The organism is Gelidibacter sp. (genome assembly GCF_053579655.1).
This window is the reverse complement of sequence record NZ_JBMDWE010000027.1, coordinates 1-55,989: the sequence shown is the minus strand read 5'-3', so window position 1 is coordinate 55,989 and position 55,989 is coordinate 1. Positions and strand designations below refer to the sequence as shown.

Annotated in this window: 54 protein-coding genes; 12 read left to right on the top strand and 42 right to left on the bottom strand. The window is 38.4% G+C overall.

Annotated features, from left to right (window positions below):
• Positions 1 to 485: 485 nt before the first annotated feature.
• The 3 genes from ACOH2D_RS13650 to ACOH2D_RS13640 all read right to left on the bottom strand — a co-directional run bounded on the left by ACOH2D_RS13650 (position 486) and on the right by ACOH2D_RS13640 (position 2,477).
• Entirely contained in the window at positions 486 to 965 is a 480-nt protein-coding gene (locus ACOH2D_RS13650) for a hypothetical protein (RefSeq protein WP_449535411.1), read from the bottom strand.
• A gap of 2 nt (positions 966 to 967) precedes the next feature.
• Positions 968 to 1,684 carry a lipoyl(octanoyl) transferase LipB gene (gene lipB, locus ACOH2D_RS13645; protein ID WP_449535412.1) on the bottom strand — a complete coding sequence of 239 codons (717 nt, stop codon included), beginning with the start codon at positions 1,682 to 1,684 and terminating at the stop codon, positions 968 to 970.
• A 634-nt stretch (positions 1,685 to 2,318) separates the two neighbouring features.
• The gene (locus tag ACOH2D_RS13640) at positions 2,319 to 2,477 is read right to left on the bottom strand and encodes a YqaE/Pmp3 family membrane protein (RefSeq protein ID WP_449535413.1); all 159 of its coding nucleotides are present in this window, start codon (positions 2,475 to 2,477) and stop codon (positions 2,319 to 2,321) included.
• Positions 2,478 to 2,764: 287 nt separating this feature from the next.
• Between ACOH2D_RS13640 and lysS the strand changes: the two genes are divergently transcribed.
• The 3 genes from lysS to ACOH2D_RS13625 all read left to right on the top strand — a co-directional run bounded on the left by lysS (position 2,765) and on the right by ACOH2D_RS13625 (position 8,284).
• On the top strand, positions 2,765 to 4,453 hold the full coding sequence (gene lysS, locus ACOH2D_RS13635) for a lysine--tRNA ligase (RefSeq protein WP_348036298.1): 1,689 nt from the start codon (positions 2,765 to 2,767) through the stop codon (positions 4,451 to 4,453).
• A 220-nt stretch (positions 4,454 to 4,673) separates the two neighbouring features.
• Positions 4,674 to 5,360, top strand: coding sequence for an endonuclease/exonuclease/phosphatase family protein (locus tag ACOH2D_RS13630; RefSeq protein WP_348036299.1), 687 nt, complete (start codon positions 4,674 to 4,676; stop codon positions 5,358 to 5,360).
• A 449-nt stretch (positions 5,361 to 5,809) separates the two neighbouring features.
• Positions 5,810 to 8,284 (top strand): zinc-dependent metalloprotease, encoded by a 2,475-nt coding sequence (locus tag ACOH2D_RS13625; protein WP_449535442.1) that lies wholly within the window; start codon positions 5,810 to 5,812, stop codon positions 8,282 to 8,284.
• Positions 8,285 to 9,420: 1,136 nt separating this feature from the next.
• Here the strand turns inward: ACOH2D_RS13625 and ACOH2D_RS13620 are convergent.
• Together ACOH2D_RS13620 and ACOH2D_RS13615 are read right to left on the bottom strand one after the other, a co-directional pair.
• Positions 9,421 to 9,978 carry a GDYXXLXY domain-containing protein gene (locus tag ACOH2D_RS13620; RefSeq protein ID WP_449535414.1) on the bottom strand — a complete coding sequence of 186 codons (558 nt, stop codon included), beginning with the start codon at positions 9,976 to 9,978 and terminating at the stop codon, positions 9,421 to 9,423.
• A 10-nt stretch (positions 9,979 to 9,988) separates the two neighbouring features.
• Positions 9,989 to 11,272: a DUF2157 domain-containing protein gene (locus ACOH2D_RS13615; RefSeq protein ID WP_449535415.1), complete on the bottom strand. Its 1,284-nt coding sequence runs from the start codon at positions 11,270 to 11,272 to the stop codon at positions 9,989 to 9,991.
• A gap of 315 nt (positions 11,273 to 11,587) precedes the next feature.
• Between ACOH2D_RS13615 and ACOH2D_RS13610 the strand changes: the two genes are divergently transcribed.
• A complete protein-coding gene (locus ACOH2D_RS13610; protein ID WP_449535416.1) occupies positions 11,588 to 12,070 on the top strand; it encodes a DUF4890 domain-containing protein in 483 nt (160 codons plus the stop codon).
• A 321-nt stretch (positions 12,071 to 12,391) separates the two neighbouring features.
• Here the strand turns inward: ACOH2D_RS13610 and hemL are convergent, their stop codons facing one another.
• From hemL to ACOH2D_RS13590, 4 genes are read right to left on the bottom strand one after another with little or no spacing between them, the layout of a single operon-like run.
• On the bottom strand, positions 12,392 to 13,678 hold the full coding sequence (gene hemL, locus ACOH2D_RS13605; RefSeq protein ID WP_348035172.1) for a glutamate-1-semialdehyde 2,1-aminomutase: 1,287 nt from the start codon (positions 13,676 to 13,678) through the stop codon (positions 12,392 to 12,394).
• Positions 13,679 to 13,686: 8 nt separating this feature from the next.
• Positions 13,687 to 14,523: a glucosaminidase domain-containing protein gene (locus ACOH2D_RS13600; RefSeq protein WP_449535417.1), complete on the bottom strand. Its 837-nt coding sequence runs from the start codon at positions 14,521 to 14,523 to the stop codon at positions 13,687 to 13,689.
• Between the two features lie 5 nt (positions 14,524 to 14,528).
• Positions 14,529 to 15,440 (bottom strand): 1-aminocyclopropane-1-carboxylate deaminase/D-cysteine desulfhydrase, encoded by a 912-nt coding sequence (locus ACOH2D_RS13595; RefSeq protein ID WP_449535418.1) that lies wholly within the window; start codon positions 15,438 to 15,440, stop codon positions 14,529 to 14,531.
• Positions 15,437 to 15,769: a hypothetical protein gene (locus ACOH2D_RS13590; protein ID WP_449535419.1), complete on the bottom strand. Its 333-nt coding sequence runs from the start codon at positions 15,767 to 15,769 to the stop codon at positions 15,437 to 15,439. Before ACOH2D_RS13590 ends, ACOH2D_RS13595 begins: the two co-directional genes overlap by 4 nt.
• 49 nt (positions 15,770 to 15,818) lie before the next feature.
• On the opposite strand from ACOH2D_RS13590, the gene ACOH2D_RS13585 reads away from it, so the two are divergent.
• The 4 genes from ACOH2D_RS13585 (at position 15,819) to ACOH2D_RS13570 (ending at position 20,629) form a co-directional block, all read left to right on the top strand.
• Positions 15,819 to 15,980 carry a C1orf53 family protein gene (locus ACOH2D_RS13585; RefSeq protein ID WP_348035168.1) on the top strand — a complete coding sequence of 54 codons (162 nt, stop codon included), beginning with the start codon at positions 15,819 to 15,821 and terminating at the stop codon, positions 15,978 to 15,980.
• A 14-nt stretch (positions 15,981 to 15,994) separates the two neighbouring features.
• Complete coding sequence (hutU, locus tag ACOH2D_RS13580) at positions 15,995 to 17,989, top strand: urocanate hydratase (protein ID WP_449535443.1); 1,995 nt, start codon at positions 15,995 to 15,997, stop codon at positions 17,987 to 17,989.
• A 125-nt stretch (positions 17,990 to 18,114) separates the two neighbouring features.
• Complete coding sequence (locus ACOH2D_RS13575; protein WP_348035167.1) at positions 18,115 to 18,654, top strand: DUF4136 domain-containing protein; 540 nt, start codon at positions 18,115 to 18,117, stop codon at positions 18,652 to 18,654.
• Positions 18,655 to 18,781: 127 nt separating this feature from the next.
• Positions 18,782 to 20,629, top strand: a complete 1,848-nt coding sequence (locus tag ACOH2D_RS13570; protein ID WP_449535544.1) for a SulP family inorganic anion transporter — start codon at positions 18,782 to 18,784, stop codon at positions 20,627 to 20,629.
• Positions 20,630 to 20,798: 169 nt separating this feature from the next.
• Here ACOH2D_RS13570 and ACOH2D_RS13565 read toward each other — a convergent pair whose 3' ends face one another.
• The 22 genes from ACOH2D_RS13565 to ACOH2D_RS13460 all read right to left on the bottom strand — a co-directional run bounded on the left by ACOH2D_RS13565 (position 20,799) and on the right by ACOH2D_RS13460 (position 40,832).
• A complete protein-coding gene (locus ACOH2D_RS13565; RefSeq protein ID WP_449535421.1) occupies positions 20,799 to 22,925 on the bottom strand; it encodes an alpha-ketoacid dehydrogenase subunit alpha/beta in 2,127 nt (708 codons plus the stop codon).
• 278 nt (positions 22,926 to 23,203) lie between these two features.
• Complete coding sequence (locus ACOH2D_RS13560; protein ID WP_449535422.1) at positions 23,204 to 24,520, bottom strand: dihydrolipoamide acetyltransferase family protein; 1,317 nt, start codon at positions 24,518 to 24,520, stop codon at positions 23,204 to 23,206.
• Positions 24,521 to 24,792: 272 nt separating this feature from the next.
• Positions 24,793 to 25,407 (bottom strand): acyltransferase, encoded by a 615-nt coding sequence (locus ACOH2D_RS13555; RefSeq protein ID WP_449535423.1) that lies wholly within the window; start codon positions 25,405 to 25,407, stop codon positions 24,793 to 24,795.
• A 61-nt stretch (positions 25,408 to 25,468) separates the two neighbouring features.
• Positions 25,469 to 25,843 carry a four helix bundle protein gene (locus ACOH2D_RS13550; protein ID WP_449535424.1) on the bottom strand — a complete coding sequence of 125 codons (375 nt, stop codon included), beginning with the start codon at positions 25,841 to 25,843 and terminating at the stop codon, positions 25,469 to 25,471.
• 52 nt (positions 25,844 to 25,895) lie between these two features.
• Entirely contained in the window at positions 25,896 to 26,645 is a 750-nt protein-coding gene (locus ACOH2D_RS13545) for an enoyl-CoA hydratase/isomerase family protein (RefSeq protein WP_449535425.1), read from the bottom strand.
• A 102-nt stretch (positions 26,646 to 26,747) separates the two neighbouring features.
• On the bottom strand, positions 26,748 to 27,032 hold the full coding sequence (locus ACOH2D_RS13540) for a GIY-YIG nuclease family protein (RefSeq protein WP_348062723.1): 285 nt from the start codon (positions 27,030 to 27,032) through the stop codon (positions 26,748 to 26,750).
• Positions 27,033 to 27,117: 85 nt separating this feature from the next.
• Entirely contained in the window at positions 27,118 to 29,616 is a 2,499-nt protein-coding gene (paaZ, locus tag ACOH2D_RS13535) for a phenylacetic acid degradation bifunctional protein PaaZ (protein WP_449535426.1), read from the bottom strand.
• 62 nt (positions 29,617 to 29,678) lie between these two features.
• On the bottom strand, positions 29,679 to 30,011 hold the full coding sequence (locus ACOH2D_RS13530; RefSeq protein WP_449535427.1) for a type II toxin-antitoxin system PemK/MazF family toxin: 333 nt from the start codon (positions 30,009 to 30,011) through the stop codon (positions 29,679 to 29,681).
• Complete coding sequence (locus tag ACOH2D_RS13525; RefSeq protein WP_348036901.1) at positions 30,008 to 30,253, bottom strand: ribbon-helix-helix domain-containing protein; 246 nt, start codon at positions 30,251 to 30,253, stop codon at positions 30,008 to 30,010. The genes ACOH2D_RS13530 and ACOH2D_RS13525 overlap by 4 nt, the downstream gene beginning before the upstream one ends.
• Positions 30,254 to 30,402: 149 nt before the next feature.
• Entirely contained in the window at positions 30,403 to 31,608 is a 1,206-nt protein-coding gene (pcaF, locus tag ACOH2D_RS13520) for a 3-oxoadipyl-CoA thiolase (RefSeq protein WP_348036903.1), read from the bottom strand.
• Between the two features lie 104 nt (positions 31,609 to 31,712).
• Positions 31,713 to 32,573, bottom strand: coding sequence for a KPN_02809 family neutral zinc metallopeptidase (ypfJ, locus tag ACOH2D_RS13515; protein ID WP_348036905.1), 861 nt, complete (start codon positions 32,571 to 32,573; stop codon positions 31,713 to 31,715).
• 58 nt (positions 32,574 to 32,631) lie between these two features.
• The gene (locus ACOH2D_RS13510) at positions 32,632 to 33,039 is read right to left on the bottom strand and encodes a PaaI family thioesterase (protein WP_449535428.1); all 408 of its coding nucleotides are present in this window, start codon (positions 33,037 to 33,039) and stop codon (positions 32,632 to 32,634) included.
• Between the two features lie 85 nt (positions 33,040 to 33,124).
• A complete protein-coding gene (locus ACOH2D_RS13505; protein WP_449535429.1) occupies positions 33,125 to 34,354 on the bottom strand; it encodes a 3-hydroxyacyl-CoA dehydrogenase NAD-binding domain-containing protein in 1,230 nt (409 codons plus the stop codon).
• A gap of 7 nt (positions 34,355 to 34,361) precedes the next feature.
• A complete protein-coding gene (locus ACOH2D_RS13500; protein WP_449535430.1) occupies positions 34,362 to 34,721 on the bottom strand; it encodes a four helix bundle protein in 360 nt (119 codons plus the stop codon).
• A gap of 53 nt (positions 34,722 to 34,774) precedes the next feature.
• Complete coding sequence (locus ACOH2D_RS13495; protein WP_348035692.1) at positions 34,775 to 35,554, bottom strand: enoyl-CoA hydratase-related protein; 780 nt, start codon at positions 35,552 to 35,554, stop codon at positions 34,775 to 34,777.
• Positions 35,555 to 35,649: 95 nt separating this feature from the next.
• Positions 35,650 to 36,150, bottom strand: coding sequence for a 1,2-phenylacetyl-CoA epoxidase subunit PaaD (gene paaD, locus ACOH2D_RS13490; RefSeq protein WP_348035690.1), 501 nt, complete (start codon positions 36,148 to 36,150; stop codon positions 35,650 to 35,652).
• 86 nt (positions 36,151 to 36,236) lie between these two features.
• Positions 36,237 to 36,989 (bottom strand): 1,2-phenylacetyl-CoA epoxidase subunit PaaC, encoded by a 753-nt coding sequence (gene paaC, locus ACOH2D_RS13485; RefSeq protein WP_449535431.1) that lies wholly within the window; start codon positions 36,987 to 36,989, stop codon positions 36,237 to 36,239.
• 115 nt (positions 36,990 to 37,104) lie between these two features.
• A complete protein-coding gene (locus ACOH2D_RS13480) occupies positions 37,105 to 37,374 on the bottom strand; it encodes a four helix bundle protein (protein WP_449535432.1) in 270 nt (89 codons plus the stop codon).
• A 137-nt stretch (positions 37,375 to 37,511) separates the two neighbouring features.
• Positions 37,512 to 37,799: a 1,2-phenylacetyl-CoA epoxidase subunit PaaB gene (gene paaB / locus ACOH2D_RS13475; RefSeq protein WP_449535433.1), complete on the bottom strand. Its 288-nt coding sequence runs from the start codon at positions 37,797 to 37,799 to the stop codon at positions 37,512 to 37,514.
• 87 nt (positions 37,800 to 37,886) lie between these two features.
• Positions 37,887 to 38,843, bottom strand: coding sequence for a 1,2-phenylacetyl-CoA epoxidase subunit PaaA (paaA, locus tag ACOH2D_RS13470; RefSeq protein ID WP_449535434.1), 957 nt, complete (start codon positions 38,841 to 38,843; stop codon positions 37,887 to 37,889).
• 190 nt (positions 38,844 to 39,033) lie between these two features.
• Positions 39,034 to 40,107 carry a 1,2-phenylacetyl-CoA epoxidase subunit PaaE gene (gene paaE, locus ACOH2D_RS13465; protein ID WP_348037204.1) on the bottom strand — a complete coding sequence of 358 codons (1,074 nt, stop codon included), beginning with the start codon at positions 40,105 to 40,107 and terminating at the stop codon, positions 39,034 to 39,036.
• A gap of 152 nt (positions 40,108 to 40,259) precedes the next feature.
• Positions 40,260 to 40,832: a TetR/AcrR family transcriptional regulator gene (locus ACOH2D_RS13460; RefSeq protein ID WP_348037202.1), complete on the bottom strand. Its 573-nt coding sequence runs from the start codon at positions 40,830 to 40,832 to the stop codon at positions 40,260 to 40,262.
• 60 nt (positions 40,833 to 40,892) lie between these two features.
• Here ACOH2D_RS13460 and ACOH2D_RS13455 point away from each other — a divergent pair, with 60 nt between their 5' ends.
• Complete coding sequence (locus ACOH2D_RS13455; protein WP_348037200.1) at positions 40,893 to 41,204, top strand: rhodanese-like domain-containing protein; 312 nt, start codon at positions 40,893 to 40,895, stop codon at positions 41,202 to 41,204.
• Positions 41,205 to 41,283: 79 nt separating this feature from the next.
• Here the strand turns inward: ACOH2D_RS13455 and ACOH2D_RS13450 are convergent, their stop codons facing one another.
• The 3 genes from ACOH2D_RS13450 to gldB form a co-directional block, all read right to left on the bottom strand.
• Complete coding sequence (locus ACOH2D_RS13450) at positions 41,284 to 41,895, bottom strand: DUF4230 domain-containing protein (protein WP_449535435.1); 612 nt, start codon at positions 41,893 to 41,895, stop codon at positions 41,284 to 41,286.
• A gap of 72 nt (positions 41,896 to 41,967) precedes the next feature.
• A complete protein-coding gene (gene gldC, locus ACOH2D_RS13445) occupies positions 41,968 to 42,306 on the bottom strand; it encodes a gliding motility protein GldC (protein WP_449535436.1) in 339 nt (112 codons plus the stop codon).
• On the bottom strand, positions 42,306 to 43,265 hold the full coding sequence (gldB, locus tag ACOH2D_RS13440; protein ID WP_449535437.1) for a gliding motility lipoprotein GldB: 960 nt from the start codon (positions 43,263 to 43,265) through the stop codon (positions 42,306 to 42,308). The genes gldC and gldB overlap by 1 nt, the downstream gene beginning before the upstream one ends.
• Positions 43,266 to 43,360: 95 nt before the next feature.
• Here gldB and nadE point away from each other — a divergent pair, with 95 nt between their 5' ends.
• Both nadE and ACOH2D_RS13430 read left to right on the top strand, forming a co-directional pair.
• Positions 43,361 to 44,149, top strand: a complete 789-nt coding sequence (nadE, locus tag ACOH2D_RS13435; protein ID WP_348037192.1) for an NAD(+) synthase — start codon at positions 43,361 to 43,363, stop codon at positions 44,147 to 44,149.
• A 151-nt stretch (positions 44,150 to 44,300) separates the two neighbouring features.
• Positions 44,301 to 44,930, top strand: coding sequence for a response regulator (locus ACOH2D_RS13430; protein ID WP_348037190.1), 630 nt, complete (start codon positions 44,301 to 44,303; stop codon positions 44,928 to 44,930).
• Here ACOH2D_RS13430 and dnaG read toward each other — a convergent pair.
• Complete coding sequence (dnaG, locus tag ACOH2D_RS13425; protein WP_348037188.1) at positions 44,927 to 46,897, bottom strand: DNA primase; 1,971 nt, start codon at positions 46,895 to 46,897, stop codon at positions 44,927 to 44,929. The two genes, ACOH2D_RS13430 and dnaG, sit on opposite strands and share 4 nt — an antisense overlap.
• Before the next feature lie 185 nt (positions 46,898 to 47,082).
• Between dnaG and ACOH2D_RS13420 the strand changes: the two genes are divergently transcribed.
• Complete coding sequence (locus ACOH2D_RS13420; RefSeq protein WP_348037186.1) at positions 47,083 to 47,742, top strand: hydrolase; 660 nt, start codon at positions 47,083 to 47,085, stop codon at positions 47,740 to 47,742.
• Positions 47,743 to 47,974: 232 nt separating this feature from the next.
• Here ACOH2D_RS13420 and ACOH2D_RS13415 read toward each other — a convergent pair whose 3' ends face one another.
• The 7 genes from ACOH2D_RS13415 to ACOH2D_RS13385 form a co-directional block, all read right to left on the bottom strand.
• The gene (locus tag ACOH2D_RS13415) at positions 47,975 to 49,036 is read right to left on the bottom strand and encodes a hypothetical protein (RefSeq protein WP_449535438.1); all 1,062 of its coding nucleotides are present in this window, start codon (positions 49,034 to 49,036) and stop codon (positions 47,975 to 47,977) included.
• An 88-nt stretch (positions 49,037 to 49,124) separates the two neighbouring features.
• A complete protein-coding gene (locus tag ACOH2D_RS13410; protein WP_348062807.1) occupies positions 49,125 to 49,874 on the bottom strand; it encodes a hypothetical protein in 750 nt (249 codons plus the stop codon).
• Positions 49,858 to 50,433, bottom strand: coding sequence for an RNA polymerase sigma factor (locus ACOH2D_RS13405; RefSeq protein WP_348062808.1), 576 nt, complete (start codon positions 50,431 to 50,433; stop codon positions 49,858 to 49,860). Before ACOH2D_RS13405 ends, ACOH2D_RS13410 begins: the two co-directional genes overlap by 17 nt.
• A gap of 240 nt (positions 50,434 to 50,673) precedes the next feature.
• A complete protein-coding gene (locus ACOH2D_RS13400; protein ID WP_449535439.1) occupies positions 50,674 to 51,651 on the bottom strand; it encodes a polyprenyl synthetase family protein in 978 nt (325 codons plus the stop codon).
• Positions 51,652 to 51,966: 315 nt separating this feature from the next.
• Positions 51,967 to 53,007: a dual-specificity RNA methyltransferase RlmN gene (gene rlmN, locus ACOH2D_RS13395; RefSeq protein ID WP_449535440.1), complete on the bottom strand. Its 1,041-nt coding sequence runs from the start codon at positions 53,005 to 53,007 to the stop codon at positions 51,967 to 51,969.
• Between the two features lie 219 nt (positions 53,008 to 53,226).
• On the bottom strand, positions 53,227 to 54,276 hold the full coding sequence (gene queA, locus ACOH2D_RS13390; RefSeq protein ID WP_348036484.1) for a tRNA preQ1(34) S-adenosylmethionine ribosyltransferase-isomerase QueA: 1,050 nt from the start codon (positions 54,274 to 54,276) through the stop codon (positions 53,227 to 53,229).
• A 183-nt stretch (positions 54,277 to 54,459) separates the two neighbouring features.
• A complete protein-coding gene (locus ACOH2D_RS13385; RefSeq protein ID WP_449535441.1) occupies positions 54,460 to 55,692 on the bottom strand; it encodes a 3-phosphoshikimate 1-carboxyvinyltransferase in 1,233 nt (410 codons plus the stop codon).
• Between the last annotated feature and the right edge of the window lie 297 nt (positions 55,693 to 55,989).

Genomic DNA, 55,989 nt, shown 5'->3' with positions numbered 1-55,989 from the left:
GACAGATGACGGAGGACAGATGACGGAGGACAGATGACGGAGGACAGATGACGGAGGACAGATGACGGATGACGGAAGACAGATGACGGAGGACAGATGACGGAGGACAGATGACGGAGGACAGATGACAGATGACAATTTGGTCTGATGACCGATGAATGAAGCTCATAGATTGAAATAAAAGCCAAAAAAAAATCAGTGAAAATCAGCCAGATCAGCGTCATTAGCGTTCTATAATAAATCTGCCCGATGATTAATGACAACAGTCGGTGGAAAGTGGAAATAAAAAAATTCCTATCTATTTTTTACAATGAGTTAATTGATTAAAAACGGTCAACAATAATCAGGAAAGTTCAGATGTGTAAAAAAATAAATCTCTTGCAGATTTCGCGGATTGACGCAGAAACCCTTTGATATTTAACTCTGATTCTTACTGCCAACTGAGACTGAGACTGAAAACTGAAGACTGCCAACTCATCTAAACCTCACTCCCCAACATCTCCCTTAATATCATCAATCTCAGAATGTCGATTGGCAAACTTGTGGTTCTGAATTAATTTATTGAGATAAAAAGCTTCAAAAACGGTCCATGCACCAGCAACAAGCATGGGAATTATAAAGACCAACAAAACAAGGGTGCTTTTCTTAGTCGGAAAAGCGTACATAAGATAAACCGCATACAACGAGAGAATGATATAGATAATCCCAAAAGCTATATCAAGAATCCAAAACACCGGCTCTACTTTTGGTAAATCCACGTTTTCTTTGAGAAGTTTATAAAAGCCTTTCGTTTTGAAATGAAATATAAAGCTGCAAACACCCAAAATTGACATTCCAATAGGAATCCACATGGCGGTTTCAAATTTTGGCTCATCAAACAACAACACATAAAAAATCAATCCTCCTGGAAACAGCGCTAACGGCACTACTAAAACCAATAAAATGATTTTTTGAATGTTCGCCATATTTAAAACACCTGCTTTTCTTGTTGTGGTACCGCTTCAAAAAGCGTCATAAAATGCTTTAAAACTTTGGCTTTCAATTCGGACTCGTCCACTTCCTCCACGCCTAACTCCACATGTAAGGACGTGACTGCTTTCCCACGAATACCACATGGAATGATGTTGTCAAAATAGCCCAAGTCGGCATTGACGTTCAATGCAAATCCATGCATGGTAACCCATCTACTCGCTCTCACGCCCATCGCGCAAATTTTGCGTACAAAAGGCGTTCCCACACCCAACCAAACTCCAGTTTCTCCAGGGCTTCGCTGAGCATCCAGACCATATTCTGCCAGGGTTAAAATGATCATTTCTTCTAATAAGCGGAGGTATTTATGAATATCTGTAAAAAAGTTTTCCAAATCGAGAATGGGATACCCTACAACTTGTCCTGGTCCGTGATACGTAATGTCTCCACCTCTATTTATTTTATAATAGGTTGCTCCTTTTTTTGCGAGCTGCTCTTCGTTCAATAAAAGATTTGAGAAATCGCCACTTTTACCCAAGGTATAGACATGAGAATGCTCCACCAATAAAAAATAATTTGGTGTTTCTAAATTGGCATTCTCTCTTCTGTTCTTGATTTTCGTGTCCAGAACTGATTTGAATAATCCTTCTTGATAATCCCAGGTATCCTTATAATCTTTATGCCCTAAATCCTGTACGGTAACTATTTTATTCACAATCTTAGTCTTCTAGTGTAATCTTCAAATTCATCAAATCTGAATCATGGCTGACTCTATTTAAATCGGTTATGATTCTGATCTGTAAAATTACGGATTTTCGGATAGATGGTGGGACATTGTTTCATGGAGATTCATCTATTGAGACCGATGACCGATGACGGGCGAAAAAAAATTAGTTTCACAGAGATTCATTGAGAAACACTGAGATACACAGAGAAAGTTATTTGGGTTGAATGACAGATGACCGATGACCGATGACGGGCGACAAAAATTAGTTTCACAGAGATTCACGGACAAACACTGAGATGCACAGAGAAAGTTATTTGGGTTGAATGACAGATGACAGATGACCGATGACCGATGACGGGCGACAAAAATTAGTTTCACAGAGATTCACGGACAAACACTGAGATGCACAGAGAAAGTTATTTGGGTTGAATGACAGATGACCGATGACCGATGACCGATGACTGAATTATAAATTTTATATAGTTCCAAAGTCAGCGACTCATAAGACCATCAACTGAATACTGAGACTGAGACTGCTTGCCCGTCCAGAGCTTTTGCGAAGGCGGGAAAACTGAGACTGAGACTGAGACTGAGACTGAAAACTGAAAACCGAGACTGAAAACTATTTTTTAGGGTTATTCAAAATTACCAAAGCAGCTATAACTCCCGGCACCCATCCGCAGAGCCATAGTAAAAAAACAATGATAATAGATCCACAACCTTTATCAAGGACCGCAAGTGGTGGACAAAAAATAGAAAGAAGAACTCTCCAAATACTCATAATTGATGATTTTTAACGACCACTACTTTTGCGTGGCTGATTAATGTATTTATTAAGACGCAAAACTATTCAATTTGTTACGGGATAAAAACTATATCATCATCTTCAAAAATATAATTCAAGCAGCTAAAACTAGCTCAAAATCAAAATTCATCTTTCAAACTCACCAATTTCAACCCTTCGCAAAAAGTTTCATCCCATAAACCATCAAAAACCCAATCTATCGTTGAAATTACTACGTTAATTTTTTTAAATATCGTAATTTTGCATATCAAAAATTTAACAGCATGCAACTTTCAGAACAAGAACTCATCCGAAGAGAAAAATTAGTCAAATTACGTGAATTGGGAATCAATCCTTATCCAGCCGATTTATATCCTGTGGACCACACTTCGAAACAGGTTAAAGAGCAATTTGAAGAAGGGAAACAGGTCGTTATTGCTGGTCGATTGATGTCGATGCGGGTGCAAGGAAAGGCTAGTTTTGCTCAAATTCAGGATTCTGAAGGAAAGATTCAAGCGTATTTTAACAGAGATGAAATCTGTCCTGGCGATGATAAAACTTTATATAATGAGGTTTTCAAAAAACTATTGGACTTTGGCGATTTCATTGGTATCGAAGGCGAATTATTTACCACACAAGTGGGCGAAAAAACAGTGAAGGTCAAAAACTTCAAATTATTGAGCAAATCCTTAAAGCCTTTGCCATTACCTAAGGAAAAAGACGGGGTTATTTATGACGCCTTTACCGATCCTGAACAACGTTACAGACAACGTTATGCCGATTTGGTAGTGAACCCTCAGGTTAAAAATGTATTTATAAAACGTACCAAGCTATATAACGCCATGCGTCAGTTTTTCAACGACGCCGGTTACTTTGAGGTGGAAACTCCGGTGTTACAACCAATTCCTGGAGGCGCGGCGGCACGTCCGTTTATGACCCATCACAACAGTTTGGACATTCCTTTGTATATGCGAATTGCCAACGAACTTTATCTAAAGCGTCTTATTGTTGGCGGTTTTGATGGCGTTTATGAATTCTCAAAAAACTTCAGAAATGAAGGTATGGATCGCACGCACAATCCAGAGTTTACGGCTATGGAAATATACGTGTCCTATAAAGATTACAATTGGATGATGCACTTTTGTGAAGAGCTTTTAGAACATTGCGCCCTTGCGGTAAACGGTTCTACAGAAGCAACTTTCGGCGAACACAAAATCGATTTCAAAGCTCCGTATGCTCGGGTAACCATGACGGATTCCATTAAGCACTTTACCGGATTTGATATTACTGGAAAATCTGAAGATGAGATCCGCAAAGCTGCTAAAGACATGGGCATTGCAGTAGACGACACCATGGGCAAAGGCAAATTGATCGATGAAATTTTCGGTGAGAAATGTGAAGGCAACTATATCCAACCAACGTTTATTACAGATTACCCGAAGGAAATGAGTCCGTTGTGTAAAGAACACCGCGATAATCCAGAATTGACCGAACGTTTTGAGTTGATGGTTTGTGGTAAAGAAGTTGCCAATGCGTATTCTGAATTGAATGATCCTATTGACCAACGTGAACGTTTTGAACACCAAATGGAGTTGGCTCAAAAAGGTGATGATGAAGCTACCGGAATGATCGACTATGATTTCTTACGTGCTTTAGAGTACGGCATGCCTCCAACCTCTGGAATGGGCATCGGAATGGACCGACTTATCATGTATTTGACCAATAATCAGTCCATTCAGGAAGTGTTGTTTTTCCCTCAAATGAGACCGGAAAAGAAGGCAGTGGCTTTGACTGAAGAAGAAAAAGCAGTTTTCGCTATCCTAAAATCCAATGCTCCGATAGATCTGAATAACTTAAAAGAACAATCCGGACTGAGTAACAAAAAGTGGGATGCCACTATAAAAGGCTTGACAAAAAACAAATTGGCCAAAGTCGAAAAAACCGAAGAAGGTCTATTTGTGCATGTTGTATAGAGTCGCGAAATTTATTTTTTTAACATTAAGAGCATGTGCAGTAATTGCATATGCTTTTTTGTTAATAATACATTTCATCCTAAAGGATCATTTCCGAATTTTACAAATCTTTTTTTACGCCTTCCCGCTACCTTTAATCATCTTATTGGGAGGTTTTATCACTCTTCTGTTTTTCAAAAGAAAACGGTATTTTATATTTTTTATCTGTACCACTTTAGGTTTGACTGGTATTTGGCTCAATAATTCCTATATTTTCCCAAGCCCTGTGGAAATTCCTAAAGATGCAACGTCCATTATATTCTGGAATGCCGCCGATCGGCCAACAATCCATATGGATATCCTTACAGAAAACATCCAAAATATCCAGCCTGACATTATCGCACTTACCGAGACGGAAAACGCTTCCGCAGAAGATATACAGCAACTGTCACAAGATTTCCCAGCTTACGAATTTCGAATCCTTGAAGGCAATATGCTGATTGGCATAAAAGGACGTATAGAAAAAATAACGTATACTATTGAAGAACAAAGCTATGACATCAATTTTGTAGAGGCACAACTAAAGTCTGGCCCTATTTTAATGGCCTTTACGGATACTTTTCAAAGTCCAACCATGGATAAAAGAAAAACTTTAGGAACGATATTGCAATTGGCCACTCAAAGAAATTCAGACATCATTGTTGGCGATTTTAACACGCCTTATGAAAGTGTTCACTTCAGAAAGTATGAAACAGATTATACTAGTTTTCATGATTACGGTGAAGGTTTTAGTGCAACTTGGCCATTTGGAATTCCTTTACTTGAAATTGACCAAATTTTCACAAGCAAAAAGCTCAAACCTATACGCCTTCAAAAGTTTTATTATAAAGTTTCTGACCATGCTATGCTCGTCGGATATTTTAAATAAAAATCATTGTTGTCCGATTAAAGTTGGTTTGATCTTCTAAGAACAGAGATCAATGGTTCTTTCAACGTTTTTGATCCTCAATCTCCTTCATTTCTCTGTTTTTGAAAACTATTGCTAAAACATCATAATCCATTCTAATTATTGAATTTCACAGCCCATATTTTCAATTAATTACGTGTTTAGTCTTTGTTCTTGATTCTATCAGCGCAGCGGCAGTTACTGAGCTTGTCGAAGTGTCTTAATTCTTATCCGGATCATAGTGAAGAAAAATCCATAACCTATCAAAATTCTCTTTAAAAGTGGCATCGTTATGTTAAAAAACTACGTTTTAAATAGTTAAAGAAATACTAAAATATATTACAATCCACTATCAACGTTATGTATTGCGTATTTTCACTTCCTTAAATTTTTAAACCCCTAACATTTTGAAAAAAGTTTCCTTAAGCGTGATGTTTTTGGCGTCTTTCCTTTTTGTCGTGTCTTGTTCCACTACAAAAAAAGCGTCCAAAACACCAGCAACCGCTACTACTGCCTCTGATGCAACAAAAAAAACTGGAAAAAATGACATCCAGCCTTACAACAAAGTCATAACAAAAGATGCCAAAAGTGACCCAGGATTGTTCACCATCCATAAAATAGACGAGTCCTACTTTTATGAAATTCCAGATTCCCTTTTTGAACGTGAAATGCTCATGGTGACACGTATCGCTAAAACCGCCAGTGGCATAGGTTTTGGCGGCGGAAAGCAAGACGAGCAAGTTTTGCGTTGGCAAAAAAAGGATAAAAGAGTATTGCTCCGTATGGTTTCCCATAGTGTAGTAGCCAATGACTCCCTTCCTGTATATGAAGCTGTGGTCAATTCAAATTTTGAACCTGTGCTATTTAGCTTCCCTATTAAAGCTATCGGCAAAGATTCATTAACTACAGTTATTGATGTGACTGATCTGTATATGAAAGATGTGAAGCCATTTGGTTTGCCAGATCGAAGTAGAAAACAATATAAAGTAACCCGTTTAGACGCAGATTTATCTTATATCGAAAGTCTTAAAAGCTATCCTTTAAACATTGAATCACGTCACGTAAAAACCTATAGTGCAAGTGAACCACCTTCAAATGCAGCAAGTGGCGCTATTTCGATAGAAATGAGCAACTCTATGGTTTTATTGCCAAAAGAGCCAATGAAGCGACGCATATTCGACCAACGCGTAGGTTGGTTCACAAGTGGACAAATTGATTACGGTTTAGATGCTCATGAAAGCAAAAGAGTCACCTATTTAGACAGATGGCGCCTTGAAGTGAAGGATGAAGACATCGAAAAGTTTAAGCGTGGCGAATTGGTTGAGCCTAAAAAACAAATCGTTTATTATATTGACCGTGCAACTCCAGAACAATGGCGTAAATACATCAAACAAGGTATTGAAGATTGGCAAGTAGCTTTTGAAGCTGCCGGATTTAAAAATGCCATTATCGCCAAAGATCCTCCAACAGTTGAGGAAGATCCGGGATGGAGCCCAGAGGATATTCGTTATTCTGTAGTTCGCTATTTAGCTTCTCCAATCCCTAATGCTAACGGCCCTCACGTAAGTGACCCAAGAAGTGGTGAGATTTTAGAAAGTGACATCAACTGGTACCATAACGTAATGACTTTGTTGCGCAACTGGTTCTTCGTACAAACGGCAGCCATTAATCCTGATGCACAAAGTGTGAAATTTAAAGATGAAATCATGGGACGATTGATTCGTTTTGTGTCTTCGCACGAAGTTGGTCATACCATAGGTTTACCTCATAACATGGGAAGTAGTGTTGCTTACAAAGTGGACGATTTACGTAACCCAGAATTTACTAAAAAGTATGGAACTGCACCGTCTATTATGGATTATGCACGCTTCAATTATATTGCACAGCCAGGTGATGAAGGTGTTGCTTTAATGCCGAACATTGGTATTTATGACAAATATGCCATCTCATGGGGTTACCGTCCAATTTTGGATGCCGCGACACCAGAAGATGAAAAGAAAACTTTAGATAGCTGGATTTTAAAACACGCTGGAGATCCAATGTACCGTTTCGGAAGACAGCAAAGTGGTGGTGTGATCGATCCAAGTTCTCAAACCGAGGATTTAGGTGATGACGCCATGAAAGCTAGTGCATACGGAATTGCGAACTTAAAGCGTATCGTTCCAAACTTGATCAAATGGACTGCCGAAGATGGTAAAGATTATAGCGATCTAGGCACTATGTATGGCGAAGTATTAGGACAATACAACCGTTATATGGGCCACGTGACTGCCAACATTGGTGGGGTTTATGAAATTTACAAAACCTACGACCAAGAAGGAGATGTCTACACCCCTGTTGATAAAGCCAAACAAAAAGAAGCCTTACAGTTCCTTCAGAAAGAATTGTTCGCTACACCAGAATGGTTATTAGACAATGACATTTTCAATAGAATCGAATTTGATGGTAATTTAGAACGCATCCGCGGGACGCAAACGAGAACGCTAAATGACATCCTTGATTTTGGAAGAATGCAACGTATGAGCGAAAACGAAACGGCCAACGGTAAAAACGCTTACGGTTTATTGGACATGATGCAAGATTTGCGCAAAGGTGTTTTTAGTGAGTTAAATAGTGGGAAAGCAATAGATGCCTACAGAAGAAATCTTCAACGTGGCTATATTGATAGAATGGCCTATTTAATGACCAAAGAACAAACTCCTGTGCCGGCAAATTTCAGACGTTTTGTTTCAAGAACAAATGTTGATGTGAGCCAATCTGATATTAGAGCGATCACAAGAGCAGAATTGAAAACTTTAGAAGGCACAATCAAATCTGGTTTAGCAAGAACCAATGACAATATGAGCAGAATCCATTTAACGGATGCGCTGCAACGTATTGACGCTATTCTAAATCCAAAAAGCTAACAAGTTTGTTTAATTTATAAATAAATGCTTCAAGGTTTCTTGAAGCATTTTTTATTTAATTGCAATTGGCATCTCAACGTTTAGACAGATGAATGATTCATTTTATTGGAGTGCTCTTTAAATTTATAAATCCATTTTAGGAAAGTCTACAATTTCGATACCTTATTAACAGATTTATAAGCTAGTCTTAAAAATCCAGTTATTATGATAAATACAATCCCAACGACAGTGCGATATTTTTGAAAAACAGTATCTGGATATACATTGGTCAGAGAGATGATTAAAATAATCAAAGCTATAAACCAAATTAAAGCAATGATAATTAGTCCTGTTTTTTTTATAATCAATTCCATTTTAAAATTACAATTTCACATGCCATCCGCCACAAGGAATATCACTTCCTATCATTAAAATATAAGACTATTTGCTTCAATTATAATTTAAGTAAATAGAGTGATTTGGTGTCGTATTTCATAAATCAGTTCGTTGTTGTCCGATTAAAGTTGCGTTGATCTTCTAAGAATATTGACCGATAAAGTTCTTTTAAACGTTTTTCATCCTCAATCTCCTTCATTTCTCGGTTTTTGAAAACTATTTCTAAAACATCCTAATCCATTCTAATAATGAATTTCAAGCCCATATTTTCAATTAATTACGTGTTTAGTCTTTGTTCTTGGTTCTATCAGCGGAGCGGCGGTTACTGAGCTTGTCGAAGTGTCTTAATTCTTTTCCGGACAATAGAGAAATCAATTATAACCATACATTTGTTAAAAATAATACACGAATTGTATTGGTATAACTACTTAAATCAGTGTAAATCTGCTCCATCAGCGTCATCAGTGTTCTACCAAGGAAAGGAACGCAGATAACGCTGATTTCTTATGATTAAAAAGGATAAACTATTAATATCGGGGTTTATATTTTTGAGGCCATACTAGTAAATAGAATGATTTGCTAACGTATTACAAAAATAAACCAACTATACCCAAATCAATTTTAAACACATATATACTAAAAAACAAAATACGACATTATATCATTTTAAAAACTCAACTCAGCCTTATTCAAAATACATTATCCTCTTGGAAATAGACCAAAACCGTCCCAAATAAAAAAGATTTCCTAACCTCCAACCTCTACTCCTTCTCAACATAATCCGCAATTGGAATATCATTGATAAACACATTATCCAAAACAGCTTTTCCCTTAAGAACATAAACCAAAGCATACGTATTGTTTGGCAGAGAATCTCTTTGTGCCTGAGCATGCGCTAATTCGGCGTCATAAGCTTTTGTTTCATTCATGTAAAACTCATTAAATGGAAAGGAAAAACCAACACTATTGTCAAAACGGTTGTACCAAGTGACTTTTGTTTTTAGATAGTCACCCGCTTTCGGATCATCTTTGGATACCTCTTTGACCATTGCAAAACCAAGACTATCTGTTTTAAATGTTATATAAATAGGCGCATTAGTTACCCAAGTGGTATCGTTGGTAGCCGCAAAACTTAAGTCGTAATTTAAATAAATATATTTCCCTTTAAATGGATCTGACGGATCCACAGGCTGCGTTCTGAATTTATAAGCAGTTCCGCTAGCAATGGTGTTTTCTTGATCAAGAATCATTTGAGTCGGAACAAAGAGTTGCGCCAAAACGACCACTACGAATATTGAAAATATATGGATTGATTTCATCTTCTTAATTTTAAACTTTCACAATTGATTTTTTCCTTTTGAGCATAATATAATTAGCCAAAAAGAAGCCCACTCCAACACATACAAACAGGAGGCCTCTAATGACGTAGCTCATATCCGTATCAAAAAAGCGACACACAATCAGCGCGGTAATTATGAGCAATCCATAATTAAGAATTCCGAAATGATATCTATCTGCCCCCAATTTTATCGTGACAAGCCCAAGTACCAAAACAAGAATATTTACGAATATGGCAGCGATTAAGCCATATAAGATGCCGCTGAAAAAGAACACCGTAAATATGATAAACACAAAATGAAATAAGTTAAACCCTTTTAACCTTTGTTTTGAATACGAGTAAATTAGGAGCGCCAAAGTGACACCAAATAATAACAGCATCATTAAGAACTCCTTAGATACAAATAAATCGGATCCACTATCGAAATTCCAAATCCCAATAAAGCTGCAAATCAAAAGCATCACAACCGTTCCGACAGACCCAAATATGAGGTACCCATTTCGTCTTAATTTCCGATCATCAAAAATGGGAAGCTTCCCGATATTATAAAAAAGACCAAATAAAATCACATAGTTTAAATACCCTAAGTCACCATAACGCTTTAAAAACGTCCCTAACGTAATGATAACACTTAACGGCAGCAACCAATTAAAAATGGAGGTCACATTGGCTTCCGGTTGATGCTTTAGCAATTGCAAATAATGAGGCATTACCAATGCAAGCAACAGCACATATATCCAAGGCGCTTCTGAAAGACCATTAAATCCATAACCTATACTTACCGCGTAAAAAGTCGAAAAGGCAATATGAAGCATGGCTACGGCGTTGGATTTTAATAGATAGATCAACGGCAAACACAGCAAAATCCAAATCAATACATAAGTACTTAAATCGCCAGGGATATTATAAATCTGGCTTACCAAACCAATACTGGAACCCACTGTAAAAAACAGGAATGTGCCAGACGCCTCTTTCCAGGTCCCACTTTTCTTTTTAAGAATGGCATAGCCTGCCAATACTTGTCCTAAAATCAAAGGAAATAAAGCAAGACCGGTTTTCAATGCCCGTGAAAAATAATCCCAATTATGGGCCAAAATCAGAATGATCCCCAATCCCACTAATAAGGATCCTAAAACACCAAATATTGCAAATAATTTGTTAGGCGTTTCTGATTCATGACTTTGATAATAGCCGCGAATTTTTATGGCAACTTCTTCCGAAATAACTTTATTTCTTACCAATTCTGGCAATTCGTCAACAAGTCTTGATTTCATTCGAATTAATTTTTATGTTAAATGTAATCTTTTATTTCTTATGCTTTTTTCAGATTTTCCACCGATAGATGTTTCGTTTTAAACCCCACAATTAGAGTTAAACAAAAACCTTCTAAATGAACATTTGCCAAGTAATATTAGTAAAAATGAACTTTCCACTAATTTGCTTCATTGAAATTAACTGCATTATTAAGCAGGATAATTTATCTGACTAACAATGAACAAACAATTGTTAAAATTTCCAACATCTTATCCCATCTTTAAACCATTCCTTTCACTCTCAGTCCTAGAAGTGTAACCTTTAAAAATAGAGACATGAAAAAAATAGTAATGATAATAATCGCAGTCGCAACTTTACAAGTATCTGCACAAGAACAAAAAAGAGAAGTTAGAAAACAGCGCATGGAGTCTAAAACCTCATATTCTCCTGAAGAAATGGCACAACTCCAAGCCAAAAAAATGACTTTAATTTTGGATTTAAGTGACAAACAACAAAAGGAGATGTCCGCAGTATTCTTGGAACAAGCCAAATTGAGACAAAGCAAAAAAGAGGCTTATTTAAAATCTAAGGAAAAAGCAGAAGTCAAGACTTGGTCAAAAGAAGAGCGTTTCAAAATGGCCAACGCACGATTGGATCAGCAAATTGAAATGAAGAAAAAAATGAAAAGCATTTTATCTTCAGAACAATATGAGAAATGGGGAAAAATGAATGAAAAACGTGATCAGCATAGTAAAAGATATGCCAGGCATTCTAAAAACAAAAGCCGCCAAATGACCCCAAAAGAAGTCATAAAATAAGCTTCAACAGAGCATCATTAAAAATCAAAAAGGGAATTTCTAATTGGAAACTCCCTCTTTTTTTATATGAAAATTGTTGTTTGATTAAAACATGCAGTACTCAGCGTTACCTGATGGGAATAGAGGTTTTTAAAGTTTTGTTCAACAATACACTTCTTCTATTCTTTAATACAAACGCTTATAAAAATCAATAATTGGACGGGGTCTTAAATTTTAAGCCCAATGCTTAACGCTTTACGGCACAAATCTATATTCTATGTTCTATCAACACAGTGGTCTTGATTCTTTTAGTTGACAGTATTGATTACAAATCTGTGTAAACTAAAGCGTTTTACAAACTTTATCCACTGCATTGATGGTCGCATCCAAATCTTCATAACTTAAGGCATCGCAAATAAACCAGGTTTCAAATGCACTTGGTGCGATATATACACCTTCATTCAGCATACCGTGAAAAAACTTTTTAAAGGTTTCATTATTGGCTTTTGCAGCGGTTTCAAAATCAAACACTTCATGCGCTTCAAAATGAATGGAAATCATGGATCCCATACGGTTAATGGTATGTTTAACATTATTGGCCAACAGCACTTTTTCCATCCCCTGATGTAAGTATTCTGTTTTTTCGGCTAAACGCCTAAAGACAGTTCTGTCCTTGTTCAAATGTTGCAACATGGCCAAACCTGCAGCCATTGCCAATGGATTTCCGCTTAAAGTTCCTGCTTGATATACTGGGCCAATCGGCGCCAGATAATTCATAATTTCATTTCGGGCAGCAAAAGCGCCTACTGGAAGACCGCCACCGATTACTTTTCCAAAGCAAACAATATCAGCATCCACCCCATATAATTCTTGCGCACCACCTGCCGCCAATCTAAAACCGGTCATGACCTCATCAAAAATCAACAGAATTCCATGTGCGTCACATAAAGTTCTTAGTTTATGTAAGAAATCATCTTTTGGTGGAATACAGCCCATATTTCCTGCAACAGGCTCAATGATGATACAGGCGATTTCGCCTTTGTTCGCCACTACTAATTCCGTAACGTTTGAAATATCATTATACTTTGCTAAAAGCGTGTCTTTGGCTGTTCCTTGAGTTACTCCTGGACTATTAGGTGTGCCAAATGTGATCGCACCAGAACCCGCAGCAATTAAAAATGAATCACTATGACCGTGGTAACATCCAGCAAATTTGATGATTTTGTCCTTCCCGGTAAATCCACGCGCCAAGCGCACCGCACTCATACAAGCTTCTGTACCTGAGTTGACAAATCGGATTTTATCGATATTTGGCACCATCGAAATTGCCAATTCTGCAATTTCAGTTTCTATGGCCGTGGGCATTCCGAAGGAAGTCCCTTGTTTTGCCTTTTCGATTACGGCATCGACCACGGGATCAAAAGCGTGACCAAGAATCATCGGTCCCCATGAATTGATATAATCAATGTATTTGTTGCCATCTTCATCATGCACATAAGCACCTTTGGCAGATTTCGCGAAAATTGGCGTTCCACCTACGGCACCAAATGCTCTTACAGGCGAATTGACGCCTCCTGGAATAACTTTTTCTGCCTCTTTGAATAGGCTACTACTACGTTGGTATAACATGAATAAATTTATTTTACAATGAGAATTTGACCTAACTGTAAATTACTGTTGGTCATTCCGTTGAGTTTTTGCAATTCGTTTACTGAAAGATTATAGCGTTTTGAAAGCGAATACATCGTATCACCCTTTTCAACTTTATGTGTTAAATTAGAGGTGATATCAACGTTTTTAGGTCTAGAAGACGTTTTTCCTAAAACTTCCTGATCATATTTATACAACTGAAAACGCTCAATCAAACTGATTAATTTGTCAGGATATTTTCTATCGGTAGCATAACCTGCCGCTCTTAAACCTTTTGCCCAGCCTTCGTAATCGTCAAGATCCAATTCGAATAATTTTGCATAGCGACCTCTGGAAGTTAAAAACTCTGAATGGTCATCAAACGATTGCTCGGCATGTTTATATTTTCTAAAACATTCTTGTGAGGCATCATCATCATGAAATATCTTATCGCCAGACCAGCCATGGCATTTTATTCCGAAGTGATTATTGCCTTCCACCGCCAATCGTCCTCTACCCGATCCCGATTCTAAAATTCCCTGGGCCAAAGTAATGCTCGCCGGAATTTTATGTTCTCGCATTTTTCGCTGAGCGATAAGGCTAAAATCTGCAATATAAACTTCAGTAATATTGCCACTGCTCGAAGGTTTAGGAGCCGTTACAATGGGAGCGTTATTAACAGGTTCCTCGCGTTCTTTAACGGAAGGCTCTGGTTTTTCATGTTTCTTGACAACATGCTCGGTTTTTGCTTTTTTCTTTTTGGTCGTTATCTTCTTCTTGGAACCACAACTTACAACGGTCGAGACCAACATTAAAACCATTACTATTCTTACAAAAAACTTCATATTTATTAACTAATTAAAGGCATTTGCTTTTGTTTTAAACGTTCATTCATTCCCGAAATTCCTTGTAAACCACCGGTATGTATGACCAAAATTTTTGAATGTGCGGGAAAATAACCCTTTTTCAATAAATCCATAACGCCAAACATCAACTTTCCGGTGTACACAGGGTCCAGAGGAATCTGATAATTTCGCTTAAACTGATTCATAAAACTGATTAATTCGGTATTCATTTTTGCATAACCGCCAAAATGATATTCCTTAATAAGTTGCCAGTTTAACTTTTTTGCAAACTTACTAATTTCTTCTTGTAAAAAATCACCTTTTAACGCGGGAAAACCCAGAATCTTCTGATGTGGTTTTGAGGCATTTATAATTCCAGAAATAGTGCCTCCCGTCCCAACAGAACAGCAGATATAATCATAGTCAAAATCTTCATCACTTAAAATTTCCTCACAGCCTTTGATCGCATAATCATTGGTGCCACCTTCCGGAATTAAATAGAAATCACCGAACTCATCTTTTAAATTGCTGATAAAGTCTTCTGAAGTCTTTTCTCTAAAGTCTTCCCTCGACACAAATTTGAAACGCATGCCACAGCTTTCGGCAAATTTCAAGGTCGCATTTGTATTTACTTGATCTACCAACTCCTCTCCGCGGATAACGCCAATCGTATTAAAACCGAATGCCTGACCGGCAGCGGCCACAGCAGCAATATGATTTGAAAAAGCGCCTCCAAAAGTTAATAAGCTTTGCTTATTTTCAATGCCTGCTTTCTTTAGATTGTATTTTAATTTGCGGTATTTGTTTCCCGAAATGAAGGGATGGATAAGATCTTCTCTTTTTACAGAAAGTACTTGATTAAAATTTGGACCTAGATTTAAGGTCTGATTTTCCGAAAGATGGACTTTGAAATTCATGTTTTACAAAGATATTTTAAAAAATTCCAAAATGGACGTTTTTTAAGATATTCTAAGTCCTGTTCATTTTGATAGGCCTCACGCTCAAATGAAATATTCCGATAGGCTTGATGCCAATTTTTATAATGAAGATATCGCACTAAAAACTCCAATCCATACCAGATAAAAAATGGAAGAATCAAAAGTTCCAATTGCTGCTTGAGATGAATGCGTTCATGATTTACAAAAACTCTATTATGCTTGAGATGTGCGTGTTTAACAAACACAAACGGAAATAAAGTGATGCCAGTATAACCTTTGGGAACCATATATTTTGAAACTAAAATCATGTGTATCGCATTTCAAAAATCTTTCTAATTTACACTATCTTTGTTAGATATGAAGAAAATTGTGCCAGTTGAAGAAGGCGATTATTACTTAACACCTGAGGGCTACCGTTGTTTTACCGAACAATACCATCTCAAACGTGGCTATTGTTGCGAAAGCGGCTGCAGACATTGTCCCTATGGTTTTGATAAAACTAAATTAAAAAGAAACTAATGCAAATCACCTCCATTTCTTTTAAAGATCAAATTTTAGAAGGCATCCCAAGCGTTTTACCTCCAGTGAAACCTTATGATGACACCATCAATCATGCGCCAAAACGCAAAGAAATTTTATCTGCTGAAGAAAAAAAGTTGGCCCTACAAAATGCACTCCGTTATTTTGATCCAAGTCAACATGCTGAATTACTTCCTGAATTTAAAAATGAATTAGAGACCTACGGACGGATTTATATGTACCGTTTGCGTCCCGATTATAGAATGTACGCGCGACCTTTGGATGCCTATCCTGCGCAATCCAAACAAGCGGCCGCTATCATGCTGATGATCCAAAACAATCTCGATTATGCCGTGGCACAACATCCTCATGAACTCATCACTTATGGTGGTAATGGCGCCGTGTTTTCAAACTGGGCACAGTACCGATTGACCATGAAGTATTTGGCCGAAATGAATGATGAGCAGACGCTGACCATATATTCTGGCCATCCCATGGGTTTATTCCCTAGTCATAAAGAAGCACCGAGAGTCGTGGTTACCAATGGGATGATGATTCCAAATTATTCAAAACCTGACGATTGGGAGAAATTCAACGCTTTAGGAGTTACACAATACGGACAAATGACTGCCGGAAGTTATATGTATATCGGTCCGCAAGGCATTGTGCATGGCACGACGATCACGGTTTTAAATGGTTTTAGAAAAATAAACAAATCGCCAAGAGGCAATCTATTTGTCACATCTGGATTAGGCGGGATGTCGGGAGCGCAACCTAAAGCAGGAACGATCGCTGGTTGTATAACAGTTTGCGCTGAAGTAAATCCGAAAATTACACAAGTGCGCTTGGATCAAGGTTGGATTGATGAAAAAATCACCGATTTAGATCAACTTGTAGCTCGTGTTAAAAAGGCCAAAGCCGATGAAGAAACCGTTTCCATTGCTTATTTAGGAAATATCGTTGATGTATGGGAAAAGTTTGATGAAGAAAACATACATATCGATTTAGGAAGTGACCAAACCTCACTTCACAATCCTTGGGCAGGCGGCTATTATCCCGTAGACATCTCTTTTGAAGATGCCAATACGATGATGGCAAACAATCCAGAACTCTTCAGGGAAAAAGTACAGGAAACTTTACGTCGTCATGCCAAAGCAATTAATAAGCACACCAATAAAGGCACTTACTTTTTTGATTATGGCAACGCCTTTCTTTTAGAAGCCTCGCGCGCAGGTGCTGACGTAATGTCTGATCATCCAACCTTGGGCCGTGAATTTAAATTCCCAAGTTATGTTCAGGACATTATGGGACCTATGTGTTTTGATTATGGTTTCGGACCTTTTAGATGGGTTTGCACCTCAGGAAAACCAGAAGACCTAGCAAAAACAGATGCCATTGCCTGTAAGGTTTTAGAAGAAATAAAACTCAATTCTCCCGATGAAATCCAGCAGCAAATGACTGATAACATCCAATGGATTAAAGGGGCTCAAGAAAATAAATTGGTAGTCGGTTCTCAAGCCCGAATTTTATACGCAGATGCTGAAGGCCGAATGAAAATTGCCCAAGCTTTTAATGATGCCATTGCAAAAGGAGATATCGGCTATGTGGTATTAGGTCGTGATCATCATGATGTATCAGGCACAGATTCCCCATACCGTGAAACCTCAAACATCTACGACGGCTCGCGCTTTACGGCAGATATGGCCATCCAAAACGTCATCGGAGATAGCTTCAGAGGCGCCACTTGGGTAAGCATTCACAATGGCGGCGGCGTTGGCTGGGGCGAGGTTATTAATGGTGGATTTGGTATGATTCTTGATGGTACTAAAGGCGCCGAACGACGTTTAAAGTCCATGCTTTTTTGGGATGTTAACAATGGTATTTCAAGACGTAGTTGGGCAAGAAATGAAGGCGCCATTTTCGCAATAAAACGCGCCATGGCAATTGAACCCAATTTAAAGGTCACAATTCCAAATCTAGTGGATATAGATTTATTGAACTCATTATAAAACTAAATAAAAATGCTATGAAAAATTTGAAAAATTTTCACGAACACCTAAACAATATATGCGGCGTGAGTAAAAAATTAAAAAATGTTTATGAGTACCTTAATCTAAGCACCTTTAGCACAAGAATGATTAAAGCAATTCCAGTTTTGATGCTGTTTGTTTTAATCGCTTCTTGCAGCTCCGTAAGGGTTGCTACAGATTATGACAAGAATGCAGATTTCAACCAATACAAAACCTTTGCTTTTTTCAAATCGGGTATTGACAAGGCTGAAATTAGTGATCTTGACAAACGTCGTATCTTAAGAGCGATAGAAACTGAATTGCTGGCGAAAGGGTTTACAAAATCTGAAAACCCAGACCTTCTGGTCAGTATTTTTACAAAATCCCGTGAAAAAGTCAATGTTTATAACAATAGCTTAGGCTACGGTCCTTATGGATACGGATGGGGTTGGAGTCCGTATTACTGGAATGCTGGATATAGCAATGTATCTACCTCAACTGAAGGAACCCTTTATGTGGATTTAATAGATGCCAAGAAAAAAGAATTGGTATGGCAAGGTATGGGAATTGGCTATTTAACCCAAAGTACAAACAAGAAAGAAGAGCGCATTAATGAATTTGTGGCTAAAATCATGGAGAAATATCCTCCAGGAATGTCGAAATAAGAAAATTCAACAGAAAAAATCAAAGCATCAATCCTCAAGATTGATGTTTTTTTTATAGTTAAAATAGCCAACAAAAGCAGTGCTCTTTTCAAATACTTTATCTTTACCCCTCTTAATTCAGAAAGTAATGCACGCAGGTCAAGCCTTTAGAACCTATTTCACTCAAAATCCAAAAAACGATATTCTCGCTGGTATAACCGTATCACTAGCCATGGTTCCAGAAGTGGTCGCCTTCGCTTTTGTGGCGCAAATTGACCCTTTAGTGGCATTGTCAGGGGCCTTCATCGTTGGTTTAATTGCTGGAATTTTCGGTGGCCGCCCTGGATTAGTCACGGGTGCTGCCGGTGCCGTAGCCGTTATTTTTGTGAATCTTATTTCAGAAGGACATTCCAAAGGCCTATTGTTCGACACACCTGTTGACAATATGGGTTACTTTTATTTATTGGCGGCGGTTATATTAATGGGATTAATTCAAATGGGCGCTGGTGTTTTAAAACTTGGCCGGTTTGTGCGTTTGATTCCGCATTCTGTGATGATGGGTTTTGTCAACGGATTGGCCATTGTTATTTTTCTGGCACAAGTCCGCATGTTTTCTCATAAAGAATTGGAAATAGGTGCTGATGGCTTAAAAAAATATATAAACGTTCCAATGCAGGGATCTGAGTTATATACCATGCTTGGCCTCGTAGGACTTACGATGGCCATCATTTGGTTGCTTCCCAAACTAACTACTAAAATCCCTGCAGCCTTAACCGCAATTCTCATTACCACCGGAGTCGTTGTTTTTAGTGGTCTCGATGTAAGCACCGTTGGTTCGTATATTATAGAAGGTGGTGGCGAAGGGCTGAAAGGCGAATTCCCTACCCCAAACATGGGACTTTGGCAAAACTTACCGTTCAATTTTGATACGCTCAAATTTATTCTGCCTTATGCCTTTTTAGCGGCATCCGTAGGCCTTATTGAATCTTTATTGACCATGAATTTGGTGGACGAACTCACAGATACGCGAGGCGACGGGAATAGAGAATGTGTAGCCCAAGGGGCTGGAAATATTTTAAGCGGCTTATTTGGCGGTACTGGAGGATGTGGTATGATCGGTCAAACTGTAATTAATCTTAATGCGGGTGGTAGAGGGCGATTATCAGGCATTATGATGGCATTATCTTTATTGACCTTTATTTTATTTACAGATAAATATATCGAACAAGTGCCCATTGCTGCTTTAATAGGCGTGATGTTTATGATGGTTCTTCAAACATTTGCTTGGTCAAGTTTCAGGATTATGAGAAAAATCCCTGTTCCAGATGCGGTCGTGCTGGTCACGGTGTCTGCCGTAACTGTCATATTTGATCTTGCCATTGCTGTATTTATTGGTGTTATTTTGTCTGCGCTTGTATTTGCATGGAAAAATGCGATAATGATTAGAGCACGTAAACGCATCAAAGAAGACGGCACAAAAATTTATGAAATATGGGGCCCGTTATTTTTTGGTTCCATTCAAAATTTCAATGAAAAGTTTGACATTAATGAAGATCCTCAAAACATCGAAATAGATTTTGTAGAATCACGTGTGAGTGATCACTCAGCTATTGAAGCTATTTTTAATTTGGTCAATAAATATGAAGCTGAAGGAAAATCCATTAAGCTGAAACATCTTAATGAAGACTCCAAAACCTTACTCTATAAAGCACATCCTAAGTTTAAAGATGTAATTATTGAAACTGTTGATGACCCACGCTATTATTTAGCTGAAGACCCTGAGAAGTTCACAAAACCGCTTTCAGAATATCGTTTAAAAAAAAAACACGACTCTTTACAGAGTCGTTTTTGTTTTGAATTTAATTATTCATTATCTTTTGTTTTCTTCTTGATCTTGACATCGCCATCACTATCGGTCTTGATTTTCACCTTTTTATCGTCAGTTTCCATTTTTATCTTATCACCATCTCTTTTCACTTTGACTTCGGCACCTTGATCATTCATCTCCTTGATAACTTTTTCTTTTTCTGTTTGCTCTCTACATGATGTAAAAGACAGAGATAAGAAAAGAGCCATAATCGTCATAAAAATTACTTTTTTCATAATACTGAGTTTTAATGTTCACTGTAAAACTACTAAGTATCAAGACGTAACTTTAACTCTAATCAGTAATTGAGTAACTCATTTATTTTCAATTTTACCTTCTCCGTTGAGGGAATCATCGTTTCCTCTAATATGGAATTCAGCGGAATCGCAGGCATATTCTCACTACCAATAGTCATTACGGGCGCATCTAAAAACCTAAAACATTCCTCTTGAATTTTACCTGCCAACGCTCTAGCAAAAGAATTATTGGAAGGTTCTTCCGTGACGACCAGACATTTTCCTGTTTTTTTGACCGATTTCATAATGGTATCCTCATCTAAAGGAAATAAGGTCCGCAAATCTATGATTTCGATTTGGTCTCGCATGTCCATTTCCCCCGAAGCATTATACGCCCAATGGACGCCCATGCCATAAGTGACAATGGTTAAGGTTTCGACATTTTCTTGCTTCCAGATTTCTTGTAAAACCCAAGCCTTTCCAAATGGCAATACGTAATCTTCTGCCGGCTCAACCGAAGTCGCCCCTTTAGTTCCTGGCACTTTACTCCAATACAAACCTTTATGCTCCAAAATAATCACAGGATTTGGATCGTAATACGCCGCTTTCATCAAGCCTTTTAAATCAGCACCATTACTTGGATAGGCGATTTTTATCCCTCTGATGTTCGTTACAATACTTTCCACTGAAGACGAATGGTAAGGGCCACCACTGCCATAAGCACCAATCGGCACCCGAAGAATCATGCTTACTGGCCATTTTCCGTTGGATAAATAACAGCTCCTACTGACTTCCGTAAACAATTGATTCAGTCCTGGCCAAATATAATCGGCAAACTGAACCTCAACGATTGGCTTTAATCCAACTGCGCTCATGCCTACCGTCGAGCCCACGATAAAGGCTTCTTGAATGGGCGTATTGAACACGCGATCATCCCCAAACTTTTGGGCCAAGGTTGCTGCTTCCCTAAATACGCCTCCTAGCCTTGCACCAACATCCTGTCCGTATAACAAACATTCTTTGTGTTTGGCCATTAATTCTTCTACGGCAAATAAGGCACAATCTACCATTACGACTTTCTCGGCACCTTTTGGGGTGCGTTCGCCTTTTTCTTCCGTGATTGGTGTGGGCGCAAAATCGTGCGTGAATAGATCCTGTGGTTTGGGGTCTTCGGCTTGCAGAGACAGATGATAATCTGTCTCTACGGTTGCTCTGCATTCCTTTTCTATGGATTCGATTTCTTCCACAGAAAATCCATGATCCAACATCTGTTGTTTCAATACTGGATAAGGATCCCGTGATCGTGCTTCTTCCAAATCATCACGATACCATTCCATTCGTACGCCAGAGGTATGATGATTTAACAAAGGTACTTTTGCATGAATCAAAAATGGTCGGCGTTCTTTACGAATGGTGGCAATGACTTTTTCAACGGCCTCATAGCTTTCTATAAAATTGGCACCATCAATTGTGATAGCTTCCAAGCCTTTGAATCCTTTAGCATATTCAAAAGCATCTTGTGCTCTAATCTCTTCAGCATTGGCCGAAATATCCCAACCATTATCTTGCACCAAATACAAAATGGGCAACTTTTTCAAGACGGCCATCTGAAAAGCTTCTGCGACTTCTCCTTCAGTAACCGAGGCATCGCCTAAAGAACACACTACAATGGGTGCATTACCGCGAAGGCGGGAATCTCGTGAATGAACAGACGCATCGTAATCGATTTCAAAATTTTCTTTAGTGCTGTTATCATCTTCAGAGAAAGTAATACTTTCGCGGTACTTAAAACCCAAGGCAACTCCCGTAGCAGGAATTGCTTGCATTCCGGTGGCAGACGATTGGTGCGGAATTTTTGGCTTGTCGATATCTCTCAAACTCGGATGCGCATAATAAGTACGCCCGCCAGAAAACGGGTCGTCTTTTTTAGCTAATAATTGCAACATCAAATCGTAAGGTTTTAATCCAAAGGCTAATATCATCGCATCATCTCTATAATATGGAAACGCATAGTCCTGTGGCAATAGTTGCATTCCGAGTGCAATCTGAATCGACTCATGACCTCTTGAAGTGGCGTGCACGTATTTGGACACTTGCTTAAAATTGGCTTCGTACAACTCGGCCATGGCTTTGGCGGTACAAAGGTTTGCGAATGCTTTATGTAAAATTTCTTTGGTTATATTACTCATGATTTATTTTTTGGGCGTTCGGGCGGGCTTTCCGTTACAAGTCCTCGCTTCGCTGTGGGCTTTTCACTGCAATCCCTAACGCAGCGTTATCAAGAATTCCTATTTTTAAAAATAAGCTTGGATTCGTAATCCCTAACGCAGCGTTATCAAGAATTCCTATTTTTAAAAATGAAATTGGATTCGTAATCCCTAACGTAAATGGGATTCAGACCTGACAGGTTTTCCTACTTCGCTGAAACTTCGGCGGACAAGTAGAAACCTGTCAGGTCTTATCATCACTATATGTTTCTACTAATATCAAACTGTTCAAAATAATCGGCAACCCGACGCACAAAACTCCCTCCTAAAAAACCATCAACGACGCGATGGTCAAAAGACAGCGAGAGATACATCATGCTTCTAATTGCAATTTCATCGCCTTTGTCGGTTTCAATGACTTCGGGACGTTTTTTAATAATTCCTAAGGCCAAAATGGCCACTTCGGGTTGATTGATAATGGGCGTTCCCATGACACTTCCAAAAGTTCCTACGTTTGATATTGTAAAGGTGCTGCCTTTAATGTCGTCGCCTCCTAATCTATTTTCTCTTGCTTTTGCTGCTAATTCATTGACATTTTCGGCTAAAGCTTTTAAATCTTTGGTGTCTGCGTTTTTTACCACTGGAACTATTAAGTTTCCACTCGGCAAAGCGGTGGCCATTCCGATATTGATATCCTCTTTTAAGATGATGTTATTACCATCCACAGAGGCATTGATATTTGGAAAATCCTTGACTGCTTTGGCGACTGCTTCCACAAATAATGGTGTAAACGTTAAGCGTTCCCCATATTTTTCTTGAAATGCATCTTTATTGGCATTTCGCCAATTGACCATATTGGTCATATCGGCCTCCACATACGCCGTAACATGTGGCGAGGTATGTTTGGAATACACCATGTGATCGGCAATCATTTGGCGCATGCGGTCCATTTCAATGATTTTACCTTTGCCTTTATCGAAACTCAGTTGTGGAATTCGATAGGCTGTTGGGTCTTGAATTATAGGTTGCGCAAATTTGTACGGTCGTCCGTCTTCAATATAACTAAATAGATCGCTTTTACGGAGTCTGCCTTCGTTTCCTGTGGCAGGGATTCGTGCTAATTCTTCAAAACTGATGTGCTGTTCTTTGGCAATGGCAATGATTAATGGCGAGAAGAAAGTATTTGAAGTTGAAAATGAACTCGAAGTTGAAACTGAAGCTGTTGGCTTTGGTTTGGAAACATTCTTTTTCTCTTGATGTGATTTCTCACTAGCGTTCGAAATGACAACTTCCTTTTTTGGAGACGTCGCCTCTTCAGAAACTTCCAAGATAGCCATCACTTGTCCAACGGGAACAACATCTTTAGCTTTGCACATGGTTTTTACCAACTTTCCAGATACTGGCGCTGGGACTTCATTATCGACCTTATCAGTTCCTACTTCCAAAATGATGTCGCCTTCTTCAAACGAATCGCCTTCGTTGATGAGCCAGTTGATGATGGTTCCTTCGGTTATTGATTCGCCCATTTTGGGCATTTTTAATTCCCACGAAAGTGGGAATCTCTCTTCTTTACTCATTTTCTTTATTTTTGAACCTGAAAGTTTTAAAATATCAGTGCTTATGAAACTTTTATGAATATGATGACTTTTGCGTTAAGGATTACTCGTTCACTATTATTTTAATAAGAAGTGCTCGTGAATGCTTCGCATTTGCAGCGACATCCTTTTTTGTTTTTCACAAAAAAGATATAGCGGAAAGCCTGACCCTTTAGGGTAACGCCCAACTACTTCAACTTATGTTCTTTATCCTTTTCTTGTATGTAATGCGTCGTACACTCATAATTCAGCATTTAATCACGAGATTCCTGCTTGCGCAGGAAGTAATCCCTCAAAGTATCATAAACGCCTTCCTGCATTTTCATATGCTCAGGCACTTCCCTCAACGGCTCCACTTCCCTTAAACTTTCATGACAATCGGCAGGTAATTGCTGATAAAGCTGGGTGCCTTTGGTTTTCCATGCGATCATCTCATCACTGACTTCTTTAATCACTTTTGCCGGATTGCCAACGACCAAACTTCGATTTGGAATAATGGTTTCGGCTTTGACAAATGACATAGCTCCGACGATGCTTTCATCGCCAATTTCGGCATCATCCATGATGACGGAATTCATTCCAATCAAACAATTTCTACCTAAATTAGCACCATGAATAATCGCGCCATGCCCAACATGGGCACCTTCTTTTAGAGTAATCGATTTCCCAGGAAACATGTGCACCGTACAGTTTTCCTGAACGTTGACGCCATCTTCTAAAATAATCTGTCCCCAATCGCCGCGAATCGCCGCTCCAGGGCCTATATAACAGTTTTTCCCGATGATGACATTGCCCGTGACGGCTGCCAAGGGATGCACGAAACTGGATTCGTGGATGACCGGGGTGTAACCTTGGAATGAATAAATCATAACGAACAGTTGATTAGAGGGTAGTTTTTAGAGGGTAGATGTGAGAGAATTGATTCATAGTTTATTTATTTTTATTTGCTAAATGTTTCATTAAGGATGCTATCATTTTATTTATTTCGACAAGAAGTGCTCGATTCTCTTCACGCTGTTCAAAGGTTATATAATTTCGTAAATGTGCCTTGGTTGCTGCTGCGACGCATTCACGAGAACTATCTCTTGCAATTCTCAAGTAATTTAGAAAACCTGCATCTGAACTACCTGAACCTTCAGCAATATTGAATGCAATGGAATCCGCTGCTCGGGCAAACTGTGCTGACAATCTATAATCTTCAATTTTAGGAAAACCATTAAGTTGTTCATGAACCAATTCGCCATATTCGATAGCCTTTTGATACACTTTCAAATCCTCAAAATTAAAATGATATTTACTTTCCATCCTAAATTTAATTTTTAGCTTGCCTATCTAACAACTACCCTCTACCCTCTAATCACTTATACTCCTTAAGTTTCTCCTTCGTAAACTCACTCAACACCAATCGCCCGCTAATTTTAGCACGTTGCGCCAATAACTGATCCCAATCTTCAGTGCCACGCCAGAACATGGTTTTCATTTCAGCCATTGCTCTTGGATTGTAAGTGCATAAACCTTCGGCAAATGTGGTTACCGCGTCATCCAATGCTTCCACCGAATCAAATACATGGGTATACAATCCTTTTTGCATGGCCCATTCGGCAGTATAAAAGGTATTGGCATCCATGGCAATTTGCGACATGCCACTCAATCCCAATTTGCGTTGAACCGCCGGACCAACCACAAACGGACCGATACCAATATTGAGTTCGCTTAACTTGATTTGGGCGAATTTAGTGGCCATACAATAATCGGTTGCTGCTGCCAAACCTACGCCGCCGCCAACAGTTTTTCCTTGAATGCGACCGATGATGAATTTTGGACATTTGCGCATCGCATTAATGACATTGGCAAAGCCTGAAAAGAATATTTTACCGGTTTCTTCATCGTTGATGTCAATGAGTTCGTTGAAACTTGCGCCAGCACAAAAGGTGCGCTCGCCTCCACTTTGAAGCACGATCACTTTAATATTGGTGTCTTCTCCAGCAGCCGTGATAGTTCTTGCTAATTCAGACAAGATATTGCCGGGCAATGAATTTTGTGCAGGATGGTAGAATTCAATGTATCCTACTCCGTTTTTATTTTTTATTGATACGTATGGGTTCATGTTTACTTTCCGCGAAAGCGGAAATCTTTTAATGGTTAAACTTTATTTTATTAAAATTCCTTATCCTGAGTAATATCCAACTGAATCCTCTTAGAATCACACTTATAAATCGTGATATAAATCCCTCCACTCTGGATTAGAACTTTCAATCAACTCAACTTTCCACGCCCTATTCCATTTTTTCAATTGTCTTTCTCTCAACATAGCATTATCCTTTACTTCATGATTTTCAAAATAAACGAGTTTATCTAAATTGTATCTTGCTGAAAAAGTATTGGGATGAACTTTCTTTTTATGTTGATATATCCTAGTCTTTAATCGTTTAGTCTCTCCGATGTACAGAACGCCATTTGGTTTATTCGTCATTATATAAACGCTCCATGTCATATTTATTTCTATAAAAACAGCAAACTCATTAATTAGATTTTATTTAAGAGACACCCGATTTCTCGGGCGCTTTGAACAGTTTGGGCTACAAAAGCCCAAACTGTTCAAAGTGATGATTAAGGTGTTTCCTCTCTAACAAATAAGATTCATATTTGTTAAGTTCTCCAAACACCAAGTTTTTCAATTTAGCATCTGGGTGCTCTTTGAAATACACCACATACTTTTCTCTTTGTTCGTTGAACTTTGCTTTTGCCGTTTCCAAATCAGGATATTTTAAATCAAATAGCTTGTCTTTCTCGAGCGATGGGAATTTAGAATTTCGTGGAAATTTCTCATAGTTATAAAGACTTGCATGGACTTTTTCCAAAATCTTTTCTGGTGTTGCCACTTCAAAATCCTGAATCTCGCCTGAAGCTATTTTATAGGTGTATTCCAAATGCTCCAACATGTGCTGTGGCGTCATAATGCCCCAATTTGGCTTCATATCTGGAGTTAATTTTGAAAGATATTCCTCAATTTTCTCATCCGTCATTTCAACAAAAGTTTCTTGTTTTTTCTGAACCATGGTTAAGACTGTAGCTACGGCTACCAATTCGTCCGTGGCATCAAAAATTTCAACAAACCATTTGACGATGCCACTTGGGTGTTCTGCGGAAGCGACATCTCTATCTGCTTTTTGCTTACAAGTCAATCTTACATATATGGTGTCATTATGATATAATGGCCGCAGGAAACGGCAGTCTTCCAATCCATAATTGGCGGCCACAGGACCTTTATTAGGATAGACAAACAATCCGGCGGCTGCAGCAATGATCAAATACCCATGAGCAGTTCGCTTTTCAAAAATGCTCCCGTCTAAAGAGGTCGTGTCGGTATGGGCATAGAAATGATCCCAAGTAAGGTTTGAAAAATTGATAATGTCCGTATCTGTCAAGGTACGCTTATGGGTTTTTAGTGACATTCCTGGTTGGATATCTTCCCAATGGTATTTGAATGGATGCTGTTCAGCTTCTTTATATTTTGCATTAGCTTGATAAATGCCTGTGATTTCTGTTAAGGTTGTTGGCGTCCCTTGAATAGCGGTGCGTTGTAAATAGTGTTTGATACCACGTACGCCACCCATTTCCTCTCCACCTCCAGCACGTCCGGGACCGCCATGAACCAAGTTTGGCAAGGGCGAACCATGGCCGGTACTTTCTTTGGCCATCTCACGGTTGATGACTAAAATCCGTCCGTGATGACTGGCGGCATTGATGACATAATCTTTCGCAATTTTATCGTTATAAGTAGCAATGGAGGATACTAACGATCCTTTCCCCATTTGCGCCAACAAGATGGCTTCCTCTAAATTTTTATAAGGCATTATGGTACTTACGGGGCCAAAAGCTTCAGTTTCATGAACTGCTAAGTTTTTGAACGGATGATCTTCTCGTAGCAAAATCGGACTTAAAAACGCCCCTTTTTTTGCATCAGCTCCGATGGTTTCGATTTTATCTAAATCGCCATAAACGATACTTGCCGTTTTAGCCAATTCCTGAACGCGATCTCTCACTTCAGCGGCTTGATCTTTACTTATCAAAGCACCCATGCGGACTTCTTTGAGACGTGGATCGCCAATAGTGACTTTATCTAAGGCCATTCCCAATGCAATTTGAACGTCTTCAACAAGATTCTCTGGCACAATCACTCTGCGGATGGCAGTACATTTTTGTCCACATTTCACGGTCATTTCGTTACGAACTTCCTTAATGAACAAGTCGAATTCTGGAGTTCCAGGAATGGCATCTTCTCCTAAAACAGAAGCATTGAGCGAATCCGCTTCCATATTGAATGGCACAGATTCTTCAATGATTCGTTTATGGGATTTTAAAAGTTGACCTGTAGTAGCGGAACCCGTGAAGGTTACGACATCTTGAGATTCGACGGTATCTAAAATAGTTCTAGCGGAACCTGTAATTAATTGTAATGCACCTTCTGGCAATATTCCAGAGGCGATGACTTCACGCACGACCGCCTCTGTCAAAAAAGAACCATTTGTTGCAGGTTTTACCACTGCAGGAACGCCAGCCATCCAATTGGTAGCGCATTTTTCCAACATGCCCCAAACCGGGAAATTAAAGGCATTAATATGAATAGCCACGCCTCGTTTTGGCACCATAATATGATGTGCCATAAAGCGTCCGCCACGTGATAAATCAATAGGTTCGCCTTCTACGTGATACGATTGATTAGGGAATAATTTTCTTAAAGATGCATTAGCGAAAAGGTTACCAAATCCGCCTTCAATATCGATCCAACTATCTACTCTGGTAGCGCCTGTTCTATAACTTAATTCATAAAAAGCTTCTTTTCTTTTGACCAGATATAAGGCCAAGCTCTTTAACATATTTCCACGTTCCTGAAAGGTCATATTGCGAAGGATTTGACCACCTACGGTTCTTCCATAATGAAGAATTTCGGCGAAATCCAAACCTTCGGTATCTGAAAGTGCTACGACTTCTCCAGTAACAGAGTCAAACATAGGAACACCTTCTCCTTTACCTTCTAGCCATTGTCCTGTGACGTAATTTTGTATTTTTTTCATTCTATTCTTTTATTTTTCAACAAAGGAGATTGTAGTAACCATTACACTTTTAATAGTAAAGGTCACAATCTCAAAATATCATCAAGGGTTTCTTTTATTTTTGAAACATCTTCTGCGGAAGCTGTTCCTATCCTTTTCTTGAACCGTAGTTTTGATAGTGTTCTAATTTGAAACACTAAGACTTCTGATGTCACTTCTAAACCATTGGTTTTGTTTGGTTTTAAAATAGGATGACCCTTATAACCCTTTAACGAACTTGTCAACGGACAGATAATCGCTAAATCAGAATTCGCATTCATCAAATTGCCGCTAATAACAATAGCAGGCCTATTTCCAGCTTGTTCGTTTCCTTTAATAGGATCGAGATATACATTCCATATTTCCCCTTGTCTCATTGCTTCTCGAGTTCCTTTAAAATTCGCATATAATCTTCCAAACCTTCTTCAGCAAGTGAAAGCATTTCTGGATCCTTTGCAGCACGTTGAAACGACTTGGCGTACTCAGCGCGCTTTATTTGGTCCAAATAATATTCCAATGCCTTCTCTATAATTTTATTCTTTGGAAGCTTTAACTTTTTTGCTGTCTCAGCGAGATCTTCCAGCAATTTATCTGGTAATGATGATGTGAATGTTGCCATTTTATATTTATTTATTATAAATATAATCAATATTTATGTTATTTAATTCAATCTTAAATCTCAATATTTCCAAAAAAACTATTTATAATGGAATGCGCATGAATTAGTGGTTTCTACTATTTATCATGAGATTCCTGCCTTCGCAGGAATTAGACACGTTCTATTATAGCCGCATAACCCTGACCCACGCCAATACACATGGTAATCAACGCATAGCGTTTTCCGGTTTCTTTCAACTCCAAAGCTGCGGAATATGTTATTCTAGTTCCCGTGACACCAAGCGGATGGCCAATAGCGATGGATCCACCGTTGGGATTCAATCTTGGGTCATCGTCTGCCAATCCCCAAGCTCTTGTGCATGCCAACGCTTGTGCTGCAAAAGCTTCGTTGAGCTCGATGACATCCATGTCGGCCATAGTTAATCCAGCTTTTTTCAATGCTTTATTCGAGGCTTCCACAGGGCCAATACCCATGATTCTCGGCTCCACACCAACAACGGCCGAACTTACAATGCGCGCCAATGGCGTTAGATTATATTTTTTTATAGCATCTTCCGAAGCTATAATTGTAGCGGCCGCACCATCATTTAATCCAGATGAATTTCCAGCGGTAACACTTCCTCCTTCAGATTTGAAAGCGCCACGCAATTTTCCTAAAACTTCTAAAGACGTACTTGGTTTTACAAATTCATCTTTTGAAAATTTTATTGGATCCATCTTTCGTTGTGGAATTTCAACCGTTATGATTTCTTTTGATAAACGTCCATTTTCTTGTGCTTTAGCCGCTTTCATCTGACTCCAATAAGCGAATTTATCTTGATCTTCTCTTGAAATATTATATTTCTCGACCAAGTTTTCCGCCGTTTGGCCCATGCCATCCGTTCCATATAGTTTTTGCATTTTCGGATTGACAAATCGCCAACCAAAACTCGAATCATACATTTGGGCATCTGTACCGAATGCACTCGACGGTTTTGCGACAATGTATGGGCCGCGGGTCATATTTTCAACGCCTCCAGCAATAAACACATCGCCATCGCCTGCTTTTATCGCACGATTGGCATGAATGATTGCGGACAAACCTGAACTACATAAACGGTTGACGGTTTCGCCAGGAACTGTAAATGGCAGTCCTGCCAAAAGTGCGGACATTCTAGCCACATTTCGGTTGTCCTCTCCTGCTTGATTGGCACAGCCCAAAATAACATCGTCATAGGCATCTTTTGGGATATTCGGATTTCGCTTTACGATTTCCTCAATGACTAATGCTCCTAAATCGTCAGTTCTTACAACGGATAATGTGCCTTGATAACTTCCTATTGGTGTTCTGATTCCGTCTATGATGTATGCTTCCATTAAATATTGTTGATTGTTGATCAATGATTTCTGATTTTTGAAGTAAGCATTCAAGACCTCTTCAATAAATAAATTCCCATCATTAATTTTTTAATTTCTAGATTTTATCGATTCAATTCCGAAAACGTATCGCCTTGTTTGATATCGCCAGTTTTGTATCCTTTTAAGAACCAAAACTTACGTTGTTCTGAAGTGCCATGGGTAAAGCTATCTGGTTGCACATTACCCTGAACTCTTCTTTGAATGGCATCATCGCCCACCGCATTTGCAGCACTCAAAGCCTCGTCAATATCGCCTTCTTCCAAATACTTCTGATTGTAATGCGCCCAAACTCCTGCGTAAAAATCGGCTTGAAGCTCTTGTGCTACTGATAATCGATTGGCTCCTGCAGCATTAGTTTGTTGTTGCATTTGACGGACTTTCTGAGAGGTTCCGAGCAAGGTTTGGACGTGATGTCCAATTTCGTGAGCGGTCACATAAGCCATCGCGAAGTCGCCACCTTTAGCTCCGAATCGCGATTGCAATTCGTCAAAAAATGCCAAATCCATATACAGTTTTTGGTCTGCCGGACAATAAAATGGCCCCGCAGAAGAACTTGCATTGCCGCATCCCGTACTGACAGCATCAGTAAATAAAACCATACCTGGCTTATCATAATTACCAATATTATTTTCTGTAAATATTTGGCTCCAAGTATCCTCGGTACTTGCCAAAATTCTCTTAAAAAGAACGCCCGTCTCCTTTTCTTTTGCAGTTAACTCCCTTTGTTCTGTTGGTTGGGAAACGGGTTGTCGGGATACGCCTTCAAGAATCGGCGCTAATTGCTGACCGGTTTCGCCGCCAAAAAGCTGGAGCAAAACTACTACAATAGCGATGATTCCACCACCAGCAGCTAATTTCCCTTTGGAACTCATCCCACGACGGTCTTCCAAATTCCCACTTTGTCTTCTACCTTCCCATTTCATATGATTTATTGTTTAGTGTTTATACCTCTAATTTACTAAATTCATAAAAATTTATAGGCTATTCTTCCCAATTTTTGCTGGTTCGATAGACCACACCTTTAAAAAGAGCAACCAATTCATCGCCTCGTTTGACTTCAATAATATTAAAGCCCAATTTATTTTTAACGTTTTCAATCACCGATTCAGCGATTAAATAATCCCCTTCAATTAATGCTTCAATATGGTTGATGCTGGTTTCAATGGAAACCGCATATTTTCCATGCGTATTTGCAGCAAAACCAAAAGCGGTATCTGCTAATGAATAGCTAATACCTCCATGCGCTTTCCCCATACTGTTGAGCATTTCTTTACGAATGGTCATAGCGACTTTACATCTGCCGATCTCACATTCTAGAATTTCGATGCCGAGCCAGGAGCTGAAGGGATCGAGTGATAGCATTTTATAGGGTATTTTATTTCCGTTCATTTAATTTATTTTTGATTGAAGATTAACGATTTTTGATTGTTGAAGTGTATAACTTCTTAAATCAAAAATCAGCATTCAGCAATCGTTAATCAAAAAACCTCAAACCTGATTTATTCATTCTCCTCAACAACGGACTACAGCGGTACCTATCTTCTCGATATTCATCGTACAATTCGTCCATTTTATTGACACACCAATCGATTCCCTTTTCATCTGCCCAAGCCAACAAGCCTTTCGGATAGTTGACGCCTTTGGTCATGGCGTTATCAATATCTTCTGCGGAAGCGATATTCCAGAATAAAGCATCGGCTGCTTCGTTAATGAGCATGACCAGGACACGGTCGAATATTTGTTGTGGCAAGTTTTTATCATGTGAGCCCTTCCCTTGATAGTAATCACGTTCAAGAATGACGATCGCTCCATTTTTATCATAATCATAATAGCCTTTTCCTGATTTCCTGCCCAAATAACCCGCTTCTGAAAAACGTTTTTGAGTGAAGGATGGCTTATATCTTGGATCAAAATAAAATGCAGTGAACACCGTTTCTGTGACCGTATAATTGACATCATTCCCAATAAAATCCATGAGTTCAAAAGGCCCCATTCGGAAACCCCCTAAAGTTTTCATGCTCTCATCAATGGTATGAAAATCGGCAATGCCTTCTTCATAAATCCGTAGAGCTTCTCCATAAAATGGTCTTGCCACACGATTCACGATAAATCCAGGAGTATCTTTTGCAACGGCGACCACTTTTTTCCAATCAGAAATAATCTTTACTGATTTTTCAAGAACTTCTTTTGAGGTTTGTATAGCCGGAATAACTTCTACCAACTGCATCAATGGCGCGGGATTGAAAAAATGAATCCCAATACAACGTTCTGGTCTATTTAAGGAAGCCGCAATCGAAGCAATGGACAAACTTGAGGTGTTTGATGCGATGATACAGTTATCAGACACATAAGTTTCCAATTCGGAAAAGACTTTTTTCTTAATGTCCAGATTTTCAATAATAGCTTCAATTGTCAGATCGGAATCTGATAAATCCTTTAAATTATTTACGTAAGAAATGTTATTTTGAATTCGTGCTTTTTCTGTAGAATCAATACGTTTTTTTTCAACTAATCGCGACAGAATTTTCTCCAAAGCTACTTTTGCTTTATCCAAGGCTTCTTGATTGGTGTCGTATAATTTCACTTGACAGCCAGATGTTGCTGCTACTTGTGCGATGCCGCTGCCCATGGTTCCTGAGCCGAGAATTCCGATCAATTTGATTGTTGATTGTTGATTGCTGATTTTTGATTTTTGATTTGTCATAAATATATTATTTCAGCTTTAAGGATGCAGTTTTTATACTAACAACAAAAATAGAAATGAGTTCGTCGTTTTCTTTTATTAATTTATCTAAGCCTTCAATGTCTAAAATAAGCTGAGCACCTTTTTGGATTTTCATGTTAACTAAACACTCGCGAAGTTCTTTCAAGCAAATTTTCATTTTATGAAGAAAATCTCTAGAAGATTCGCCACCTCTCGCCTCTCCATAATTTAAAGCTGCTGAAGTTGCAGATCTTATGAGTTGTTTTGCCAAATGTTCTGATGCGAATGAATTGTCGATCTTCTTGCAAATCAGAATGACATCGATAGCAAACTGAATAAGTCGCTCTTCTAATTGGTTTGGTCTCATATTCCTAATTTATTACTTCAAAAAATCAAAAATCGTAAATCTTCAATCACAAATCATTTACCTTTAAAATTAGGCTGTCTTTTTTCAATAAACGCAGCAACACCTTCGGCATAATCTTCAGTTTGCGCGGCTTCAATTTGCAATTTAGATTCTAAAGCTAATTGAGCTTCCAAATCATTGGTCATCGATTTATTGAATAATTCTTTAATCAGTCCTAAAGCTTTTGTTGGCATATTAGCGAGTTTTAAAGCTAGTTCGCTGACGTCAGCCTCAAAAAACTCTAAAGGAATAACTTTATAAATCATTCCCATTTTTTCAGCTTCTTCTGCAGATACTTTATCGCCTAACATGGCAATTGCTAAAGCTTTTTGAAAACCAATCAATCGTGGTAAAAAGAAGGTTCCAGCGCTATCGGGTACCAAACCAATAAGACTGAATGCTTGTATAAAACTTACTTTTTCGTGAGCGACAACAATATCGCAGGCCAAAGCAATATTTGCCCCTGCTCCTGCAGCAACACCATTTATAGCGCCAATGATTGGTTTTTTAATAGATCGAATTCTCGTGATTATAGGATTGTAATGCTCTTCGAGAATCTTTTTGAAACCTGGATTTAATTCTGGCGATGTGACTTCTTTTAAGTCTTGACCCGCACAAAATGCTTTTCCGTTTCCTGTAAGAACAATTGCTCTTACGGCATCATTTTTCTCACAAGCATCTAAAGTATCCTGAAGCAAAAATGCCATTTCACGATTGAAACTGTTGAAGACCTCTGGCCGGTTGAGCGTGATGGTGGCGACACCGTTTTTAATATCTAGTAAAATTGATTTCATTTTATATGATTTTTGATTGAAGATTAACGACTTTTGATTGTTGAACTATCTCACTTCTTAAATCAACAATCATAAATCAGCAATCGTTGATCTTTTTATTTTAAACATTTAAAGTAATCAAAAGGCTCATGACAATCGTTGCACTGAAATTGTGCTTTGCATGCCGTTGAACCAAATTGACTTACCAATCTCGTATTTATGGATCCACATTGTGGACATTTAACTAAGCGCTTTCCGTGCAATAACACATCTTTATCCGCTTCTGCGTTTAATGGCGCTGCAATGCCATAATCTTCCAGAGACTTTCTTCCTCTTGGGGTAATCCAATCTGTTGTCCAAGCTGGCGAGAGAATTAATTCGACTTCTGAATGGTATCCTGCTTTTTTTAAAGCTGCTTTAATATCATCGCCAATCACATCCATTGCTGGGCAACCACTGTAAGTTGGTGTGATTTGAACTTTCACGATGTCATTTTCAATAACCGCAGATCGTACCACTCCCATATCCATTATTGAAAGGACTGGGATTTCTGGATCGGAAACCGCTTCCAGGATCGCGATCAGTTTTGGGTCGATATGTTGTTCTGTGCTTGTCATGATTTATTTAAGATTGAAGATTAACGATTTTTGATTTTTGAAGTCCTTCTAAAATCAACAATCAAAATTCAGCAATCAACAATGCTCTACCATTCCATATTAGGATACGTGCGTTGCATGTATTGCAATTCGGCCAATAAAAACCCCATGTGTTCGGTATGAATGCCCTGCTTTCCTCCTTTTTGGAAGTATTTTGATTCGGGAATAGTCAAAGTGGCTTCTTCCAAAACGCTATTTATTTTTGTGTAATATTTTTCTTTTAATTTTGTGACATCTACACCAATTCCTTCCTGAACCATGGCTTTATCGGCTTCGGTTTGATGGAATAACTCATCGGTATATGTCCATAAGTCGTTGATGGCATTTTGTGTTTTTTGTTGACTTTCATCGGTTCCGTCGCCCAATCGCTTGATCCAATCGGTTGAAAAACGCTGATGATAGCTCACTTCTTTAACCGATTTTGTAGCAATTGCCGCCAACGTTAAATCCTTGCTTTTCTGTAATTCGGTTAAAAACAGTAAATGATACACATCAAATAAAAAATGACGCACCATGGTGTAAGCAAAATCTGTGTTAGGCTGTTCCACCAACAAGACATTTACATACTCGCGTTCTTTGCGAAGCATGGCGATATCGTCTTCGTTCCGACCATCTCCTACAAGTTTTGCCGCGTATTGGTAATAGCTGCGCACTTGTCCAAATAAATCGAGGGAGATATTTGTGCAAGCGATATCAGTTTCCAAACTTGGCCCATGTCCGCAGAGTTCGCCCATGCGTTGACCGAGGATGAGACTGTTGTCGGCGATTCCGAGGATGTAGTTATATAAATTATCTTTCATAATTAAATTGAAGTTGAAATCGAACTTGAAATTGAAGGGCTTCGTCTAATTCTTCTAAATTGAAATTGAAGTCGAAATTGAACCTAAAAAAATCCAGTTGTTTCTTTTATATTTTCTATTTAATATTTTTTATTCTTGTTACTATGATTCTGATCAGTTGGTCATTTTCATCTTTTAATGACACTAGACTATCTTCAGAAAACAATTTTGCTTTCGTTTGAATATTGAGATTTCGATGACATTCTCTTAATTCCTTTAAGCATATTCTCAACTTATTTATTTTATCCTTATCAGTTCCGGCACCTAAAACCTCTCCATAATTCAAAGCTGACGAGCAAGAGGAACGAATGAGTTGTTTTGCTAAATAATCTCCTGCGTATGACAATGGTTTTTTGTCATAGAGCAGAATTATTTTGTCGCGAAATCCTCTAAACGCTCACTCAAATCAAATTTATTCTCGCTCATTTTTTGAATTTCAATTTAACTTCAGTTTGAATTTCAATTTCGATTTCAACTTCTTTGTTACATATATTTCACTTCATCAGGCAACTCGTAAAATGTTGGATGACGGTAAACTTTATCTTGTGCCGGTTCAAATAATTCGCCGTTGTGTTCTGGATTTGAAGCTGTGATGTTTTTGGATTCTACGACCCAAATACTGACACCTTCATTTCTTCTGGTGTACACATCGCGTGCGTTTTCCAAGGCCATTTCTGCATCTGCTGCGTGCAGACTTCCGAAATGACGATGTTCCAATCCGTTTTTACTTCTGACGAAGACTTCCCAAAGTGGCCACTGTTTCGTTGACATATATTATCTGGTTAAATTGAAATCGAAATTGAAGTTGAAATTGAACATCCTTCGATTTCAACTTCAATTTCATTTTCAAGCTCTTTATTAGACTACTTGTTTTTCTTTTCTGTTTGCTATCTTTTCGGCATGTGCCATGGCCGCATCACGAACCCATTCGCCACGCTCCCATGCGCCTACTCTTGCTTTCATGCGTTCTTTGTTCATTGGCCCATGACCTTTGACGACTTGCCAAAATTCGTCCCAATTAATTTCTCCAAAATCGTAGCTGCCACGTTCCTCGTTCCATTTTAAGTCGGGATCAGGAATGACCAATCCGATTAAATCTGCTTGTGGAACGGTTTGATCGATAAATTGTTGACGTAATTCATCATTGGTTTTACGTTTCAATTTCCATTTCATGGATTGCTCGGTATGCACGGATTCTGCATCTGTTGGCCCTAACATCATCAAACTTGGCCACCACCATCGGTTTAAGGCATCTTGCGCCATTTCCTTTTGTTCGGGCGTGCCACTCATCAATTTTATCATGATTTCATAACCTTGACGTTGATGAAAACTTTCCTCTTTACAAACCCTTACCATTGCTCTCGCATAAGGCCCGTAAGACGTGCTACACAACGGCACTTGATTGATAATAGCTGCACCATCAACCAACCAGCCAATGGCGCCCATATCGGCCCAAGTAACAGTTGGATAATTGAAAATGGAAGAGTATTTTGCTTTTCCAGAATGGAGTTGTTCGTATAATTCCTCACGGGAAATCCCTAAAGTTTCGGTGGCAGAATATAAGTATAAACCATGACCAGCTTCATCTTGGACTTTTGCCAACAAGGCTACTTTTCGTCGTAATGAAGGCGCTCTTGTAATCCAATTGCCTTCTGGAAGCATGCCCACAATTTCGGAATGCGCATGTTGAGACATCTGACGAATATGGGTCTGACGGTACTTTTCGGGCATCCAATCTTTAGGTTCGATTTTTTCGTCTCTTGCGATCCGTGCTTCGAACTGCTTTTCTAGATTTAAAATTTGTTCTTCACTCATGGTTCTTAATATTAGTGAAATGTTATTTAATGTTCGGAGTTGCGTTAGGGATTACTCGCTCATTCTTATTTGATATATAAGAGCTCGTGAATGCTCCGCATTTGAGGCCACATCCATTTTTGTTTTTCACAAAAAAGATATAGCGGAAAGCCCGACCCTTTTTAGGGTAACGCCCAAGTTAATATTCTAATTATACATCAAAATCAACCACGACCTTTTTACTCGTCGGCACGGCTTGACAGCTCAACACATAATTCTGCTCGACTTCCTTGTCGGCAAGTGCGTAATTCTTTTTCATTTTCACCGATCCTTCGATGACTTGACACTTGCAGGTGCTGCAAACGCCGCCTTTGCAAGCGAACGGCAAATCGGCTCCAGCAGCCAAGGCACCATCGAGAATAGTATCGAAATCGTCATCCATAATGAAATGAAATTCTTTTCCGCCATCAATAATGGTTACCTGCGTGCCATCAATTCTTTGTTCGAGGATATCGGCAATATGTTTATTTTCTTCAGCTGAACTGCCTGTAAAGAACAGTTCGTAATGAATATTATCCTTGGACATTCCTGCCGCTTGCAATTCGTCGCGAATCAAGAAAATCATCTCTTGAGGCCCGCAAATAAAGGCGTGGTGCGTATCGGGAACATCAATAAATGTGCGGGTCAATATTGCCAGTTTTTCTTTGTCAAAACGACCATTCAAAAATGGAATATCACGATGTTCTCTAGTTAAAAAATAAAACACCTGAAACCTGTCAAAGAACTCGTTTTTAAGTTGTTCGATTTCCTCCTTAAAGATAATGGATTTTACAGTTCGGTTCAAGTAAAACAGCTTAAACGTGCTGTTTGGCTCCTGGTGCAAATGGGTTTTGATGATGGATAACAACGGTGTAATCCCGCTCCCAGCAGCAAATGCGATGTAATTATTATGCGCTGCAACGTTGACACCCACCGTAAATTCGCCATGTGGTTCCATGACCTCGAGGGTGTCGCCTTTTTTTAATTCATAAAGCGCATAATTGGAAAAAACTCCATTGCGAATGGTTTTTACGGCCACTTTCCACTCACCATCCAAAGGACTTGAGCATAAAGAGTAATTGCGCCGAATATCCGCGCCATTGATTTGCTTTCGCAGCGTCAAATGTTGACCGTGTTTGTATTTGAATGCCTCCTTGAGATGATCAGGAACTTCAAAAGAAATGACGACGCAATCCTTTGTTTCCTTATAAATGTCGGCCACTTTCAGCTTGTGGAATTTTGCCATAATCCTGTCCCTAAGCCTTTCCAAAGGAAAGGACATAGGCGTTAAATTTAATTAGTTGTCCTTTTATCAAAACCTACAAGGTTAAAAAAGCTTGTAAGCCTCAAACTAACACTTGTTAGTTTGAGTGACAAATTTACAAAATTAATTATTAACTATTTGTTAATTCCGTAGATGAGGACATCACTCAGATTTTGGGTTAACTCTTTAAGATTAATTTCCTCCTTTTTGGGGATCCATAAATACAGTGAACGCAGGGTAGAAAGTATTGAAAACATTACGACTTCTGCATTTGTCTCGATGATTTCACTGGAGGAAATTCCAGTTTTAATAATATCCACAAAATCTTGCTCATATTTTTTTCGGAGTTGCAAATAATACTCCAATTGATCTTCTAAATGCATCCAATCATTGTTTAAGGATGCCATACCATAGGTGTTATTCGTCGTAATATGGACATGAAGCTCGACAATCAACTTCAACTTTTCGATGGTGCTATGCTTTGATTTTTTAATCAAATCCATGCCTTGTGTAAATTCTTCGGCCAACGAAATGATGATGGCTTTTAAAATATCCTGTTTGGAATTGATATGATTGTAAAGGCTGGCAGCTTTCATGCCCATTGCCGTCGCCAAATCGCGCATGGTTACCGCACTATAGCCTTTTTCTTTAAAAAGTTTGGTGGCTGTAACTATAATTTCTTCTCTGCGTGTAACTTCTGTAACCAAGGGTTCTAATTTAAAATTCTAAGTTTGTCAATAATATGTAAATTTAAACAAAAGAAAACTATGGGAATTTTTGATTTTTTATTCGGGAACAAAAAGAAAAACATAAAGGAATTTTTAGACAAAGGCGCCATCATTTTGGATGTCAGAACCAAAGGAGAATGGGATAATGGTCATATTGAAAGCGCCAAACACATTCCGTTGGATCAGTTGAGAAATAACGTTGCAAAAATCCAGAAAATGAACAAACCTGTTATCACCTGTTGTGCAAGCGGCGCACGTTCAGGTCAAGCAACGCAAATTTTAAAATCGAATAATATTGAGGCTATAAATGGTGGTGGATGGTCGAGTTTGCAGAGGAAAATCCTCTCCTAAATCCTCCGAAGGAGAGGACTTTTTAAGTAGATCAAATTGTGATGTTAGCGCACTGATTATCAAACACCGCTTCTAAGTCTTAAAGTTTGATGTTTTGTAAATCGTCAGATGATTTGATGGAATTACCTTCATACTGCAGTGTCCATCCCAAAGTATTTGTTAAAATAAAGAATTTTGACAATTCACTGATCAAACGATTTTGCGCGTTACTCTTTAAGTTAGAGGCTTCGATTTTTTTCATCAGCTGCCCGTTCACTTTATCCTTGATCTTATTATAATCTTCCGCTTTAAACGGATTTAGGAAATCGGCGGTTACATCATAATATTCAAAATCGGGGCTGATCTTGATCTCTTCTTTTGGAATGCTTAAAATTTTGAGCGTTTTGGTACTTTCATCCACTTCATATTCTATCTGGCTCAAATCATATGAAACCGTGACGTCAGCATTAACAACTACTAAAGCTTTCTTTTCCACATTGACCAAATTGGCAAAAACGGCCTTGGAGTTTTTATAGGTAAACACTTGACTGAAATGCCCTTCCGTGACCACCAATTTGCTCACATTTCGGATTTGCTCTTGTATGAGTGCAGAATTCTCATGCAGTATGGTTTCTTCCTTATCGTTAAAAAAATAACGATACCCAAACATGACCAACAAAACCAAAATTAAAACATATAGGAGTTTCCGCATTTTCTTAGAGCTATTTATTTAAAACATTCAATCCCGAAGCTTCGGGATTGAAAAATTTATAGTTTGGAGATTTTACTTTGTTTTGAGTTCTAATTTTTCTGCAAAATAATCACAGAAATCCCGCATGGTGGCGGTCATTTTTTCATCTTCAGTGGCACGATGGAAGGTATTGCTCATTTCGACCAAGGTTTGATGAAAAAACAACTTCATTTCATCTACGGGCATATCTTTAGTCCAAAGATCGATACGCAACGTTTCTTGTGCTTCACTATCCCAAACTGAAAGCATCATCGCTTTAGCTTCTTCATTTTTGATGCCACCATCTTGAGCAGTCCAGCTCAATTTTTCAGGCACTCGATTTTCATCCAATTCAACGAATAATTCGATAGTTGATTTTATAGTATTTGACATTATTTACGGGGTTTATATTTAGAATTATTAAAAATATCTTCAGCATTCATTTTCAACATATCCATGAAGCTGACCTCATTGTTTTTCATGTAAGACCTAACGATTTGCCAACCGATGTACTGACCGATTCTGTCTGGAGACTCACTATCCAGTTCCAAATAAAATTTTGAAAAAGGAGCATCTGCAATAAATCGGCCTGCCAAACTATTATCGGTACTGAACAAAAGTTCGCGTTCAATAAAGTAGCGCCACACTTCACTTTCATTTTCTATAACCCATTCCAGTTGCGCCTCGGTATAGCCTATTTTTTCAGCATCTGACTTAAACGGGATCATTTTATCCTTAAAATAGAGCTCCTTACCATAGTAAATCATATCATCCAAAAGCGTCTTTGATTTATTTTGAAGAATATAATGTTCTGAATAGTCTGAGGCCAAATCACTCACAATTTGAGACCGCTCCATTCTTAAGGTCAAATACCTCTGAATACCTTCATAGAAATGATGATCAGCGCCCAAATAAGTATCTAAAGAAATCAGTACAATGGTATCTGTTACAATGGTTTTATTTCGATAATCCACATCTGAAGTGACCGTAATAATGCGCGGCACTTTAAATATTTTATCATAATATTTCAAATGTTGAAAAAGCGATCTAATATCGTCTTCCACATCATCAAACTTGGCAAAGGTTTTTTTGACTTCACTCGACAGCTCCTTCTGCAGCGTGTCATTCATGCGCTCAATCCATATAGAATCAGGAATGCGCTCTGAAAATAAAAAAGGATAGGCGGCTTTCAATTTTGGCAAATCCGCTGGTTTAGCGTCCGCAAAAGCCAAATCAAAACGCTCCACATTAACGTCAACATCAATTTTAGAAATTTCACTTTCCAGTTGATTGTCTTTTTTACAAGCGTTAAAAAAAAGCAAAAGGACAATTAGAAAACCGACATTCTTCATAGATGATTTTTAAAGGTCTTTAATTTTTATTACTTCAGTGTTTACTTTATTTTTGTTGTACAAAGGTAGTATTCTTTGTGTTAAATCTTCCTAAAATGCAAACAGAAAAAGTTATTGATCACATTGTAAACTGGTTAAAAGAGTACGTCTCCAACGCTCATGTCAATGGTTTTGTTGTCGGAATTTCTGGCGGAATTGATTCTGCAGTAGTCTCTACATTATGTGCCAAAACAGGTTTGGATGTTTTATGTATTGAAATGCCTATACATCAACCAGAAAGCCATGTATCCAGAGGTCAAGAACACATTAAACAGCTCAAAGCCAATTTTCCAAATGTGTCGGATAATTTAGTGGATTTAACGCCCGTTTTTGAAGAATTTAAAAGACAGGTTTCTTTAGATGGAAAACCAGATATAGTCGACATGGCGCTTGCCAATACACGTGCGCGCTTAAGAATGACGACGCTTTATTACCATGCCGGATTAAAAGGCTTATTGGTTGCAGGAACAGGAAACAAGATTGAAGACTTTGGCATTGGGTTTTACACCAAATATGGTGATGGCGGCGTCGATTTAAACCCCATCGCAGATTTGCTGAAAACCGAGGTTTACGCCATTGCCAAGGCATTGGGCATTACGGACTCTATTATTAATGCAGCGCCAAGTGATGGCCTGTTTGGCGATGATAGAAGTGACGAAGATCAAATTGGCGCGTCTTATTCCGAATTGGAATGGGCGATGGAAATGAAAGAAAACGGTAAAACTGCAACTGACTTCGAGGACAGAAAACGTGAGGTTTTTGAACTCTTTTCAAGACTCAATAAAATCAATCAGCATAAAATGATTCCGATTCCAATATGCAAAATCCCTAAAAATTTAAAATAATCTCAACTATCATTCCTATAATTGATTGAATGTTCACGAAACTTATTGAGTTTCGTGTTTTTTTTTATATATTTACGTAGGACATCTCCCAATCCTGAACTGACCTTCTTACGTACACTTACTTACGTAACCAATTTAATAATAGAACATTATGATTAAGGTTTTGGTTGTTGACCACCATCCCATTGTCAGAGCAGGATTAAAACTACTTTTTGACACGGATCCAGATATTGAAGTCGTTGGAACTATTGGAACGGGTATTGAAATTTTTGAATTTATCCGACGCTTTCCTGTTGATGTTATAATCTCTGAAATTGATTTGCCCGAGCTGAATGGCATTACCGCTTTAAGAGCCATTAAAAAAGAGCATACCGACTTAAAAGTGATCATGTTCAGTCATCATCCTGAAGAAATTTATGCTATCAGCACGATTAAAGCAGGTGCCTCTGGTTATCTTTCAAAATCAGTGGATACTAAAACCATTAAGGAGGCGGTATTAAAAGTGTATAATGGTGGTATCTATTTGAGTGAGAACATGGCCAAACACTTGAATTATGATGACACCAAGAACAGCAAAAGCAAACTTTACAAACGTCTATCGACCAGAGAAGTCGAAGTATTGAAATTATTATCGTCCGGAAAGAAAAACAAGGAAATTGCTCAAGAGCTCGACATCAACGAAAAAACGGTCAGCACCTATAAAGCGCGGCTTTTCAAAAAACTGAATGTGACCAATTTAGTAGATTTGATTCATCAAGCAAAACATATAGGCACCGTTTAAATTTTGCCACCCACTACTTTTCCGAGTTTTTTTGACAAGAGTGTTTTTAGTCTTAAGTAGTCTCTAACATCTTCCATTACGGCGAGCGTATTTACATCGGGCTTTCTCGTTTCGTTTTGGTATTCCACAACTTTTTGATCTATTAGAAAACATCTTAAACTCAAAATCGTTTGAGTAACCAATTGTGCGATACTCTCATTTTTTTCTTTGGGAACGATATGATTTCGCTCCCAATCATGCAATACATAACGCTCATCATCCATCAAAATAGTGGTCACTTCATTGGCCATGTTCTGATCGAGCTTATTAATAAAGTCCTTTAGCTGAAAGTCTGTGGCTTGGTGCAGCGCATCAATAATAACATAATATAAATTTTTGAAGCGCTCGTCAGAAAACTGCATTTCATCTTCCTGCAAGTCTAAATAGATTTTCTCAAATACTTTTGCTTGCTGAATGACAGGTTCCATTTTTAATTCGCCTGTTTTCTCATCTTCTTTCATGACCAAGTCCTCAAAATCTTCAGTTTCGTTGCCATAAAGCAATAAGATCTCGATGATTTTTAGCTCCAATTCATATTGATGATTGACTTTCTTTGCGGCCGGTTCTGATCTAAAAACTTCAAAAGGCACTTGATTTGGATCAGGTGGCCTGCTCAATTCCTTACTTTCTTTATTATTGATTTGCGCTAAAGTGGTAAATAAGACCTGCTCGCTAATGTCCATGATATTCGAACATTCCTTCACATAAATCTCACGCTTAATAGGATCAGGAATTTTTGAAATACTATTGACGATTTCCCGGATGGTATCCGCCTTTTTTATAGGATCGTTTTTGGCATCTTCAACCAACAACGAGGCTTTAAACTGAATGAAATCCATGGCCTTGTCATGAAGATAAGCGGAAAGCTCTTCAAAGGTATTTTTTCTTGCAAAGCTGTCCGGATCTTCGCCCGCGGGAAAAGAACAAACCTTAACATTCATTCCTTGCTCCAAAATTAAATCGATACCTCTTACCGAAGCTCGCAATCCCGCAGCATCCCCATCAAAAAGCACCGTGATATTTTTGGTTAAACGATTAATCAATCGAATCTGCTCGGGCGATAAAGCCGTTCCCGAAGATGCGACCACATTCTTAACGCCTGTTTGGTGGAATTGGATCACATCCGTATAGCCTTCTACCAAAAAACAATTGTCTTCTTTGGCGATAGATTGCTTGGCATGATATAATCCATACAGAATTTTACTCTTATGATACACTTCACTTTCAGGCGAATTCAGATATTTTGCCGCTTTTTTATCAGCTCCCAAGATTCGGCCTCCGAAACCTAAAACCCGTCCGCTCATACTTTGAATCGGAAACAAGACTCGACCTTTAAAGCGATCAAAACGTTTGTCATCCTTAACAATGGTCAATCCTGTTTTTTCAAGAAATTCGAGTTTGTAACCCTTTTTTAAAGCTTCATCCGTAAAGGCTTGCCATTCATCAAGTGCATAGCCCAAATCAAAGGTCTTTATGGTTTCAATGGTAAACCCACGCTCCTTAAAATAACTTAAGCCAATGGCTTTTCCTTGATCGGTTTTATGAAGCACTTTTTGGAAGTATTCACTGGCAAACTCGTTGACCAAAAAGAGACTTTCCCGTTCATTGGCTTCTTCTTTTTGCTCATTGGTCTGTTCGGTTTCCTCTATTTCAATATTGTATTTTTTGGCAAGATATCTGATCGCTTCAGGATAAGTGAAATGCTCATGCTCCATGATGAAAGTCACCGCATTTCCGCCTTTGCCACTACTAAAATCTTTCCAAATTTGCTTTACCGGACTCACGACAAAACTCGGCGAACGCTCGTCACTAAACGGACTTAAACCTTTATAATTACTGCCCGCTTTTTTGAGATTGACGAAATCGCCAATAACCTCTTCAACGCGAGCGGTTTCAAATACTTGTTCTATGGTGGATCTTGAAATCAAAGCTTAGTAGTAATTTTTTTGTAAAAATAGGACAATCAAAATTCATAAAGGACATATATTGCCGATGAGTTTATCGAAAAAAAATCAATTCCGTCCAGTTCTTAAGATAAATATAAACACTGACTTTACCGAAGATAATGCCATTTACATCATTAGCGTTGGCAGCAACATTTAAAATTAAAACAATGAAAAAAACACCTCGTTTTACAAGTAGATTAAGAACTAATATCGTTGAAGTACCAGAAATTATCAATACCTGTTCTGGAATCTATGTATTTGGTCAGCTATTAAAATCTTTTTTATTCAGTACTGATGTGGCGATCATCCGAAATACAAATTCCAACGCTATTATTGCAGTATATCCATTTACGCCGCAGCCCTTAATTTCTCATGCTTTGATTTTAGCGGCAGACAAACCTATCTTTTGTGGTGTCGGCGGCGGCATAACCACAGGCGATCGATCCATAGATCTTGCCATTGACGCAGAGTTCCAAGGTGCCTTAGGCGTGGTATTAAATAAACCTACGCCGAATGATTTGATCAAAAGATTAAAAGAAAAAATAGACATTCCAGTCGTCATTACCGTGGTTTCAGAAAATGACGATATCGAGGGACGCATAAAAGCTGGCGTCGATATTTTTAACGTGTCAGGCGCTGAAAAAACGTCGGATATTATAAAAAGAATCAGAGATATTAATAGCGATGTGGCGATCATTGCAACTAGCGGGAGATCTGATGATACTATTCAACTGGCCATTGAATCGGGAGCCAATGCCATTTCTTATACGCCTCCGACTACTGCAGAGTTATTCAAGGACATCATGATTCGCTATCGGAATGAATAAGTTTTTTGAACCATCAAGATCATTTAGGTATTAAGAAAATTAAGTCGTGTTGTTTTTAACTCAACCCTTAATGTCCTAAATTCCTTAATTTTTTCTTAATGGTTATATTTTTTTGAACCATTAAGGGATTAAGAAAATTAAGGTGCACTACTTTTTAAGGCAGCGCTTAATGAACTTAACTCCTTAATGGTTTAATTTTTGATTGTATTCCTTGAAACCTTAAGTGATTAATCTAAAGATCCCAACGCAGGCCCAAGGAAATATTATGCTGTGGCGTGACTTGATCCTTAAACAGTTCGTTCAGATTATATTTGGCATACACACTAAAATCTCCTACGCCAATATAACCGCTCAAACCATATACAAAATTGGACGTGTTGTAATCATTTTTTAATTTATCTTTTTGATTGCTACCATTCTCTCGGTATTTCAGTTTTTGCTGAGTGCTCAGATTAACCCCAGCGAAACCTCCAAGTCCAATCTTGAATTGATTAGCCGTAAAATACCTGATTCGATCATCATAGGTTTCTTTTTTTGAAGGCCCGAACTCAAAATGCAATGGAACGACCAAACTCGTAGTTCTGAATTTTGATTTCTTCAAATCCAATGGAAATTCTTCGAGCGTGGTTTCATTTCCATGATCCACAAAATAAAGATTATCTTTTATGGACAATTTATTCCACTGTAATGACAACCCATAATTGACCCTCACAAAATTTGAGTTTTTAAGTAATCGTGTATTCCACAGCCAACCCAGTTCCACAAAACCGGAACCGCCGATTTTATACGGGGAATCTTCTAAGCTTTGACCGTCAATGAGTGTGTTGTTAAAACCGATGGCGAATAAGAATTGGTTTTCAGTTCTGATATCATATTTAACTGGCTTATTGCTACCTTTTATGTAAAGTCCATTTTTTTTGCTAAATGAAGCTAGGAGATCGCTCTTCGTATTTCCATACGTTTGATAGGATTCGTCATTTCTCATAAGTAGATCAATTTGGTGGTCAATCATAGCCAGTCTACTCTCAATGTTTAATGCTCTTTTCTTAGCTGCTTCTTGTTTCAGTGCATCTGCTTTTGCTTTGGTGATTTTGCCCTTTTCCAATTGTTGATTAATGACTTCAACTTCGGATTTTAAGAGATTCCTTTCCTGTATGGCAATGGTGTCCTTATACTTTTCGAGATGCTCAAGTCGAATATCTTTGAGGGTTCTCTGAATAGTGTCCTGTGCGTGAACGTTGCTTAAAATGAGGCATAAGCTTGCCAGCACAATGATTTTTACAATTGTGTTCATAATGTTCGATTTTTGATTGATGAATTTTACTTTTGACTCTAAGATTAGCTTCGCTAAATCTGAGATTCCTGCCTGTGCAGGAATTCGGTTAATTATTCCGCTCTGCGACTGCCGTTATTACGGTTTCATAACTATTTTTTAAAGCTTCAAAGATTTTATCTCTAAACGATTTTTGCAAATCTGTTTCAACGTCTTGTAAAAGAGCGCTGGCATCCACCGTTCTCGTGCCCTCTTTTAAGATGGTTTGGAAAGTAATTTCCCTTTGGGCTTTTTGCAATAAAGCATCAATATCCGCGTCAGTTACCGTTTGGCCCTTGCTTTTCAAATCGTTTATTTGAGCAACAATCTCTGAGACTTTTTGATCTTCCAAGGTTTCTTTTTGACCGATTATTTCTAAAGACTCAAATGATTCTTGATTTTCATTTTTAGCAACGGCAAGATTTTGTTGTGTAGAAGTTGTTATATTTTTTTCGTTCGTTAAGAGTTCCTTTTTAGAGGCATTCCTTTCAAAAGACTCTGGAATTCCAACCTCTTGATTGGTCTTCACCAATTGCCTTTGTTCTGATGACTTCTCCATCGGTTGAATATGTTCCTCCATTTTTTGTTCTGTGTCAACTAAAACCGGATTTTGAGTGTCAAATGTGTTGTCATTAAAAAACAAAGTGATCATAAACAAAATAGCAACAACGCTAGCCGCAACACCCATCCACAAATACACCACTTTCCCTTTCTTTTTATCCGTGGCATCCAATCGGTCTGCCAAGGCATTCCATGAGGTGTCAGAGGGTTCGATGGTTCGTTTCTCAAGCGTCTCCTTAATATTATCTTCCCATTTCATCTGTCATAGTATTTATAAGGTTTGACTTATTAATTTTCTCCTGCAAAAGCTGTCTGGCTTTATACAACTGCGATTTTGAAGTGCCTTCATTGATATTCAACAAACTTGCAATTTCGCGATGTTTGTATCCTTCAATAGCATACATGACAAACACCATTTTATAGCCTTCAGGTAATTCGTCAATATATTGTTGAATCTCATTCACTTCGATGGCCGTTTGAATGTTGTTGATCTGTTCATGATGGACTTCAACATCTTCGACAGAAAACTCAATCTTCTTTTGTTGTCTTAAAAAGGAAATCGCTTCTCTGACCATGATTTTCCTGAGCCAGCCTTCGAAACTGCCTTCATTCTTGAAATTCGTCAGATGGGTAAAAGCTTTAAAAAATCCGTTCAACATGACATCTTCTGCCTTTTGAAGATCCTTTACATAATATCGACAAACGCTCAACATTTTTGGCGCATGCGTTTCATAAAGCATGTGTTGCGCTTCACGATTGTTTTTAGACGCTTTTTTTATAAGCTCGATATTGTTGTTATGTAATTGAATGACTTTCAAAAATTGGTTTATTAGGTCTTCTATTTATAAAGACGCAAAAGATGTGCAAAAGGTTGCCTGGGATTTTTGTTGGTTGTGGGGTTGTTTGTTGTTGAATTGTCGACTGATAAACGCAAAAACATATATGTCAACATATTACAAATAAAAATAACAACAATGTTTTTTTGAAAAAAATGCAGATACTTTAATAATAACCATATAAAAACTTCAAGCTCCGCGCTTCAAGCTTCATGCTTTCCCCTACTTCTTCCGATCAATCACATAATTGACCATGAGCAATAAAGAAGCTTTAAATTCAGATTCTGGATAGGTATCTAAAAGCACTAAAGCTTCTTCCTGAAATTCTAGCATCTTAGAAACGGCGTAATCCAGTCCGCCTTTACTTTTCACAAAAGCAATGACTTCTTTAACACGTTTTCTATCCTTATTATGTTTTTTGACCGAATTGATCAGCCAGGATTTTTCCTTTTTAGAAGAATTATTCAGAGCATAAATAAGTGGCAAGGTCATTTTTTGTTCCTTGATATCGATACCTGTCGGTTTGCCGATCGCTTCATTGCCATAATCAAACAAATCGTCCTTAATTTGAAAGGCCATACCGATAAGTTCTCCAAATTTGCGCATGGTTTCCACATCAGGCGAATTTGGTTTTACGGAAGCTGCACCGAGACTACAACACGCTGCAATGAGCGTTGCCGTTTTTTGACGGATGATTTCGTAATAAATGTCTTCAGTAATGTCCAGTTGACGTGCTTTTTCGATTTGAAGAAGTTCGCCTTCACTCATCTCCCGAACGGCTACGGAAATAATTTTCAGAAGATCAAAATCATTATTATCAATGGAAAGTAATAAACCTTTAGACAGAAGATAATCGCCAATAAGAACGGCAATTTTATTTTTCCATAAGGCGTTAATGGAGAAAAACCCACGGCGTCTGTTGCTGTCATCGACAACGTCGTCATGCACTAAGGTTGCAGTGTGGATTAATTCAATAACCGCAGCACCTCTATAAGTGCGTTCGCTAACATTCCCATTATTGACCATTTTCGCGACCAGAAACACAAACATAGGTCGCATTTGCTTGCCTTTTCTATTGACAATAAAAGTGGTAATCCTATTTAAAAGCGCCACTTTTGAAGACATTGAAAGGAGGAACTTTTGTTCAAAAAGTTCCATTTCATAGGCAATAGGTTGCTTTATTTGTTCTTCAATTTTCAAAGGGATGTGGTCATGCGGATTTCTACAGCAAACGTACTAAAAACGGGAATGATATGCTATTTTAAAGCTTAGAAAGTCGTGCTAAAAAGGCCTGAATACACGTTTTTGATAAATTCTTTAGGGTAGTAAAGATGTTTGAAGTCTATTTCAGAAAAGAAACAAGATTACCGCGTTCCTAGAATATAGACTTGGATAGGCAATTTATAAAAACATCATCCTTAGATTTTAACACGAAGTTAAAATGGTGTATTTAAAAAACTTCTGCTTGAAGAAAGTCTTTTGAAAATCAGACTAACCATTCAGAACTAGAAAAATTTAGCTTTTATTCGCCAGTTGACCACAGGCCGCGTCGATATCCTTACCTCTGGAGCGCCTTACCGTAACGGTAATATTGCTAGCTTCCAGCATGGAAATATACATCTCCAAAGCCGCATTATCCGCTTGTTGAAACTGGCCGTCATCAATAGGATTATATTCGATCAAATTGACCTTGCTTGGCGCGAATTTGCAGAATTGAATCAGCGCTTCCACATCTCTTTTGGTGTCATTAATCCCATCCCAAACCACATATTCATAGGTGATGGTGTTTTTTGTTTTGGCATACCAATATTCCAAAGCTTCCCTTAAATCAGAGAGTGGAAAATTAGCATTGAAAGGCATGATGGAAGTCCGGATTTCATCAATCGCAGAATGCAGAGAAACGGCGAGACCAAATTTCACTTCATCATCGGCCATTTTCTTGATCATTTTAGGCACGCCCGAAGTGGACACGATGATGCGTTTTGGAGACATCCCCAAACCTTCTGGAGACGTAATTTTATCAATGGCTTTTAGTACATTATTATAGTTCATGAGTGGTTCTCCCATCCCCATAAATACGATATTGCTTAAAGGTCGGTTGAAGTATAATCGGCTTTCTTTATCAATAGCGACGACCTGATCAAAAATTTCATCAGGATTGAGATTCCTCATGCGTTTGAGTCGTGCTGTGGCACAGAATTTACAATCGAGACTACAGCCCACTTGCGATGATACACACGCTGTAGTACGGCTTTTTGTTGGAATCAATACCGATTCCACGATCAGACCATCATGCAAACGAATGGCATTTTTAATGGTTCCGTCGTTGCTACGTTGCATTTGATCCACTTCAATATGATTGATAACGAAATGATCTTCCAACATCTGTCGGGTTTCCTTGGAAATGTTGGTCATGTCTTCAAACTTGTGAGCGCCTTTGCTCCACAGCCATTCATATACCTGATTCCCTCGGAATTCTTTATCACCTTGCGTGACGAAAAATTCGCGAAGTTGTTCTTTACTTAATGCTCGTATGTCTTTTTTTGTTATTTCCATTGCAGTTGCAAAAATAGTGAAAGGATTGACGCATTTTTGATAAGGTCATCTTAAAGTTTGAAAAAGAGCGAAGTTGCTTGCCCGTCCGTAGCTTTTGTGGAGGCGGGAAATCGAAATTGAACTTGAACTTGAACTTGAAACAAGAAACCTGAAACCTGAAACCCTAAAACGAAAAGCCCCATCATAACGACGAGGCTTTATCTGTATAAAATATATTATTTATAGGATCAACATCGCGTCTCCATAAGTATAGAAACGGTATTTTTCCTTAACAGCCTCTTCGTAAGCTTTCTTTATGAAATCATGACCTGCAAAAGCAGAAGCCATCATTAATAATGTCGATTTTGGTGTATGGAAATTGGTAATCATACAGTTGGCAATACTAAAGTCATACGGAGGGAAAATAAATTTATTAGTCCAACCTGAAAACTCATTCAGCGTTCCATTTGAAGATACTGCACTTTCAATAGCACGCATCGCCGTTGTACCTACAGCACAAACTCTTTTTTTATGAGATTTGGCATTATTGACAATATCAGCTGCTTCCTGAGTAACGAATGCCTCTTCACTGTCCATTTTATGTTTGGACAAATCTTCAACCTCAACCGGGTTAAACGTGCCTAAACCAACGTGAAGTGTTACTTCAGCAAATTCAATACCTTTAATCTCCAAACGCTTTAATAAATGTTTAGAAAAATGCAAACCTGCTGTTGGCGCAGCAACAGCTCCTTCTTTTTTAGCAAAAATAGTTTGATAGCGCTCTTCATCTTCTGGCTCAACCTCTCTTTTGATATATTTAGGAAGAGGTGTTTCTCCAAGCTCAGTTAATTTTTGGCGGAATTCTTTATAAGAACCATCGTACAGGAAACGCAAAGTACGGCCTCTGGAAGTCGTGTTATCAATAACCTCAGCAACTAAAGTCTCATCATCTCCAAAATACAATTTGTTACCAATACGTATTTTACGCGCCGGGTCAACCAAAACATCCCAAAGACGCTGCTCTTCATTTAGCTCTCTCAATAAGAACACTTCAATTCTCGCACCTGTTTTTTCTTTATTACCATATAAACGCGCCGGAAAAACCTTTGTATTATTAAGGATCATCACATCGCCTTCATCAAAATAATCGATAATATCCTTGAATAATTTATGCTCAATCGTCTGCTTCTTTCTGTCCAAGACCATCAAACGAGCTTCATCTCTGTTTTCGGCTGGGTATTCAGCTAATAATTCATCTGGAAGTTTAAAACCAAAGTGGGATAATTTCATACGTTTATATTTAATTTTTTTAAATGTTCAGATCTATCTGCCGACAGATCTCAAGAATCCATTTTCTATCACACGAGTAATGGGCACTAATTTATAAGTGCTTTATAACGCGCTATATAGATTTTTTTGCAAGCTGCAAATATACGACCTCAAAGTAGGCGTTGTCAAGTAAATGACCGTTTATTATTTTGCTATTTTAAAACCGATAGCTTTGAGGTCTTCCCAAAAGGTCGGATAGGATTTTGAAACAACCATGGCATCCTCGATTTGAAGGTTAGTTTTTAAACCTAACGGAGCAAAGGCCATCGCCATTCTGTGGTCGTGATACGTACCAATAGCCACATGATCAGTGATGTTGGCAGAAGATTTCAACTTTAAAGAATCATTTGTGATTTCAACCTGCGCCCCCAATTTTTCAAGTTCGGTTTTTAAGGCAACAAGTCGGTCGGTCTCTTTTATCTTTAAGGTATGAAGTCCAGTAAGATGACAGCCAACTCCCAAGCCAAAACAGGTCACGGCGATAGTTTGTGCGATGTCTGGCGCGTTTTTAAGTTGGCAGTCGACAGTCTGCAGTAGGCAGTCGGTCTTTTTTGAAAGGGTAATAGAGTTATTGTCGAAGGTTGTGACCACACCAAAATCGGTGTAAATAGTTGCCAAAACAGAATCCCCTTGTAAGCTATCTTTTTTGTAGGATGATAAAGTAATTTCTGTTCCCACCGGAGCTAATGCGACAATACTGTAAAAATAAGACGCCGATGACCAATCGCTCTCAACCGTCAAGGCTTTTTGATACGCGTTCAGACTTTTAAGCGGGCTTACTTTTATCTTATTGTTCTCAAAACTGGTTTCAACCGCAATTTGGTTAAGCAAATCCAAAGTCATGTTGATATAAGGCACGGAGGTAATTTCGCCTTCTAAAGTTAATTCCAATCCGTTGTTTAATTTTGGAGCAATCAACAAAAGCGCTGAAATATATTGACTACTCACGTTGGCCTTTAAAGTCACTTGATCTTTTAGAAGAGATTTACCGTTGATCCTTAAAGGCGGACAACCTTCAGCCTCCAAATAGGAAATATCAGCACCTAGCGCATTCAAAGCTTCAACTAAGACTTGGATTGGGCGTTCTTTCATTCGTGCCGATCCCGTAATCGTGATCTCTCTACCTTCTTGAGTCGAAAAAAATGCCGTCAAAAAACGCATCGCCGTTCCCGCATGATTGATATCAATTAGGTTTGATGTGGATTTCAATGCTTTTTGCATCACTTCTGAATCGTCAGAATTGGAGACATTCTGAATCTGCAATTCTGGATACAGCGCTTGCAAAAGCAATAATCTGTTGGACTCACTTTTTGAGCCGGTGATAACGATTTTAGGGGGATTTTCTACAAGCGTAGATTTATGAAGAGTTAACAACATTAGATTTTTGATTTACGATTTTTGATTTACGATTCACGAAATTAGAAAAGCTATGGCACAAAAGCACGAATAATAAGACATTTCTTGTTTGAACAGTAAGATCAAGTTAAAATTGAAGTTGAAGTTGAAATTGAAGTCGAAAACGATCAATGGTAATTTTGAAAATTTACATTATGATTTAAGTTACAACGATTGAAAACGAATAATGACCTGCCCGAACATTCCTTTTCGGAATGGGCGGGATAACGAATAACGAATAACGAATAACGAATAACGAATAACGAATAACGAATAACG

What these genes read in the sequence shown, in the direction of transcription:
- ACOH2D_RS13650 (WP_449535411.1), bottom strand. Translation starts at nt 965, where the DNA reads ATGGCGAACATTCAAAAAATCATTTTATTGGTTTTAGTAGTGCCGTTA.
- ACOH2D_RS13640 (WP_449535413.1), bottom strand. Translation starts at nt 2,477, where the DNA reads ATGAGTATTTGGAGAGTTCTTCTTTCTATTTTTTGTCCACCACTTGCG.
- lysS (WP_348036298.1), top strand. Translation starts at nt 2,765, where the DNA reads ATGCAACTTTCAGAACAAGAACTCATCCGAAGAGAAAAATTAGTCAAA.
- ACOH2D_RS13625 (WP_449535442.1), top strand. Translation starts at nt 5,810, where the DNA reads ATGTTTTTGGCGTCTTTCCTTTTTGTCGTGTCTTGTTCCACTACAAAA.
- ACOH2D_RS13620 (WP_449535414.1), bottom strand. Translation starts at nt 9,978, where the DNA reads ATGAAATCAATCCATATATTTTCAATATTCGTAGTGGTCGTTTTGGCG.
- ACOH2D_RS13615 (WP_449535415.1), bottom strand. Translation starts at nt 11,272, where the DNA reads ATGAAATCAAGACTTGTTGACGAATTGCCAGAATTGGTAAGAAATAAA.
- ACOH2D_RS13610 (WP_449535416.1), top strand. Translation starts at nt 11,588, where the DNA reads ATGAAAAAAATAGTAATGATAATAATCGCAGTCGCAACTTTACAAGTA.
- hemL (WP_348035172.1), bottom strand. Translation starts at nt 13,678, where the DNA reads ATGTTATACCAACGTAGTAGTAGCCTATTCAAAGAGGCAGAAAAAGTT.
- ACOH2D_RS13600 (WP_449535417.1), bottom strand. Translation starts at nt 14,523, where the DNA reads ATGAAGTTTTTTGTAAGAATAGTAATGGTTTTAATGTTGGTCTCGACC.
- ACOH2D_RS13595 (WP_449535418.1), bottom strand. Translation starts at nt 15,440, where the DNA reads ATGAATTTCAAAGTCCATCTTTCGGAAAATCAGACCTTAAATCTAGGT.
- ACOH2D_RS13590 (WP_449535419.1), bottom strand. Translation starts at nt 15,769, where the DNA reads ATGATTTTAGTTTCAAAATATATGGTTCCCAAAGGTTATACTGGCATC.
- ACOH2D_RS13585 (WP_348035168.1), top strand. Translation starts at nt 15,819, where the DNA reads ATGAAGAAAATTGTGCCAGTTGAAGAAGGCGATTATTACTTAACACCT.
- ACOH2D_RS13575 (WP_348035167.1), top strand. Translation starts at nt 18,115, where the DNA reads ATGATTAAAGCAATTCCAGTTTTGATGCTGTTTGTTTTAATCGCTTCT.
- ACOH2D_RS13570 (WP_449535544.1), top strand. Translation starts at nt 18,782, where the DNA reads ATGCACGCAGGTCAAGCCTTTAGAACCTATTTCACTCAAAATCCAAAA.
- ACOH2D_RS13565 (WP_449535421.1), bottom strand. Translation starts at nt 22,925, where the DNA reads ATGAGTAATATAACCAAAGAAATTTTACATAAAGCATTCGCAAACCTT.
- ACOH2D_RS13560 (WP_449535422.1), bottom strand. Translation starts at nt 24,520, where the DNA reads ATGAGTAAAGAAGAGAGATTCCCACTTTCGTGGGAATTAAAAATGCCC.
- ACOH2D_RS13555 (WP_449535423.1), bottom strand. Translation starts at nt 25,407, where the DNA reads ATGATTTATTCATTCCAAGGTTACACCCCGGTCATCCACGAATCCAGT.
- ACOH2D_RS13550 (WP_449535424.1), bottom strand. Translation starts at nt 25,843, where the DNA reads ATGGAAAGTAAATATCATTTTAATTTTGAGGATTTGAAAGTGTATCAA.
- ACOH2D_RS13545 (WP_449535425.1), bottom strand. Translation starts at nt 26,645, where the DNA reads ATGAACCCATACGTATCAATAAAAAATAAAAACGGAGTAGGATACATT.
- ACOH2D_RS13540 (WP_348062723.1), bottom strand. Translation starts at nt 27,032, where the DNA reads ATGACATGGAGCGTTTATATAATGACGAATAAACCAAATGGCGTTCTG.
- paaZ (WP_449535426.1), bottom strand. Translation starts at nt 29,616, where the DNA reads ATGAAAAAAATACAAAATTACGTCACAGGACAATGGCTAGAAGGTAAA.
- ACOH2D_RS13530 (WP_449535427.1), bottom strand. Translation starts at nt 30,011, where the DNA reads ATGAGACAAGGGGAAATATGGAATGTATATCTCGATCCTATTAAAGGA.
- ACOH2D_RS13525 (WP_348036901.1), bottom strand. Translation starts at nt 30,253, where the DNA reads ATGGCAACATTCACATCATCATTACCAGATAAATTGCTGGAAGATCTC.
- pcaF (WP_348036903.1), bottom strand. Translation starts at nt 31,608, where the DNA reads ATGGAAGCATACATCATAGACGGAATCAGAACACCAATAGGAAGTTAT.
- ypfJ (WP_348036905.1), bottom strand. Translation starts at nt 32,573, where the DNA reads ATGAAATGGGAAGGTAGAAGACAAAGTGGGAATTTGGAAGACCGTCGT.
- ACOH2D_RS13510 (WP_449535428.1), bottom strand. Translation starts at nt 33,039, where the DNA reads ATGAACGGAAATAAAATACCCTATAAAATGCTATCACTCGATCCCTTC.
- ACOH2D_RS13505 (WP_449535429.1), bottom strand. Translation starts at nt 34,354, where the DNA reads ATGACAAATCAAAAATCAAAAATCAGCAATCAACAATCAACAATCAAA.
- ACOH2D_RS13500 (WP_449535430.1), bottom strand. Translation starts at nt 34,721, where the DNA reads ATGAGACCAAACCAATTAGAAGAGCGACTTATTCAGTTTGCTATCGAT.
- ACOH2D_RS13495 (WP_348035692.1), bottom strand. Translation starts at nt 35,554, where the DNA reads ATGAAATCAATTTTACTAGATATTAAAAACGGTGTCGCCACCATCACG.
- paaD (WP_348035690.1), bottom strand. Translation starts at nt 36,150, where the DNA reads ATGACAAGCACAGAACAACATATCGACCCAAAACTGATCGCGATCCTG.
- paaC (WP_449535431.1), bottom strand. Translation starts at nt 36,989, where the DNA reads ATGAAAGATAATTTATATAACTACATCCTCGGAATCGCCGACAACAGT.
- paaB (WP_449535433.1), bottom strand. Translation starts at nt 37,799, where the DNA reads ATGTCAACGAAACAGTGGCCACTTTGGGAAGTCTTCGTCAGAAGTAAA.
- paaA (WP_449535434.1), bottom strand. Translation starts at nt 38,843, where the DNA reads ATGAGTGAAGAACAAATTTTAAATCTAGAAAAGCAGTTCGAAGCACGG.
- paaE (WP_348037204.1), bottom strand. Translation starts at nt 40,107, where the DNA reads ATGGCAAAATTCCACAAGCTGAAAGTGGCCGACATTTATAAGGAAACA.
- ACOH2D_RS13455 (WP_348037200.1), top strand. Translation starts at nt 40,893, where the DNA reads ATGGGAATTTTTGATTTTTTATTCGGGAACAAAAAGAAAAACATAAAG.
- ACOH2D_RS13450 (WP_449535435.1), bottom strand. Translation starts at nt 41,895, where the DNA reads ATGCGGAAACTCCTATATGTTTTAATTTTGGTTTTGTTGGTCATGTTT.
- gldC (WP_449535436.1), bottom strand. Translation starts at nt 42,306, where the DNA reads ATGTCAAATACTATAAAATCAACTATCGAATTATTCGTTGAATTGGAT.
- gldB (WP_449535437.1), bottom strand. Translation starts at nt 43,265, where the DNA reads ATGAAGAATGTCGGTTTTCTAATTGTCCTTTTGCTTTTTTTTAACGCT.
- nadE (WP_348037192.1), top strand. Translation starts at nt 43,361, where the DNA reads ATGCAAACAGAAAAAGTTATTGATCACATTGTAAACTGGTTAAAAGAG.
- ACOH2D_RS13430 (WP_348037190.1), top strand. Translation starts at nt 44,301, where the DNA reads ATGATTAAGGTTTTGGTTGTTGACCACCATCCCATTGTCAGAGCAGGA.
- ACOH2D_RS13420 (WP_348037186.1), top strand. Translation starts at nt 47,083, where the DNA reads ATGAAAAAAACACCTCGTTTTACAAGTAGATTAAGAACTAATATCGTT.
- ACOH2D_RS13415 (WP_449535438.1), bottom strand. Translation starts at nt 49,036, where the DNA reads ATGAACACAATTGTAAAAATCATTGTGCTGGCAAGCTTATGCCTCATT.
- ACOH2D_RS13410 (WP_348062807.1), bottom strand. Translation starts at nt 49,874, where the DNA reads ATGAAATGGGAAGATAATATTAAGGAGACGCTTGAGAAACGAACCATC.
- rlmN (WP_449535440.1), bottom strand. Translation starts at nt 53,007, where the DNA reads ATGGAAATAACAAAAAAAGACATACGAGCATTAAGTAAAGAACAACTT.
- queA (WP_348036484.1), bottom strand. Translation starts at nt 54,276, where the DNA reads ATGAAATTATCCCACTTTGGTTTTAAACTTCCAGATGAATTATTAGCT.
- ACOH2D_RS13385 (WP_449535441.1), bottom strand. Translation starts at nt 55,692, where the DNA reads ATGTTGTTAACTCTTCATAAATCTACGCTTGTAGAAAATCCCCCTAAA.